General features: G+C 68.9%; 57 protein-coding genes. 19 read left to right on the top strand and 38 right to left on the bottom strand.

Annotated elements, in window-relative coordinates; all coding sequences use genetic code 11:
* The 11 genes from ABN401_RS10280 to ABN401_RS10230 all read right to left on the bottom strand — a co-directional run.
* The coding region (locus ABN401_RS10280; RefSeq protein WP_349684747.1) for a DUF1801 domain-containing protein at positions 1-421 on the bottom strand (421 nt) is incomplete at its 3' end.
* Positions 422-606: 185 nt separating this feature from the next.
* A complete protein-coding gene (locus tag ABN401_RS10275; protein WP_349684746.1) occupies positions 607-2,022 on the bottom strand; it encodes an NAD(P)(+) transhydrogenase (Re/Si-specific) subunit beta in 1,416 nt (471 codons plus the stop codon).
* Entirely contained in the window at positions 2,019-2,363 is a 345-nt protein-coding gene (locus ABN401_RS10270; protein ID WP_349684745.1) for a HepT-like ribonuclease domain-containing protein, read from the bottom strand. Before ABN401_RS10270 ends, ABN401_RS10275 begins: the two co-directional genes overlap by 4 nt.
* Entirely contained in the window at positions 2,363-2,665 is a 303-nt protein-coding gene (locus ABN401_RS10265; protein ID WP_349684744.1) for a nucleotidyltransferase family protein, read from the bottom strand. Before ABN401_RS10265 ends, ABN401_RS10270 begins: the two co-directional genes overlap by 1 nt.
* Complete coding sequence (locus ABN401_RS10260) at positions 2,665-3,045, bottom strand: hypothetical protein (protein WP_349684743.1); 381 nt, start codon at positions 3,043-3,045, stop codon at positions 2,665-2,667. Before ABN401_RS10260 ends, ABN401_RS10265 begins: the two co-directional genes overlap by 1 nt.
* Complete coding sequence (locus ABN401_RS10255; protein WP_349684742.1) at positions 3,042-3,344, bottom strand: hypothetical protein; 303 nt, start codon at positions 3,342-3,344, stop codon at positions 3,042-3,044. Before ABN401_RS10255 ends, ABN401_RS10260 begins: the two co-directional genes overlap by 4 nt.
* 1 nt (position 3,345) lies before the next feature.
* Positions 3,346-3,678 (bottom strand): NAD(P) transhydrogenase subunit alpha part 2, encoded by a 333-nt coding sequence (locus tag ABN401_RS10250; RefSeq protein ID WP_054110995.1) that lies wholly within the window; start codon positions 3,676-3,678, stop codon positions 3,346-3,348.
* The gene (locus tag ABN401_RS10245; RefSeq protein ID WP_349684741.1) at positions 3,678-3,914 is read right to left on the bottom strand and encodes a hypothetical protein; all 237 of its coding nucleotides are present in this window, start codon (positions 3,912-3,914) and stop codon (positions 3,678-3,680) included. The genes ABN401_RS10250 and ABN401_RS10245 overlap by 1 nt, the downstream gene beginning before the upstream one ends.
* Positions 3,911-5,044 (bottom strand): Re/Si-specific NAD(P)(+) transhydrogenase subunit alpha, encoded by a 1,134-nt coding sequence (locus ABN401_RS10240; protein WP_349684740.1) that lies wholly within the window; start codon positions 5,042-5,044, stop codon positions 3,911-3,913. Before ABN401_RS10240 ends, ABN401_RS10245 begins: the two co-directional genes overlap by 4 nt.
* A 207-nt stretch (positions 5,045-5,251) precedes the next feature.
* Entirely contained in the window at positions 5,252-5,791 is a 540-nt protein-coding gene (locus ABN401_RS10235) for an aa3-type cytochrome c oxidase subunit IV (RefSeq protein WP_349684739.1), read from the bottom strand.
* Positions 5,792-6,012: 221 nt separating this feature from the next.
* A complete protein-coding gene (locus ABN401_RS10230) occupies positions 6,013-7,809 on the bottom strand; it encodes a M3 family oligoendopeptidase (RefSeq protein ID WP_349684738.1) in 1,797 nt (598 codons plus the stop codon).
* An 88-nt stretch (positions 7,810-7,897) separates the two neighbouring features.
* Here ABN401_RS10230 and ABN401_RS10225 point away from each other — a divergent pair, with 88 nt between their 5' ends.
* From ABN401_RS10225 to ABN401_RS10215, 3 genes are all read left to right on the top strand, one after another.
* Positions 7,898-9,712, top strand: coding sequence for a DUF4153 domain-containing protein (locus tag ABN401_RS10225; protein WP_349684737.1), 1,815 nt, complete (start codon positions 7,898-7,900; stop codon positions 9,710-9,712).
* A 129-nt stretch (positions 9,713-9,841) separates the two neighbouring features.
* Positions 9,842-11,290, top strand: a complete 1,449-nt coding sequence (locus tag ABN401_RS10220) for a sigma-54-dependent transcriptional regulator (RefSeq protein WP_349684736.1) — start codon at positions 9,842-9,844, stop codon at positions 11,288-11,290.
* Between the two features lie 299 nt (positions 11,291-11,589).
* Complete coding sequence (locus ABN401_RS10215) at positions 11,590-14,349, top strand: TonB-dependent receptor (RefSeq protein WP_349684735.1); 2,760 nt, start codon at positions 11,590-11,592, stop codon at positions 14,347-14,349.
* 56 nt (positions 14,350-14,405) lie between these two features.
* Here the strand turns inward: ABN401_RS10215 and ABN401_RS10210 are convergent, their stop codons facing one another.
* The 3 genes from ABN401_RS10210 to ykgO form a co-directional block, all read right to left on the bottom strand.
* Positions 14,406-14,762 (bottom strand): hypothetical protein, encoded by a 357-nt coding sequence (locus ABN401_RS10210; protein ID WP_432763550.1) that lies wholly within the window; start codon positions 14,760-14,762, stop codon positions 14,406-14,408.
* A gap of 13 nt (positions 14,763-14,775) precedes the next feature.
* Entirely contained in the window at positions 14,776-15,051 is a 276-nt protein-coding gene (gapR, locus tag ABN401_RS10205) for a nucleoid-associated protein GapR (RefSeq protein WP_349684734.1), read from the bottom strand.
* Positions 15,052-15,252: 201 nt separating this feature from the next.
* Positions 15,253-15,378, bottom strand: coding sequence for a type B 50S ribosomal protein L36 (ykgO, locus tag ABN401_RS10200; protein ID WP_008263184.1), 126 nt, complete (start codon positions 15,376-15,378; stop codon positions 15,253-15,255).
* Between the two features lie 263 nt (positions 15,379-15,641).
* Between ykgO and ABN401_RS10195 the strand changes: the two genes are divergently transcribed.
* The gene (locus ABN401_RS10195) at positions 15,642-16,157 is read left to right on the top strand and encodes a hypothetical protein (RefSeq protein ID WP_349684733.1); all 516 of its coding nucleotides are present in this window, start codon (positions 15,642-15,644) and stop codon (positions 16,155-16,157) included.
* A gap of 145 nt (positions 16,158-16,302) precedes the next feature.
* Complete coding sequence (locus tag ABN401_RS10190; protein ID WP_349684732.1) at positions 16,303-17,571, top strand: lytic murein transglycosylase; 1,269 nt, start codon at positions 16,303-16,305, stop codon at positions 17,569-17,571.
* A gap of 173 nt (positions 17,572-17,744) precedes the next feature.
* On the opposite strand, the gene cysS is transcribed toward ABN401_RS10190, so the two are convergent.
* Positions 17,745-19,154 carry a cysteine--tRNA ligase gene (cysS, locus tag ABN401_RS10185; protein WP_349684731.1) on the bottom strand — a complete coding sequence of 470 codons (1,410 nt, stop codon included), beginning with the start codon at positions 19,152-19,154 and terminating at the stop codon, positions 17,745-17,747.
* Positions 19,155-19,308: 154 nt separating this feature from the next.
* On the opposite strand from cysS, the gene folE reads away from it, so the two are divergent.
* Together folE and ABN401_RS10175 are read left to right on the top strand one after the other, a co-directional pair.
* On the top strand, positions 19,309-19,923 hold the full coding sequence (folE, locus tag ABN401_RS10180) for a GTP cyclohydrolase I FolE (protein ID WP_349684753.1): 615 nt from the start codon (positions 19,309-19,311) through the stop codon (positions 19,921-19,923).
* A 148-nt stretch (positions 19,924-20,071) separates the two neighbouring features.
* On the top strand, positions 20,072-20,515 hold the full coding sequence (locus ABN401_RS10175; RefSeq protein ID WP_349684730.1) for a biopolymer transporter ExbD: 444 nt from the start codon (positions 20,072-20,074) through the stop codon (positions 20,513-20,515).
* Positions 20,516-20,715: 200 nt separating this feature from the next.
* Here the strand turns inward: ABN401_RS10175 and ABN401_RS10170 are convergent, their stop codons facing one another.
* From ABN401_RS10170 to ABN401_RS10150, 5 genes are all read right to left on the bottom strand, one after another.
* Positions 20,716-20,901: a CsbD family protein gene (locus tag ABN401_RS10170; protein ID WP_349684729.1), complete on the bottom strand. Its 186-nt coding sequence runs from the start codon at positions 20,899-20,901 to the stop codon at positions 20,716-20,718.
* A gap of 94 nt (positions 20,902-20,995) precedes the next feature.
* Positions 20,996-21,439: an NUDIX domain-containing protein gene (locus ABN401_RS10165; RefSeq protein ID WP_349684728.1), complete on the bottom strand. Its 444-nt coding sequence runs from the start codon at positions 21,437-21,439 to the stop codon at positions 20,996-20,998.
* Positions 21,436-22,479 (bottom strand): sensor histidine kinase, encoded by a 1,044-nt coding sequence (locus ABN401_RS10160; RefSeq protein ID WP_349684727.1) that lies wholly within the window; start codon positions 22,477-22,479, stop codon positions 21,436-21,438. The genes ABN401_RS10165 and ABN401_RS10160 overlap by 4 nt, the downstream gene beginning before the upstream one ends.
* Complete coding sequence (locus ABN401_RS10155; protein ID WP_432763549.1) at positions 22,476-22,901, bottom strand: response regulator; 426 nt, start codon at positions 22,899-22,901, stop codon at positions 22,476-22,478. Before ABN401_RS10155 ends, ABN401_RS10160 begins: the two co-directional genes overlap by 4 nt.
* On the bottom strand, positions 22,898-24,418 hold the full coding sequence (locus ABN401_RS10150; RefSeq protein WP_349684726.1) for a sensor histidine kinase: 1,521 nt from the start codon (positions 24,416-24,418) through the stop codon (positions 22,898-22,900). Before ABN401_RS10150 ends, ABN401_RS10155 begins: the two co-directional genes overlap by 4 nt.
* 125 nt (positions 24,419-24,543) lie before the next feature.
* Here ABN401_RS10150 and ABN401_RS10145 point away from each other — a divergent pair, with 125 nt between their 5' ends.
* On the top strand, positions 24,544-25,251 hold the full coding sequence (locus ABN401_RS10145) for a hypothetical protein (protein WP_349684725.1): 708 nt from the start codon (positions 24,544-24,546) through the stop codon (positions 25,249-25,251).
* A gap of 113 nt (positions 25,252-25,364) precedes the next feature.
* Positions 25,365-25,721 carry an aspartate 1-decarboxylase gene (panD, locus tag ABN401_RS10140; RefSeq protein ID WP_349684724.1) on the top strand — a complete coding sequence of 119 codons (357 nt, stop codon included), beginning with the start codon at positions 25,365-25,367 and terminating at the stop codon, positions 25,719-25,721.
* Here panD and ABN401_RS10135 read toward each other — a convergent pair.
* Together ABN401_RS10135 and gyrA are read right to left on the bottom strand one after the other, a co-directional pair.
* On the bottom strand, positions 25,718-26,506 hold the full coding sequence (locus tag ABN401_RS10135) for an aminotransferase class IV (protein WP_349684723.1): 789 nt from the start codon (positions 26,504-26,506) through the stop codon (positions 25,718-25,720). The genes panD and ABN401_RS10135 overlap by 4 nt on opposite strands.
* A 19-nt stretch (positions 26,507-26,525) precedes the next feature.
* Complete coding sequence (gene gyrA, locus ABN401_RS10130) at positions 26,526-29,282, bottom strand: DNA gyrase subunit A (RefSeq protein ID WP_349684751.1); 2,757 nt, start codon at positions 29,280-29,282, stop codon at positions 26,526-26,528.
* Between the two features lie 159 nt (positions 29,283-29,441).
* Between gyrA and ABN401_RS10125 the strand changes: the two genes are divergently transcribed.
* Complete coding sequence (locus tag ABN401_RS10125; protein ID WP_349684722.1) at positions 29,442-30,011, top strand: superoxide dismutase family protein; 570 nt, start codon at positions 29,442-29,444, stop codon at positions 30,009-30,011.
* A 9-nt stretch (positions 30,012-30,020) separates the two neighbouring features.
* On the opposite strand, the gene ABN401_RS10120 is transcribed toward ABN401_RS10125, so the two are convergent.
* A complete protein-coding gene (locus ABN401_RS10120) occupies positions 30,021-30,929 on the bottom strand; it encodes a DMT family transporter (protein ID WP_432763548.1) in 909 nt (302 codons plus the stop codon).
* A gap of 97 nt (positions 30,930-31,026) precedes the next feature.
* Here ABN401_RS10120 and ABN401_RS10115 point away from each other — a divergent pair, with 97 nt between their 5' ends.
* Both ABN401_RS10115 and ABN401_RS10110 read left to right on the top strand, forming a co-directional pair.
* On the top strand, positions 31,027-31,296 hold the full coding sequence (locus tag ABN401_RS10115) for a type II toxin-antitoxin system Phd/YefM family antitoxin (RefSeq protein ID WP_349684720.1): 270 nt from the start codon (positions 31,027-31,029) through the stop codon (positions 31,294-31,296).
* On the top strand, positions 31,275-31,679 hold the full coding sequence (locus tag ABN401_RS10110) for a type II toxin-antitoxin system VapC family toxin (protein ID WP_349684719.1): 405 nt from the start codon (positions 31,275-31,277) through the stop codon (positions 31,677-31,679). The genes ABN401_RS10115 and ABN401_RS10110 overlap by 22 nt, the downstream gene beginning before the upstream one ends.
* A 3-nt stretch (positions 31,680-31,682) precedes the next feature.
* Here ABN401_RS10110 and ssb read toward each other — a convergent pair whose 3' ends face one another.
* From ssb to ABN401_RS10095, 3 genes are all read right to left on the bottom strand, one after another.
* A complete protein-coding gene (gene ssb, locus ABN401_RS10105; protein WP_349684718.1) occupies positions 31,683-32,159 on the bottom strand; it encodes a single-stranded DNA-binding protein in 477 nt (158 codons plus the stop codon).
* Between the two features lie 92 nt (positions 32,160-32,251).
* Complete coding sequence (locus ABN401_RS10100) at positions 32,252-32,716, bottom strand: hypothetical protein (RefSeq protein ID WP_349684717.1); 465 nt, start codon at positions 32,714-32,716, stop codon at positions 32,252-32,254.
* Positions 32,692-33,390: a hypothetical protein gene (locus tag ABN401_RS10095; protein ID WP_349684716.1), complete on the bottom strand. Its 699-nt coding sequence runs from the start codon at positions 33,388-33,390 to the stop codon at positions 32,692-32,694. The genes ABN401_RS10100 and ABN401_RS10095 overlap by 25 nt, the downstream gene beginning before the upstream one ends.
* Positions 33,391-33,696: 306 nt before the next feature.
* Between ABN401_RS10095 and ABN401_RS10090 the strand changes: the two genes are divergently transcribed.
* The 4 genes from ABN401_RS10090 (at position 33,697) to ABN401_RS10075 (ending at position 38,839) form a co-directional block, all read left to right on the top strand.
* Positions 33,697-34,527: a flagellin gene (locus tag ABN401_RS10090; protein ID WP_349684715.1), complete on the top strand. Its 831-nt coding sequence runs from the start codon at positions 33,697-33,699 to the stop codon at positions 34,525-34,527.
* A 74-nt stretch (positions 34,528-34,601) separates the two neighbouring features.
* On the top strand, positions 34,602-34,889 hold the full coding sequence (locus tag ABN401_RS10085) for a flagellar protein FlaG (protein WP_349684714.1): 288 nt from the start codon (positions 34,602-34,604) through the stop codon (positions 34,887-34,889).
* Between the two features lie 123 nt (positions 34,890-35,012).
* A complete protein-coding gene (locus ABN401_RS10080) occupies positions 35,013-35,843 on the top strand; it encodes a flagellin (RefSeq protein ID WP_349684713.1) in 831 nt (276 codons plus the stop codon).
* Between the two features lie 242 nt (positions 35,844-36,085).
* Entirely contained in the window at positions 36,086-38,839 is a 2,754-nt protein-coding gene (locus ABN401_RS10075) for an NHL repeat-containing protein (RefSeq protein WP_349684712.1), read from the top strand.
* A gap of 160 nt (positions 38,840-38,999) precedes the next feature.
* On the opposite strand, the gene ABN401_RS10070 is transcribed toward ABN401_RS10075, so the two are convergent.
* From ABN401_RS10070 to ABN401_RS10035, 8 genes are all read right to left on the bottom strand, one after another.
* A complete protein-coding gene (locus ABN401_RS10070) occupies positions 39,000-39,446 on the bottom strand; it encodes a hypothetical protein (protein WP_349684711.1) in 447 nt (148 codons plus the stop codon).
* Positions 39,443-39,826: a M15 family metallopeptidase gene (locus ABN401_RS10065; protein WP_349684710.1), complete on the bottom strand. Its 384-nt coding sequence runs from the start codon at positions 39,824-39,826 to the stop codon at positions 39,443-39,445. The genes ABN401_RS10070 and ABN401_RS10065 overlap by 4 nt, the downstream gene beginning before the upstream one ends.
* Positions 39,823-40,092 (bottom strand): hypothetical protein, encoded by a 270-nt coding sequence (locus ABN401_RS10060; protein ID WP_349684709.1) that lies wholly within the window; start codon positions 40,090-40,092, stop codon positions 39,823-39,825. The genes ABN401_RS10065 and ABN401_RS10060 overlap by 4 nt, the downstream gene beginning before the upstream one ends.
* Positions 40,085-40,258 carry a hypothetical protein gene (locus ABN401_RS10055; protein ID WP_349684708.1) on the bottom strand — a complete coding sequence of 58 codons (174 nt, stop codon included), beginning with the start codon at positions 40,256-40,258 and terminating at the stop codon, positions 40,085-40,087. The genes ABN401_RS10060 and ABN401_RS10055 overlap by 8 nt, the downstream gene beginning before the upstream one ends.
* The gene (locus ABN401_RS10050) at positions 40,255-41,727 is read right to left on the bottom strand and encodes a DUF2793 domain-containing protein (protein ID WP_349684707.1); all 1,473 of its coding nucleotides are present in this window, start codon (positions 41,725-41,727) and stop codon (positions 40,255-40,257) included. Before ABN401_RS10050 ends, ABN401_RS10055 begins: the two co-directional genes overlap by 4 nt.
* 274 nt (positions 41,728-42,001) lie before the next feature.
* Positions 42,002-42,733 carry an anti-sigma factor gene (locus ABN401_RS10045; protein ID WP_349684706.1) on the bottom strand — a complete coding sequence of 244 codons (732 nt, stop codon included), beginning with the start codon at positions 42,731-42,733 and terminating at the stop codon, positions 42,002-42,004.
* Positions 42,730-43,287, bottom strand: a complete 558-nt coding sequence (locus tag ABN401_RS10040) for a sigma-70 family RNA polymerase sigma factor (RefSeq protein WP_349684705.1) — start codon at positions 43,285-43,287, stop codon at positions 42,730-42,732. Before ABN401_RS10040 ends, ABN401_RS10045 begins: the two co-directional genes overlap by 4 nt.
* A 72-nt stretch (positions 43,288-43,359) precedes the next feature.
* A complete protein-coding gene (locus ABN401_RS10035) occupies positions 43,360-43,833 on the bottom strand; it encodes a DUF4112 domain-containing protein (protein WP_349684704.1) in 474 nt (157 codons plus the stop codon).
* A 65-nt stretch (positions 43,834-43,898) separates the two neighbouring features.
* On the opposite strand from ABN401_RS10035, the gene ABN401_RS10030 reads away from it, so the two are divergent.
* Entirely contained in the window at positions 43,899-44,870 is a 972-nt protein-coding gene (locus tag ABN401_RS10030; protein ID WP_349684703.1) for an endonuclease/exonuclease/phosphatase family protein, read from the top strand.
* Here the strand turns inward: ABN401_RS10030 and ABN401_RS10025 are convergent.
* Genes ABN401_RS10025 through ABN401_RS10010 form a run of 4 tightly spaced genes read right to left on the bottom strand, consistent with a single transcriptional unit; the run spans position 44,842 to position 47,806 of the window.
* The gene (locus ABN401_RS10025; RefSeq protein ID WP_349684702.1) at positions 44,842-46,050 is read right to left on the bottom strand and encodes a CCA tRNA nucleotidyltransferase; all 1,209 of its coding nucleotides are present in this window, start codon (positions 46,048-46,050) and stop codon (positions 44,842-44,844) included. The genes ABN401_RS10030 and ABN401_RS10025 overlap by 29 nt on opposite strands.
* A complete protein-coding gene (locus ABN401_RS10020) occupies positions 46,047-46,712 on the bottom strand; it encodes a CoA pyrophosphatase (protein WP_349684701.1) in 666 nt (221 codons plus the stop codon). Before ABN401_RS10020 ends, ABN401_RS10025 begins: the two co-directional genes overlap by 4 nt.
* Positions 46,709-47,266 (bottom strand): DUF1285 domain-containing protein, encoded by a 558-nt coding sequence (locus ABN401_RS10015; protein ID WP_349684700.1) that lies wholly within the window; start codon positions 47,264-47,266, stop codon positions 46,709-46,711. The genes ABN401_RS10020 and ABN401_RS10015 overlap by 4 nt, the downstream gene beginning before the upstream one ends.
* Before the next feature lie 48 nt (positions 47,267-47,314).
* Complete coding sequence (locus ABN401_RS10010; protein ID WP_349684699.1) at positions 47,315-47,806, bottom strand: GNAT family N-acetyltransferase; 492 nt, start codon at positions 47,804-47,806, stop codon at positions 47,315-47,317.
* Positions 47,807-47,920: 114 nt separating this feature from the next.
* Between ABN401_RS10010 and ABN401_RS10005 the strand changes: the two genes are divergently transcribed.
* Complete coding sequence (locus ABN401_RS10005; RefSeq protein ID WP_349684698.1) at positions 47,921-48,598, top strand: SDR family NAD(P)-dependent oxidoreductase; 678 nt, start codon at positions 47,921-47,923, stop codon at positions 48,596-48,598.
* A 2-nt stretch (positions 48,599-48,600) separates the two neighbouring features.
* Positions 48,601-49,434 (top strand): HpcH/HpaI aldolase/citrate lyase family protein, encoded by an 834-nt coding sequence (locus ABN401_RS10000; protein WP_349684697.1) that lies wholly within the window; start codon positions 48,601-48,603, stop codon positions 49,432-49,434.
* Positions 49,435-49,479: the final 45 nt, after the last annotated feature.

Below are 49,479 nucleotides of genomic sequence, written 5' to 3'. Positions count from 1 at the left end.
AGTCCGGGTGGCGCTCTTTCAGCGTCTTGATGCTCCAGCGCGCCATCTCGGCGATGACGGCGGCGTCCACATCGGCCAGCCGGTTCAGATAGATGCAGCCCTTGCCCGACTTGTGCTTGCCCAGCCGCGCCAGGAAATCGTCGCGGGCCTCCTCATAGGCGGCCATGTAGAGCACCAGATTGGCCTTCCTCGGCGAGAACCCCACCAGCGGGGCCTCGCCCGAGTGGCCGCTGTCGTAGGTGTAGCGGTACTTGCCGAAGCCGATGATCGACGGCCCCCACATGACGGGCGGATGGCCGGTCGCCTCGGTCAGCAGGGCGAGGACGGCATGAGCGTCCTCACGCCGGCCGGGATGATCGACGCTGTCGATGAAGGCCTGGGGCGAGACGGGGGTGGGCTTGGTCTTGGCTTCATAGGCCATGGTGAACCTCCCGTAACGACCCTAACCCCTCCGCTCCTCCCGGCGAAAGCCGGGACCCAGTGCTTTGGGCGACGGGTTTCCGACGAGGCGCGCGCCCTGCAATCCCGACATCATGCCTCACTTAAGGACTGGGTCCCGGCTTTCGCCGGGATGAGCGGAAGAGGATGGGCACCCAGCCCCACACCTCACAGCCCCTTCACGATCCCCTCGACCATCTTCTTGGCGTCGCTGAACAGCATCATCGTGTTGTCCCTGAAGAACAGCTCGTTCTCCACGCCCGCATAGCCCGCCGCCATGCCGCGCTTGATGAACAGGACGGTGCCGGCCTTTTCGACGTCCAGGATGGGCATGCCGAAGATGGCGCTGGTGGGGTCGGTCTTGGCGGCCGGGTTGGTCACGTCGTTGGCGCCGATGACGAAGGCGACATCCGCCGTGGCGAATTCGGCGTTGATATCCTCCAGCTCGAACACCTCGTCATAGGGGACGTTGGCCTCGGCCAGCAGGACGTTCATGTGGCCGGGCATGCGGCCGGCGACGGGGTGGATGGCGTATTTCACCTCGACGCCTTCCTCCTTCAGCTTGTCGGCCATTTCGCGCAGCGCATGCTGGGCCTGGGCGACCGCCATGCCGTAGCCGGGGACGATGATGACCTTCGACGCGTTCTTCATGATGAAGGCGGCGTCCTCGGCACTGCCCTGCTTGACCGGGCGGGTCTCGACGCGGGCTTCGCCGGCTGCGGCCGCGTCGCCGCCGAAGCCGCCCAGGATGACCGAGATGAAGCTGCGGTTCATGCCCTTGCACATGATGTAGCTGAGGATCGCGCCGGAGCTGCCGACCAGGGCCCCGGTGATGATCAGGGCGATGTTCTCGAGCGTGAAGCCCAGGGCCGCCGCCGCCCAGCCGGAATAGGAGTTCAGCATCGACACCACGACCGGCATGTCGGCCCCGCCGATCGGGATGATAAGCGTCGCGCCCAGGATCAGGGCGATGGCGAAGATGCCCCAGAAGGCCCAGATGGCCGTGCCGCCCGACCCGATCATGATGCCGATCAGGAAGATCAGGCCCAGCGCCAGGCCGATGTTGATCAGGTGCCGGGCGGGCAGGATGATCGGGGCACCCGACATGTTGCCGTTCAGCTTGGCGAAGGCGATGACCGAGCCGGTGAAGGTGATGGCCCCGATGGCGACGCCCAGGGCCAGCTCGACGATCGAGATCAGCTTGATGCCACCGTCCTCGGTGGCGATGCCGAAGCTCTCGGGCGCATAGACGGCCCCGACGGCGACCAGGCAGGCCGCCATGCCGACCAGCGAATGGAAGGCCGCAACCAGCTGGGGCATGTCGGTCATGGCCACGCGCCTGGCGATCAGGGCCCCCGCCCCGCCGCCGACGATCACGCCACCGGCCAGCAGGGCCAGGGTCAGGGGATCGAGCGCGCCGGTCGTGCCCAGCGTCAGCAAGGTGATGCCGACCGCCAGCGCCATGCCGACCATGCCGAAGGTGTTGCCCTGACGGCTGGTCTCCGGGCTCGACAGACCCCGCAGCGACAGGATGAACAGGACGCCGGCGGCCAGATAGGCCAGGGCCGCGATGGATGCGTTCATGTGTCGTTTTCCCCCAGGAGGCGTTCGAGGTCGGCGATCAAAGGCGGAAAGTCGTTTCGAACCGTGTCCACCAGGATTTGAAGACTGACCTTGCCGTAGTCGTGAACCAGAATGTTGCGCATCGCGACAGACGCCTGCCAGGCCACGGACGGTGCGGCGTGTCTGACGGCGTCGGGTATTTTTCGGGCCGCCTCGCCGACGATCTGGACGGCATGCAGGATCGCGTAGGCATAGAGAGGTTCGGCGTCGAGCTCGTTCGGTTCCCGCTCGTCCAGAAAGGCCAGCGCCTTGACGGCGTTGTCGCGCATGTCGGCGAGCCTGATCCGGACTGCGTCGTCCATCAGGCCACCACGAGATCGCGACCCATGTAGGCCCACCGATCCGGTTTCATGGCCTCGCGACCGATAAGGTCCACGGGTCGCCCCAGGCGATCCTCGAGCTCTACGACGATCGCGCCCAGATCGAACAGCGTCGGTCGGCCGACGACATCGTAGACAATATCCACATCGCTGTCGGCGCGGGCTTCGCCGCGAGCGACGGATCCCACGATCCCGATCAGTTCGACGCCCAAGGCTCGAGCCGTTGGACGTTCCTCTCGGACGGCGGCCAGAGCCTGATCCAGCAAGGTCTGCGGCCGGTCCATCAGAGCAACCCCGCGAAGGCCTGATCGCCGACCTCGGCCGCCACGCCGGTTGCGGTCTCGGCACCGCGGACCAGCGCGATGGCGACCGGCCCCTCGCCCCCGCGCTTCGTGACGGCGCAGCGGCCGTTATCGACTGGCAGCCGACCAGCCTGAGGACCGGCCCCATTGATCGTCATCCGGTTGGCCCAGCGACGACGCTCGTACTGATTCACGGTGCGGGTGATGGGCCGAAAGCGGCATTCCAGAGACCAATTCGCGCCATTCGGGGCCGCGACATGCCAGTGCAGTCCGCCCCCGAGGTTGTCGCCGACGTGCGTCTGCGCCGCCGACGGACCCGCCGCCGCGCCGAGCACCCCGGCCAGCAGAGCCGCGCGCCTCATCGCCCCTCCCCCGCCGTCGCCGTGCGCCCCAGTCGCCACAGGGCGGCGGCGATGAAGAGGGGACCGAGCAGGCTCATGGCCCAGTCGAAGGGAGTCATGGCGCGTTCCTGGACCACGATGCGCGCCAGGATGCCGGCGAACAGCAGGATGACGCCGCAGTCGCGAAAGCGCAGCTTCTGGATCGCGTTCTTCTCGCCCAGCCAGCTCCACAGCCACAGACCCAGGCCGATGCCCGTGGCGAGCCACGAGACGGTCTGGGCCACGGCGGCCGGGGTGGAAACCAGGGCGTCGAGCGTCATGTCAGCCCTTGGCCTCGACCTTGGCGGGGCGTTCCTTCTTCTTGTACATGGCCAGCATGCGGCGGGTGACCATGAAGCCGCCGAAGATGTTGACGGATGCCAGGGTCACGGCCGCGACGCCCGCCCCCTTGGCGATCCAGCCGCCGACCCCGTCGCCCGAGGCCGCCGCCGCCGCGATCAGGCCGCCGACGATGATGACGCTGGAGATGGCGTTGGTCACGGCCATCAACGGCGTGTGTAGGGCGGGCGTCACCGACCAGACGACGTAGTAGCCGACGAAGATGGCGAGCACGAAGATCGCCAGGCGGAAGACGGTGGGATCGACGTGTTCCATTACGCTCTCCGGCCTTTGTAAACTTCTATCACGATCAGCAAAATCACTGGCGGCACAAGTCCGTGCAGGGTCGAGCGCACCATTCCCATCGACTGGACCAGAAGGCCGGATAGACCACCACCCACCCGGCCCTCGCCCGAAACAAACGCGGCGACGGAAAGGCCAAAAACGATGAACTCCCAAGCGATGAGCAGGCAAGCGCCGATGAACGCGACCCTGACCATAGCCTGCTTCACCCCCGCACTCCCTCGTGCACGACGGCCCCGCCGTGGGTGACCACGGCGGCCTTCAGAATCTCGTCCTCCAGATCGACGGTCAGGCCGCCCTCCTTGATGAGCAGGCCCGCGAAGGCGACCAGGTTCTTGGCGTAGAGGCTGGAGGCGTCCGAGGCGATGCGGCCGGGCAGGTTGGCGAGGCCGACGATGGAGACGCCGTTCGGCGTGGTCACGACCTCGCCCAGCTTGCCGCCCTGGACGTTGCCGCCGTTCTCGATGGCGAGGTCGACGATGACCGAGCCGGGCTTCATCGAGGCGACATGGTCGGCGGTGACCAGCACCGGCGCGGCGCGACCCGGGATCAGGGCCGTGGTGATGACGATGTCCTGCTTCTTGATGTGCTCGCCGGTCAGGGCCGCCTGTTTGGCCTTGTATTCCTCGGACATCGCCTTGGCGTAGCCGCCGGCGGTCTGGGCGTTCTTGAACTCCTCGTCCTCGACGGCGAGGAATTTGGCGCCGAGGGATTCCACCTGTTCCTTGGTGGCGGGGCGGACGTCGGTGGCGGTGACGACCGCGCCCAGACGCCGGGCCGTGGCGATGGCCTGCAGCCCCGCGACGCCCACGCCCATGACGAAGACCTTGGCGGCGGCGACGGTGCCGGCCGCCGTCATCATCATCGGAAAGCCCCGACCATAGGCGTTGGCGGCCTCGATGACCGCGCGGTAGCCCGCCAGGTTCGCCTGGGACGACAGGGCGTCCATGACCTGGGCCCGGGTGATGCGGGGCACGAACTCCATGGCGAAGGCGGTGGCGCCGGCTCCGGCCAGGGCCGCGACCGTGTCCTTCTCGCGGTAGGCGTCCAGCAGGGCGATGACGACGGCTCCGGGCTTGAGCGCCGTGATCTCCTGCTGGGTCGGGCCGCGCACCTTCAGCACCAGGTCGGCGCCGTCCAGCACCGCGCGGGTGTCGGGCTTCACCACCGCGCCGGCGGCGACGTATTCGGCGTCAGGGATGGACGAGCCGGCGCCGGTCCCGGCCTCGACCAGGACGGTCGCCCCCAGGGCGACGAACTTCTTGACCGTGTCCGGAGTGACGGCGCAGCGGGTCTCGCCCTCATGGCGTTCCCTGGTCACGGCGATGCTCAGACCCACGCGAATCCCTCCGTCCCGATGGACGGACCAAGGTTAGGCCGGGCGGGATGGGTCCGTCAAAGCACCCTTCCTTTTCCGCTCATCCTCGCGAAAGCGGGGACCCAGTGCTGCTTCGGGGCACAACGAATGGGACCATTCTCTCCCGCTGATCGCCCAAAGAACTGGGTCCCCGCTTTCGCGGGGATGAGCGGAGATTGGGGTGCGCCCCTAGTGACCGGCCTTGGGGCTCTTCAGGAAGAAGAAGCCGGCGACCGCCAGGGCCCCGCCGCCCAGCACGCCCGTGATGAGGCTGCCGCCCGGCATGAACCACAGCGTCAGCAGCAGCAGGATCGCCGCGACCGCCAGCGAGCCCCACTTGGTCAGGCCCATGAACAGGTCCCAGGTCTGACGCTGCTCCTCGATGGTCATCGAGCCGTGGACATAGGCCTCGGCGTCATGATCGGCGGCGTCGTGCGAGGTGTGGTGCGGGTGGTCGGCCATGGGGCGTTGTTCCAGGAAACGGTCGGCGTATTCGAGACGTCGCCGCCTTATAGCGAGCCGCTCTTCAGGCTCAAGGTGCGATATCTGAACGGAGCCGTCGGGATGGCGGATAATGATCGTATGTCGTTCGTTCGGGCGATAGAACTTTCCACGCTCCCAACCGGTGAAGTCGCGGACCGGCGAGATGTCGCTGTAGTCAATGTCCTCGTCGCGAATCGCATCGATGACCGCGATCTGGGCCCAAAAATCCTCATCCGATATCGTCAAGGGAATGCGGTTCAAGACCGCTGTCTGTGCTTGCCGCCAGATTAGAGTGTAGCACCCTCTAGGAACCCCGCCATCCTCGGACTTGATCCGAGGATCGGATTGTCCGCCGCGCCGCTATCCGATGCGTCGCACAACGGCTGAGGCTCGGACCCGGCGATGCCCTATGCGGAACGTCCGATCCTCGGATCAAGTCCGAGGATAACGGGCATAATGAGCCTGCCTCAACCCAGCGCCTCGAACTGGTCGATCAGCCGCTCCAGCCGCCGGGTGCCGATGGTCCAGAAGGCCGGGTCGCGCGGGTCGAGGCCGAAGGGCTTCAGCGCCTCCGCGTAGGTCAGGGTGCCGCCGGCGGCCAGAAGGTCGCGGTACAGAGGCGTGAAGCCGTCCGGGTCCTTGGCGCGGGTCTCCATCAGGGCGGCGACCAGCAGATCCCCGAAGGCATAGGCATAGACGTAGAAGGGCGAGTGGACGAAATGGCTGACGTAGCTCCACCAGGCGTCATAGCCGAGGTTGAGCGTGACGGCAGGGCCCAGAGACGCGCCCATCTCCTCGATGAACAGCTGGCCCAGACGCTCGGCCGGGACCTCGCCCTTGGCCCGCTCGTCGTGGAAGCGGGTCTCGAAGCGGTGGAAGGCGATCTGGCGGACGACGGTGTTCAGGCCGTCCTCGATACGGCCGGCCAGGAGGCCCCGCTGCTCGGCCTTGGGCGCGGTGGCCAGCAGGCGGTCGAAGGTCAGGCCCTCGGCGAAGATCGAGGCGGTCTCGGCCAGGGTCAGGGGGGTGTCGGCCAGCAGGGTGCCCTTCTCCGCCGCCAGGGTCTGGTGGACGCCGTGGCCGAGCTCGTGGGCCAGGGTCAGGACGTCGCGCCGTTCGCCCATCCAGTTCAGGAAGACATAGGGGTGGCGGTCGGCGGTGACCGGGTGGGCATAGGCGCCCGACTGTTTGCCCGGGCGGGCGCGGCCGTCGATCCACGGTCTGTCGAAGAAGCGCCCGGCGCGGGCCGCGAACTCGTCGCCCAGGTCCGAGAAGCTCTCCAGCACCAGGTCGCGACCCTGACCCCAGTCGAAGGCGCGCGGCGCCGTGGTCTCGATCGGAGCATTCCGGTCCCACTGGTCCAGCTTCGGCTTGCCCAGGACCCTGGCCTTGAGCGCATAGTAGCGGTGCGACAGGCGCGGATAGGCGGCGGCGACTGCGTCGGCCATGGCGTCGACCGCTTCGCCATCGACCTCGTTGGACAGGTGGCGGCTGTCGGCGGGGCGTTTGAACCCGCGCCAGCGGTCCTCCATCGCCTTGTCGGCGGCGACGGTGTTGAGCACCAGCGCCAGGGTCGGGACGCGGGCGGCGAGCGCGGCGTTCAGGCCCTCGGCGGCGGCCTTCCTGCGGGCCTCCCTGGGATCGGACAGCTGGTTCAGGGCCTCAGCGAGCGTCAGGGTGTCCTTGCCGGCCTCGACACGCAGGGCGGCCATGGTCTCGTCGAACAGGCGCGGCCATTGGGCGTTGATCGGCATCCGCTCGGCGATGAAGGTCTCGAGCTCCTGCGACAGCTCGTGCGGCTTCATGGCGCGGACGCGACGGAGCCACGGCCGCCAGCGGGCCGCGCCCGCATGGGCCGCCAGCGCGGCCTCCAGCTCGGCGTCGTCCAGCTGATTGATCTCCAGGGTCACCCAGACGGTCGGGGTGGCGACGGCGGTGATCTTCTCGCGCAGGTCGGCCTCGAAGCCTTGCGCGGCCGCGTCGTTTCGGTCGGTGGAGGCGGACAGGAAGGCGAAGGCTCCCAGCGCGCCCAGCCGCTCGGACGCCTGTTCATAGAGACCGATGACCCGATCCAGCGTCGCGCCCAGCGCCGCGGGGTCGGCGCGATCGGCGACGAGGCGGCCCTGCAGGCCGTTCAGCTCCGCGACCGCGGCGCGGGCGGCGTCCAGGTCTGCGACGACGCGGGCGTCCTCGCGCGAGGCATAGAGATCGGAGAGGTCCCACAGGGGGGGCTCGGCGGCGGGGGTCTTGAAGGGCGCGTTCATGACGCGGTTGTGGGGTCGACGGCCGCCGGGCGCAACCGGTCGCGATCGTCGCGGCGTCAGGAAGCGTGCCCTTTCGCGGGGCCGCGACATGGGCTCTGATGCGGCATCCTGGGGCGAGGACGACATGAACAGCGCAGCGGACACGATCGGCGGGGGACGCGACGCCCTGGGGGCGACCTCGGGGCGGATGGTGGCTCTGGCGCGGCTGGGGATCGGGCTGGCCCAGGGGATCGTCCTGTATCTGCTGATGCGGACCACCGAGGGAGATGGGGCGACCTGGTCGTCGCGGAACCCGGAACTGTTCGCGGCGATGCTGTTGCCCGCCCTGTTCCTGCCGCCCGTGCTGCTGGCCGGGGTGGGGCGACTGAGGATCGCGATCCTGGCGGCTTGGGCCGGCGTCGCCGCCACGGTGCTGGCGGGGCTGGCCTGGCACGACATCGCGCGGCAGTCGGGGATGGACCGCGAGCCGACGTTTCCGCTGTTCGCATTCTCGGCCGTGGCGCTGTTCATCGCCCACCATCTGATCCTGCCGGCGGACCGGGAGCGGCGGCTGATCGCGTCCTTTGCGGCCTATTTCGACGCGGCCTGGATGGCGGGGGTGCAGTTGGCGGCGTCGATCGCCTTCGCCGGGGTGTTCTGGCTGCTGCTGTTCCTGGGGGCGGCGCTGTTCAACGTCATCGGGCTGAGATTCCTGGGCGAGTTGCTGCGGCAGGGCTGGTTCTTCCTGCCGCTGACCGGACTGGCGTTCGCGACGGCGGTGCATCTGACGGATGTGCGCGACGGGCTGATCCGGGGGGTGCGGACCATCGCCCTGATGCTGCTGTCATGGTTGCTGCTGGTGCTGACGGTGCTGGTCGGGGCCTTCCTGATCGCCCTGCCCTTCACCGGGCTGGACGGGCTGTGGGAGACGGGCAGCGCGACGGCGCTGGTGCTGTCGGCGGTGGGGGTGATGATCGTGCTGATCAACGCCGCCTATCAGGACGGGCGGCCCGAGAACCTGCCGCCCGCCGTGCTGAGGGTCGCCGTCCAGGTGGCGGCGGTCCTGCTGGTGCCCCTGGTCGGGATCGCCGTCTGGGGCCTGGCGCTGCGGATCGGCCAGCACGGGCTGACGCCCGACCGGATCATCGCGGCGGCCTGCGCCCTCATCGGGGCGCTTCATGCGGGGGGCTACGCCCATGCAGCGGCGGCGACCCTGCGGTCCGGAACCCGCTGGATGGCGCCATTGGAGCGGACCAACATCGCCGGTGCGGTGGCCAGCGTCCTGGCGATCCTGGCCCTGTTCAGCCCGGTCGCCGATCCCGCGCGTCTGTCGGTCGCCGACCAGATGGCGCGACTGGAGCGCGGCCAGGTCGCGGCGGACAGGTTCGACTATGACTTCCTGCAGCAGTCCAGCGGAAAGACCGGTCATGCCGCCCTGGCCCGTCTGGCGGCGTCCGACGACCCGGTGATCGCCGCCCGCGCCAAGGCCGCCCAGGACCAGATCGTCTTCAACGACCCGAGCGAGAGCCAGGACGTCCGACCGATCATCGACACCCTGGACGGCGCCCCCGCCCTGCCCGAGCCCTTCTTCGAGATCGTCGGGGAGACCGAGGACGCGCGGTCGGACTGCCGCGCGCCCGGCGACTGTCTGGCGGTGCTCGGGCCGTCCCTGGGCTTTCCGCAGGGCGACGTTCTGCTGGTTCAGGCCGGCACGGTCACCGTGTTCAGCGAGGACGCCGAATACGGCACCTACTGGTCGCGAGGGTACTTTGTGCCGGTGGTGTGCGGGGGCCGGCCGGCGGTCGATGCGCGCGACTTGCTGCGCCAGGGCCGGCTGCGCGCCGCCGACCATAGCCGTCCCGCGCTGGAGACCGGCAGCGGCGTTCCGGCGGAGCTGGTGGCCAGCGCCCGGCCGCGATGCTGAGCCAGAGCCGCGGTTAACCCCGGGGACACCACGTCGGCCAACCCGATCTTCACCGCGTCGGGCCTAGAACCGTCCCGAAACGAGCCAGTCCCGCGACAGAGGACCGGCCGGTGACAGGGGTGTCTTCCTATGGCCAAGACCGTTCTGGTGGTCGACGACGATCCGACGCAGCGCCGGCTGGCGCAGGCGGTTCTGGAGCGCGAGGGCTATCAGGTGGTTCACGCCGAAAGCGGCGGCGAGGCCATCGATCGCCTGACCAAGGGCGGTGGAGCGGACGTGGTCCTGCTGGACCTGGTCATGCCACAGATGAGCGGCATGGAGTGCCTGGCGGAGATCCGCACCGCGGGGGTGACCACGCCGGTGATCGTGCTGACGGCCAGCGGCGGCATCGAGACGGTGGTCAAGGCCATGCAGGCCGGGGCCCAGGACTTTTTCGTCAAGCCCGCCAGCCCGGAACGCATCCTGGTCGGTATCCGCAACGCCCTGCAGCTGACCCAGCTGACGGCCGAGGTCGGGCGGCTGAAGAAGCACGTCGCGGGTCGGGTGACCTTCGCCGACCTGGTGGGCGACAGCCGGCCCATGCAGATGGTCAAGGCGCTGGGCGGCCGGGCGGCCAAGTCCACCATCCCGGTGCTGATCACCGGCGAGAGCGGCGTCGGCAAGGAAGTGATCGCGCGCGCCCTGCACGGGGCGTCGGAGCGGGCGGGCAAGCCGTTCGTGGCCGTCAACTGCGGGGCCTTGCCGGTCAATCTGGTCGAGTCGATCCTGTTCGGCCACGAGAAGGGCAGCTTCACCGGCGCGTCCGACAAGCATCTGGGCAAGTTCGCCGAGGCCAATGGCGGCACCCTGTTCCTGGACGAGATCGGTGAGCTGCCGCTGGACATGCAGGTCAAGCTGCTGCGCGCGCTGCAGGAAGGCGAGATCGATCCGGTCGGGTCCAAGCGGGCGGTCAAGGTCGATGTGCGCATCGTCTCGGCCACCAACCGCGACCTGTCAGGCGCCGTGGCGGCGGGGACCTTCCGCGAGGACCTGTTCTATCGCCTGAACGTGTTTCCGATCGAGGCCCCGGCGCTTCGCGACCGGCGCGAAGATATCCCCGCCCTGATCGACCACTTCGTCGGCCGCTTCAACGTCGAGGAGGGCAAGCGGGTGGCGGGCGCCTCGGCCGAGACCCTGGCCCTGCTGACCGCGTTCGACTGGCCCGGCAATGTGCGCCAGCTGGAGAACACCATCTATCGCGCCATCGTCCTGGCGGACGCGCCCTTCCTGCAGCCACACGACTTTCCGGCCATCTCGGGCATCGCCATGCCGCTGGAGGCGCAAGCCTCGCAGCCGTCGGCGGCGGTCCAGGGCTATGCCGACCTGCCCCCCCTGCCCGACCAGCCGATCAAGATCCTGGACGAGCGCGGGCATCTGCGGACGCTGGAGGACATCGAGCGCGATCTGATCCAGCATGCGATCGAGGTCTATGCCGGTCATATGTCCGAGATCGCGCGTCGGCTGGGCATCGGCCGCTCGACCCTGTACCGCAAGGTGCGCGAACAGGGGCTGGAAGGCGCGCTGAAAGAGGCGGGGTGACAAATCCGTCTCCTCCCTGTCGCGAAACGATGGGGAGGTGGCACGGAGCGGAGCGGAGTCACGGAGCGGTTCTCGCCGCCCCCCAAGAACCCCTCCGTCAGCTCGCAAGGGCTCGCTGCCACCTCCCCATCGGCCAGTCGGCCGACAGGGAGGAGACGCAGTGTAACAAACCGCCTCATTGACGCCGCGACGGAACGCCAGCACTGGCGCGTGAAACAAGGTCGCCGGATCGGCGTTCGCCCACGCCGGACGGACGCTGCCCCACCGCCCCTCCCCGCGTTCGCCAGCCCAGAGTTCTCATGACCGTCGCCTCCACCCTGCTCGTCGCGCTCGCGTCGGGCGCGATCCAGACCGCGCCCGTCCAGGCCAGCCCCGCCGTGCCCCAGGCGACGGTCCCGGCCGCCCAGGAGCCGCAGGACGAGGACCAGCCGTCGGGCGCATCCGTGGCGGCGGACGATCCCGACTATGTCTTGCCAGAGGTGACGGTCTCGGCCGCGCGCGGGCGGGTGCAGGGCGACATCGAGCCCGAGATCACCCTGGATGCCGACCAGCTGATCGCCTACGGCGCGACGAACGTCGCCGAGCTGCTGGCGGCGCTGGAGCCCCTGACGCGGTCGAACCGGGGTCGCGGGGGCGGCGGGCCGGTGGTGCTGCTGAACGGCCGGCGGACGTCGGGCTTCCAGGAAATCCGCACCATCCCGTTCGAGGCGATCGAGCGGACCGAGATCCTTCCCGAAGAGGCCGCCCTGACCTATGGCTTCGCGGCGGATCAGCGGGTGGTCAACATCGTGCTGAAGGCCACCTTCACCCAGGCCAACGCCGAACTGACCTATCGCGCGCCGACGCAGGGCGGGCGCAACTCGACCGAGGTCGAAAGCGGATACTTCAGCATCGTCGGCGGCAACCGGCTGAACGTCAGCCTGGAACACGAGCACGACACCGCCCTGTTCGAGACCGAGCGCGACATCCGGCGCGATCCGGGCAGTCAGCCGTTCGACCGGATCGGCAATGTCGCCGGGATCCCGTTCGGCGCCGAGATCGACCCCGCCCTGTCGGCTCTCGCGGGCCAGTCGGTGACCGTTGCGGCCAATCCGGGCGGTTCCAATCCGACCCTGGCGGGCTTCGCGGCCGGAGCCAATACGCCGCGGTCAGGCGACCTGACCCAGTACCGGACCCTGCTGCCGCGCGGCGACCAGACCCAGCTGAACGCCTCGCTGGCGCGGGACCTGAACGAGACGATCAAGGGGACCATCAGTCTGAACCTGGAACAGGGCTCCAGCTTCTCGTATCTGGGCCTGCCCGGCGTGACCCTGACGGCTCCGGCGGGGCTGAACGGCTCGCCCTTCAGCCAGGACGTCGCGGTCTATCGCTTCATCGACGACCCGTTCGCCGTGACGCGCGACAGTCAAACCCAGACGGCCAATCTGGGACTGCTGCTGGACGGCTTCCTGGGCGACTGGCGCTGGACGCTGTCGGGTGCCTATGACCGGGTGGAGAGCGACACCGTGACAGGGCGCGGCCTGGACGCCACGGCGGCTCAGGCCGCTGTGACGGCGGGCACGCTGAACCCGTTCGGCGACCTGGACCCCGCGCGGTTCAGCCGGCTGGTCGACACGGCCAACTCGGTTTCCAGCGGCGGCAATGTCGAGGCGGTGTTCAACGGCGACCTGTTCGAGCTGCCGGCCGGGTCGGTCAGCAGCACCCTGACGGTCGGAGCGGACACGCGCGAACTGGAATCGGAGAGCACCCGCTCGGGCGTGTTCAGCGCCCGCACGATCGGTCGGGACCGGGTCTTCACCTCGGCCAACCTGACCCTGCCGATCTCGAACGGCGTCGATGTGCTGCGGCCGATCGGCGATCTGTCGGTCAATGTGAACGCCGGCTATGACGACGCGTCGGACATCGGCGGGCTGACCACCTGGGGCGCGGGCCTCAACTGGTCGCCGATCGATGCCCTGGGCATCATCGCCAGCTATACCAACGAGGACGGGGCCCCCTCGATCTCGCAGCTGAACGACCCGGTCATCTCCAACCCCAACAGCGCGGTGTTCGACTTCCGCACCGGCGAGACGGTTCTGGTCACCCGCATCACCGGCGGCAATCCCAACCTGACCCCGGACAACCGCCAGGTCTGGAAGCTGGGTTTCAACTGGCAACCGATCTCCAGCCAGGAACTGCGCATCCGGTCGGACTTCACCCGCACGACCGTGGACGGGGCCATCACCGGGTTTCCGACCATCACGCCCGATCTGGAAGCGGCCCTGCCCGAGCGGTTCACGCGCGACGCGACCGGTCGACTGATCGCGATCGACGCCCGGGCGCTGAACTTCACCCAGACCGAGCGATCGGAGCTGCGCAGCGGCTTCAACTTCTCGCGCGCTTTCGGCCAGCCCAATCTGGCGGCGGCGGGCGGACAGGGCGGACGGCCGGGCGCAGGCGGCCCGCCCGGCGGTGGCGGGCCCCGCGCCGGGGGCGGCGGTGGGCGTCAAGGCGCCGGCGGCCCCCCGGGCGGCGGCGGACAGTTCCGGTTCGGCGGCGGCGGTGGAGGCCGGGGCGGCGGCGGCATGTTGCCGGGCCAGGGACGGTTCAACATCTCGGTCTTCCACACCGTGCGCTTCACCGACGAGGTGACGATTCGGCCGGGCCTGCCGGTACTGGACCTGCTGGATGGCAATGCCACGGGCGGGAACGGCGGTACGCCCAGAAATGAGGTCCAGGTCCAGGGTGGCGTGTTCCGCAACGGCTTCGGCACCTTCCTGAACGCCAACTGGAACCAGGGGACCGAAGTCGATGGCGGTCCGGGCGGATCGACCCTGAACTTCAGCGACCGCACCACCGTGAACCTGACGATGTTCGTGGACCTGAACCAGCGCGCGTCCTGGGTCGAACGCTATCCCATCCTGCGCGGGTCGCGCGTCAGCCTGGGCATCCAGAACCTGTTCGACAGCCGCACCGAGGTGACCTCCTCGACCGGCGACGTGCCGCTGAACTATCAGCCCGATTTCCTGGACCCCGAGGGCCGGGTGATCCGGTTGAGCTTCAGGAAGGTACTGTTCTAGGGATTAGGGAGTAGAGGCGACGCGGGGAGCGGCCAGCGCGTTATCCCCTCCGATCCCTAATCCCCAATCCCTTTCTTCCGGCCCCAACGAGGTCGCGGCTCCTCGCCGTTGGCCTTTCGGGTGATCTCTTTCAGCTTTCGGCCCTGCATGGCGGACAGGGCCTGACCGGGCGCGCCCTTTTCGGGATCGCCGAAGGCCCGGCCGTAGGTCTTCACGCGGTCCTCGACCGAACCCAGGAACTCGCCCTCCCATTCGGACAGGGAAACGCCCGCCTTCTCGGCCGAGCGGCGAGCGCGTTTCAGGGCATTCAGCGCGGCGCGCTTGGCGGCCTCGCGCTGGGCTTCATAGGGGCTGGGTGCCTCCTTGGAGGCCCTATCGCCCTTCGGGCTAGTTGAGGGCGATTTCCGCTTCACGCCCCGCAGGGTGTCAGATTTCGCCCAGGGCGGACAGATACAGGTCCAGGATGGCGTCCTCTTCCTGACGCTTGGCCTTGTCCTGCTTGCGGATGCGGATGACCTTGCGCAGGATCTTGACGTCGTAGCCCTCGCCCTTGGCCTCGGCGAAGACCTCCTTCTGGTCGGCCATGATCGCGGCCTTGTCCTCCTCCAGACGCTCGATCCGCTCGATGATGGATCGCAGACGGCCCTGGGCCGCCGAGGTCAGGACGTCGGGGGAAGCATCGAAGCCGGCGTCGTCGGGCATTGTTTGATCCTTGAGGGGCGCTACCGCTCGGCTCGCGGAGCCTCGCTGCTTGAGCGCGTTGTGAGTTTGGACCGGCTAACCATGTCGGTGGCCACGGCTCAACGTCGGACACGAAAAAGGCCACGGACAACGCCCGCGGCCTGTGGATCGTTCTGCGCTCAGGCAGCGCGGCTCCGCGAGCCGCGCGTTAGCGCCAGGGCGTCAGCCCTGCTTCGCCTTGAAGCGCGGGTCGGTCTTGTTGATCACGAAGACGACGCCCTTGCGACGCACGACCTTGCAGTCGCGGTGACGGGTCTTGAGCGACTTGAGCGAGCTGCGGACCTTCATGGTCGGACTTCCTTAGTTGCGCTACCGCTCGCCGCGCGGCGGCTCGCTGCTTTAGCGCGGGAGGCGAATGCTGAAACAGAAAAGCCGTCGGCGGACCGGCGGCGGAACGGGGCGTATAGAGAAGGTGGGCGAGCGCGTCAACCAGATGGGACGGCCCAACGCGCGATGTTTGCATGCCGTCGAGCCACACGATCGCCAGTTGCCAGCGCCCCTCGCCAGGCGCAAGCCACGGGAGCTTGGCACGCGCCGACGGGGGAACCAGCATGGGACTGTTCGACTGGATGACGGGCAGTCGGCCCGCGCCGCGCGGCGTGCCGCGAGTGGCGACGCAGATCCTGCGCGAGCAACTGCTGGCCATAAACCGGGACAGCGCCCCTTTCATCGTGCGCGACGCCAGGAAGAAGGAAGGGGCGGACATGGTGGCCGAATGGCGCATCGTCGACGAGACCTGGTACGAAATCTTCGCCAAGGCCGGCGTTCAGCGGGTGTTCAAGGTGCTGATGACGTTCGACGAGGCGAAGGGCGAAATCCGCGCGCTCGATCAATCGTGGGAGGTCGAGTGGCGCGCCGGCGTGCCCGTGCTGTCCGCCACCGCGGAGGGCTTTCGCGGCCAGTCCTGGGAAAAGAGCTTCGAGACGGTCTATGCCTTCCGTGAGGACCTGTCCTGGGGCGAGGTCTACAGCTATCGATTCGACACGGACGAGATCAAGAAGCCGCTGGTGGCGGCCGCGCAGAAGGCCGGCTGGGGCTGGCGCGGCGTCGCATTCGGCAAGCTCTGAGCCCCCGTAGCGGCGGCGCCGCAGCTCAGCGGATTCGGGAACGATCCAGCCCGGCTTCACCTTATCGTGCGAGGCACGGTCATATTGCCGTGCCATTGGCACGAGACTTGATCCGGCACGTCGTCTTCTGGGAAACCCTGCCCTCATGCGCCTCGACCACCGACTCGTCCTGATCGCCTGCGTTTCGGCCTGCGCGCCGATGCTGCCGGAAGCCCCGCCGGCCGTGGTCAACGCCGCGCCCGCGCCGCCGCCCGCGTCACCGCCGGTCGCCGCCGCACAGGAACGCCCCTATTCGACCGATGCGGCAGGGTTCGACGGCTGGAAACAGGGCTTTCTGGACAGGAAGGGCGGCGCGCGGCGAGACGCCTATGCGCGTCAGCTGGAGGGCCTGTCACCCGATCCCGACGTGATCCGTCTGGACGGCAACCAGCCCGAGTTCAGCCGTCCGGCCGGAGCCTATATCGCCAACGCCATCTCTGCGGCGCGCGTGGCCGAGGGTCGGCGGCGGCTGGACGCCGTGCCGTCCGGCGTGGTCCAGCGCTATGGCGTTCCGGCCGAGATCCTGGTGGCGATCTGGGGTCTGGAATCCAGCTTCGGCCAGGTCCAGGGGTCCAGCGACGTGATCCGGTCGCTGGCGACGCTCGCCTATGACGGACGCCGTCGCGACTGGGCCGAGGATCAACTGAAGCACGCGCTGGACATCGTCATCGACGGACGGCGCGAACGCGCGGGTCTGCTGGGCAGTTGGGCCGGGGCCATGGGCCAGACCCAGTTCATGCCCGACAACTATCTGCGGCTGGGCGTCGATCACAACGGCGACGGCCGCGTCGACATCTGGGGCACGGACGCCGACGCCCTGGCCTCGGCCGCCAACCTGCTGGCCCAGGCGGGATGGAAGCGCGACCAGCGCTGGGGATACGAGGTCACCCTGCCCTCCGGCTTCGACTATGCCCTGGCCGAGGCGGACGGTCGGCCGTGGAGCTTCTGGGCCCAGCAGGGCGTCAGCCTGGTGCGGGGCGGAGCGCCGACGTCGGGCGAGGCGGCCGAGAACGGCGTCATCCTGTTGCCTCAGGGCGCGCGGGGCCCGGCCTTCCTGGCCCTGCCCAACCACTATGTGATCCGTCGCTACAACAACTCGGTCAGCTACGCCCTCGCCATCGGCCTGATGGCGGACGGGGTGGCGGGGCGGCCGGGGCTGGTCGGCACCTGGCCCGACGACGGTCCCCTGTCGCGCGAACAGCGTTTCGGGGCCCAGACGGCCCTGGCGCGCATGGGATACGACGTCGGTGGCATCGACGGGGTGATCGGGTCCGGGACGCGTCGGGCGCTCAGGGCCTGGCAGGTGGCGAACGGGCGGACGCCGGACGGCTATCTGACGGCGGTCCTGGCCGAGGAGCTGATGCGGGGGATGTAGATCCCTGTCTCCTCCCTGTCGCGCAGCGATGGGGAGGTGGATGCGAGCTCTTGCGAGCAGACGGAGGGGTTCTGGACGAGGTGTCGACCGCGCCGCTGCCAGAACCCCTCCGTCTCTCCGCTACGCTTCGAGCCACCTCCCCATCGCCCAAGTGGGCGACAGGGAGGAGACACCTACTCCTTCATCCGCCAGGTCGCGCCGTTGGGGCCGTCCATCACGACGACGTTCAGCGCGGTCAGGCGGTCGCGGATGCGGTCGGCCTCGGGCCAGTCCTTCTCGGCGCGGGCGGTGAGGCGCTGGGCCAGCAAGGCCTCGACCTCGGCCTTGAGGGCGTCGTCGGCCCCGCCGGAGAACCAGGCGTCGGGGTCCGACTGAAGCACGCCCAGAATGTCACCGGCCGCCAACAGGGCGGCCTTTGCCGGGCCGACGGCGGCGAGATCGCCGGCCGTCATGCCGCGCTCGATCTCGCTGGACAGGGCGAACAGGCTGGCGATGGCCCCCGGCGTGTTCAGGTCGTCCTGGATGGCGGCGAGGAACTCGGCAGGCGGCTCGGCCGATTCGACTGCGACGCTCTTGGCCCGACCCAGGGCCCCGTAGAGCCGGTCCAGGTTCTTCCTCGACTGATCCAGCAGGCTCTGGTTCCAGTCCAGCGGCTGGCGGTAGTGGGCGCTGAGCAGGGCCCACCGCACGACCTCGCCCGGCATGGATTGAACAAGATCGTGCAGCAGCAGGACGTTGCCGACCGACTTGGACATCTTCTCGGCGTCGACGGTCAGGAAGCCGTTGTGCATCCAGTAGCGGGCGTACGCGTCGTGGGCCTGGTCAGCATGGGCGTGGCCGTGGGCGCAGACCCCTTGCGCGATCTCGTTCTCGTGGTGCGGAAACACCAGGTCGATGCCGCCGCCGTGGATGTCGATGGGCAGGCCCAGGACCTGTTCGATCATGGCCGAGCATTCGATGTGCCACCCGGGACGACCGTCGCCCCAGGGGCTGGGCCAGGCCGGCTCCCCCTCTTTGGACGGCTTCCACAGGACGAAGTCGTGCGGGTTCTTCTTGTAGGGCGCGACCTCGACGCGGGCGCCGGCGATCATGTCGTCCAGATTGCGGCCCGACAGCGCGCCGTAGGAGGGATAGCTGGAGACGTCGAACAGGACGTGGCCCTCGGCGACATAGGCCGAGCCCTGATTCAGGATTGCGCCGATCTGGGCAACGATGGCGTCCATGTGATCGGTCACATGGGGCGCGATGTCGGGGGGCGAGACGTTGAGCGCGGCCATATCGGCCAGGTAAGCGGCCTCGTAGCGGGCGGTGACGTCGCCGATCGGCACGCCTTCGCGTGAGGCCTTCTGATTGATCTTGTCGTCCACGTCGGTGACGTTGCGCGCATAGACGACGGCGTCGGGGCCATAGGTCCGGCGCAGCAGCCGCACGAGAACGTCGAAGACCACCGGCGGCCGGGCGTTGCCGATGTGGGCATAGTCATAGACCGTTGGCCCGCAGACATAGAGCGTGACCCGACTGGGGTCGCGCGGCGTGAACTCGCGCTTCTCGCGTTTCAGGGTGTCGTGGAGAAAAAGCGTCATTGTGAAGCGGTACGGTTCGTTTTCTTGCGGGACTTGCCTCGCGTCCCATATAGCCGTGTCAGCCCGGCGAACAGCCGTGGCCACGAACAGGGAGAGCGACGCGCGTCAATCCGGGGCCATCGTCCCGGCGCTACTGGTCGCTGAAAAACACTTCATGGACGCCCATGCCGCCCGCCCGACCCTCGTCGGGAACGACCACATGACCCGCCCGAGCCGCGAGGAGGCCCTGGCCGCCGTGCGCACCTTGATCGCCTGGTCGGGCGACAACCCCGACCGCGAGGGCCTGCTGGACACGCCCAAGCGGGTGGTCGACGCCTATGGCGAGTGGTTCGAGGGCTATGCCGCCGACCCCGCCAAGGAGCTGAGCCGCACGTTCGAGGACGTGCAGGGCTATGACGACATGGTGCTGCTGCGCGACATCGAGGTCGAGAGCCACTGCGAGCACCACATGGCCCCCTTCCTGGGCAAGGCCTATGTCGCCTATCTGCCGACCGAGAAGGTCGTGGGCATCTCCAAGATCGCGCGCGTGGTCGAGATCTTCTCCAAGCGGCTGCAGACCCAGGAGACCCTGACCCAGGAGATCGCGGCGGCTCTGGAGAGCAATCTGAACCCTGCGGGCGTCGCCGTGCTGATCGACGCGGAGCACCAGTGCATGACGACGCGCGGCGTTCATCATCGCCATGTCTCGACCATCACCACCCGGTTCACCGGCGCGTTCAAGAGCGATCCGGCCCTGGTCGAGCGGTTCCTGAAGCTGGCCAAGGGCTAGGACTTCGCCGGACGGGGGAAAAGAGCGCCACGCGGAACCGGGTTCCGCCCGAGACCGCTTTACAAGCCCGGCATCAGACGCCAAGAACCGTTCGAAGCCTTGAACACGCCCGAGCCGCGAGCGCCGGGCAAGATGGAGACGACCAGACATGGGCGCCAAGCTTTCGGGACCCGGTGGACAGGGTGGCAAGACCATCTCCCAGAACAGCGAGATCAACGTCACGCCGTTCGTCGACATCATGCTGGTGCTGCTGATCATCTTCATGGTCGCCGCGCCGCTGGCCACCGTGTCGATCAAGCTGGACCTGCCGCCGGCCACGCCGCCGGCGTCGGACGAGCCGGTCGAGCCGGTCTACATCACCATCCAGGAAACCGGTTCGATCTTCATCGCCGACGCCCAGAGCGCGATCGAGACCCTGCCGGCCGACGTCTGCGCCGCCGTGGGCAACCCCACAGGCCGAGGCTGCACCGAGGAGCGCGTGTTCGTCCGCGCCCAGCCCGAAGTGAAATACGAGCAGTTCATGGAAGTCATGAACACCCTGCAGGAGAACGGCTTCTTCAAGGTCGGTCTGCTGAACGAAGACATCGAGTAGGCGGTCTCGACGCCTGAAACGACAAAGGCCGCGTCCCCCGAGGGACGCGGCCTTTTTCTTTGCCTTGAAGGAGGTGCCTAGACCTTGATCAGCTGAGGAGGAATCGCTTCGCGATTCCGCCGATGCTGTGAATCAAGGTCCAGCGGTTTCCTGGGGCCTGATCCGACCGGAAAACCGCTCACATTTTTCCGGATCAGGCCCTAGTGACGGCCGTCGCCCTTCAGGCTGTCCTTGATTCCGCCGACGGTGTTCTGGACCTTGCCTTCGACCTTGTCGGCGCGGCCTTCGGCCTTCAGCTTCTCGTCGCCGGTCAGCTTGCCGAGACCTTCCTTGATCGACCCGCCCGTCTGTTTGGCGGCGCCTTCGATGCGGTCATGATCAGCCATGATGATCTCCTGAGGGTCACACGACCGGGATGATCGCGCTTCGACAGAAAGAGCGATTCTGGAGCGCCGCCGTTCCGTATGGTGGCGCTTCGTCTCAGCGACGCAGCCAGGCGGCGACCGCCCAGGCGTGGGCCTCGTGGCGCAACTCGGCCAGGGCGGTGCGGGGATGCAGCCAGACCAGTTCGTGGTCGGCCTCGACCTTGCGGGCGGGATCCAGCGCGATCATCCGGGCGATCCAGACGCCGCCGACGTTGTTGACCGGCTGACCGTCCGACTTGCGGAAATACTGACCCGCCTCGACGATCCGTTCGACCGGTTCGACAGTCATGCCGGTCTCTTCCAGAAACTCGCGGACCAGGGCCTGTTCCTCGGTCTCGTCGCCATCGACCGCGCCGCCCGGCAGGTCGTGGTAGGGCGCGTCCCGGGTCACGCGAACGCAGGCCAGCCTCTCGTCGTGAAAAACGAGGCCGAAAGCGGTCGGCCGGACGAGATACCCGACGCCGGCTTCGGCCCGACCGAACTGCAGCGCGGGCGTCACAGGTCGAAGGCCAGCCGGGCGCGGACGCCCTTGTGCGCGCCGTCGAACTCCACGGCGGAGCGCAGGCCAGACGCCATGGCGGTGATGATCTTGCCGCCCAGGCCCGTGCCCTTGGGCTTGCCGTCGCCGAGGCCCGGACCGTCGTCCTCGACGGTCAGGATGGCGCGCCTGCCCGTGGAGTCGGGCTCCAGGATGACGCGGATCTCGCCCCCCTGCCCCGGGCCGTAGGCATATTTCACAGCATTGGTGACCAGTTCGGTGACGACGACGCCCAGCGAGACGGCCTGGTCCGTCGGCACCCAGATCGACGCGGCCTGCAAGGTGATGTTGGGCGCGGAGCCGTCGGGCCCCAGGGACTTGCACAGCTCGTCGACCAGACCTTCGAGATAGGCGTCCATCTCGACGCTCTCCATGTCGCCCGAAGTGTAGAGGCGGCGATGGACATGGGCGACGGCCTCGATCCGGGCCTGGGCTTCGCGCAACGCCGCGCGGGCCCCCTCGTCGGTCAGGTGGCGCTGTTGCAGCGACATGAAGCTGGACACCAGCTGCAACGAGTTGCCGACGCGGTGATTGACCTCGCGCAGCATGGCCTCGGCCCGGTCGCGGGCCAGACGGACCAACTCCTGGGCCTCCTCGTTCTCGCGCTCCAGACGGCGGCGCAGGAGGGCGTCCTCGAGGGCCGAGCGCAGCAGGGCGGTGAAGTCCTCGGACACGTCCTTGATGACATAATCGGCGGCCCCGGCGCGCAGGGCGGCGACAGCGATCCGGCCTTCTTGGGCCCCGGTCACATAGACCACCGGCGGGGGCGCGGCGCGATCCAGAATGCACGGCAGGACGTCCAGGCCCTCGCGACCGGGCATGTAGTGGTCCAGCGCGATGATGTCGAACACCCCGTCGTTCAGCAGATCCAGCCCCGCGTCGCCGTCGGGCGCCAGCGTCACCTCATAGCCGTGACGGCCGAGTTCCTTCTGCACGAGCCGCGACAGCCCGCGGTCGTCGTCGATGTAGAGCAGCCGGATGGGCGGCCGGTCTGGCGTCATTCGATCACCGGGGCCTGCATCACCGACAGGAACAGGCCCAGCTGGCGGATGGCGGCTGCGAAGCTCTCATAATCGACGGGCTTGGTGATGTAGACATTGCAGCCCAGGTCGTAGCAGCGCTGGATCTCGGCCTTGTCGTCGGTGGTGGTCAACACGACGACCGGCGCGCGCTTCAGCCGCTCGTCGCGCTTGACCTCGGCCAGGATGTCGGTGCCCTGCATGTCGGGCAGGTTGAGGTCCAGCAGGATCAGCAGCGGCCCGTTGGCGAGGGACTCGGCCGAGAACAGGTGGTCCAGCGCGCCCTGTCCGGTGTCGAAGTGGGCGATCTCGTTGGAGATGTTCGCCCGGCGGATGTTCTTTTCGATCAGCTTGGCGTGGCCATGGTCGTCCTCGACCATGACGATCTTCACAGGGTTGCTCACAGGGGGTCTCCAGCCTCGTCGAGGATCAGGCGTTTGGGAAATTTCAGACGGAAAGTCGAGCCTTCGCCGAGAACGGATTCGACCGCCACTTCGCCGCCCAGACGGCGAACGCTGTTCCGCACGAAGGCGAGGCCCAGACCCTCGCCGGGTCGGTCCTGGCGGCCCGCGCGGCGGAACAGCTCGAAGATCCGTTCATGGTCCCTGTCCGAGATGCCGCGACCGTTGTCGACGATCTCGTATTCGACCCAGCCGCCGGGAACGTCGCGGCCGCGAACCTCGATATGGCCCGGCCGCTTTGGGTCCAGATACTTGACGGCGTTGTCGATCAGATTGCCGACCACCTGTTCGACGGACAGGCGATCACTCTCAAGTTCGGGCAGATCGGCGACCACGATCTCGGCGTCCGCCTGGCCCAGCTGGTGGGCGACGCTGTCGGCGATGCGGCGGACCATGACGGTCATGTCCAGCGTCTCCGGCGTCAGGGTGCGACGGCCCTCGCGCGACAGTTTCAGGATGGCGTTGATCAGCCGGTCCATCTTCTCGGTCGAGGCACGGATGAAGCCGACCGCTTCGGGGATGTCCTCGCGGGTCGCCGTCAGCGCATCGCTCTCGATCAGGTCGGGGGCCACGGTCTCGACCTTGGTCATCTGCAGGTCGATGGCCTTGCCGGCCTGCTCCAGCTCGGCGGTGTAGCCCATCACATTGACCAGGGGCGAGCGCAGGTCGTGGCTGACGATATAGGCGAAGCGCTGCACCTCTTCATTGGCGCGCGTGAGGGCAGCGGTTCGGGCGCGCACCGTCTCCTCCAGCCCGGCATTAACCCGGTCGAGCGCGGCCTGCGAGGCCCGCAGATCCTCGAGGTAACGACGCACCAACAGGAACACGATCCCGGCCAGGATCAGGATCAGCAGACCCGCGATGGCGTTCACGACGCTGGTGAAGGCGGCCGAGCCCTCCGACTGGGCCGTGGCCTGGGCGATCTCCGACCCCATTCGCCGATCGACGTCGGTCAGGGCCTCGTCCAGCTCGCGCATCAGGGCCTGGCCCTGCCCTCCCCTGACCTGGGCGATCGCATCCGGAGCTCGACCCGCGCGGAAAAGCTCCAAGACCTGGTTCATCTCGGCGATCTTCTCGCGCGAAAGGCGCGTGACCTCCTCGGCCTCGGCGGCACCCGGATTGTCGACGGCGATCTGGCGGCGAAAGTTCTCCAGCATCGCCTCATGGGCGGTCAGCGCGCCGCGGTACTCCAGCAGGAAATCCGGCCGGCCGGTCAGCAGATAGCCCCGGTGGGAGGTCTCGGCGTCCTTGAGGTTCAGCAGCAGCAGCCGGCCCGACCGACGCGCCTGCCACTGGGCGTCGACGCGCTCGTTGAACTGGGCGGTGCGCTGCACCAGGATGAAGGTGCTGAGATTGGCCACCAGAAGGGCCGCCATCGCGATGGCGAGCGCCAGGACGATCGAGCGCCCCAGCGTGCGCTGACGCGCGAACCGGTCGATCCGGTCAATGAGGTCCGCCAAAGCCGTGCGCATCGTCGCAGTGCTTTAGCGGTCGCCCGTCAGGTGTCCAGCTTGGCCATTTCCGGCGCAACCTGTGCAGGGTGAAGGCATTGAGTTAATCAGCTGTGCCGTTTCGGGAGGGATCGATGGTCTGGTGGTGGTGGATACTGCCTGCGGCCGTGGCCGTATTGGGCGGGCTGTGGCTGATTTCCAGCCTGGTCGGCCTGTTCAAGGGACGGATTCTGAGCGGCCTGTTCGGAACCGCGGGCGGTGGCCTGCTGCTCGCCGCGGCGACGACGGCGGCCCTGCTGGCTCAGAACGCCCAGACCTATGCGCGGCTGACCTATGAGCGACCGGTAGCGACCATCACCAGCCGCCAACTGGCCCCCCAGTATTTCGAGGTCACCGTGACCCAGCCCGCCGAAGGCGAGCGCGCCGAGCGCACGGCGGTCTATCCGGTGCATGGCGACGAATGGCGCATGGAGGCCCAGGTCCTGCGATGGAAGCCGTGGGCCAACGTCCTGGGGCTGGACAGCCAGTATCGGCTGGATCGGCTGTCAGGCCGTTACCAGACCATCGAGCAGGAGCGGACCGGCGCGCGCAGCGTCCACGCCCTGTCCAGCGACGCCGCCGATCCGGACGGCCTGCCCTGGTCGCTTTCCGTTTGGGATACGGCCCGCAAGTATCGCCGCTACGTCGATGCGGTGGACACCCTGTACGGATCGGGCGCCTATATGCCGATGACCGACGGCGGCGCTTATGAGGTCTGGATCACCCAGTCGGGCTTGATCGCCCGTCCCACCAACGCCCAGGCGCGAGAGGCCTCAGCCGGTGGCTGGGTGGTCGCGAACTGATCCACTCGTGACGCGGCGCAGCATCGCGATTGATGGCACCCGTCGAAATCCCTATATGAGCCGCCTGCGAGCGGGGGCCAATCGCCCCGCGTCACGACTGGACCGCACTCCCCATGCTGGTCACCCTGATGAAGGCCAAGCTTCACCGTGCGACGGTGACCCAGGCCGACCTGGATTACGAAGGCTCCATCGCCATCGACGGCGATCTGCTGGATGCCGCCGGCATCTTTCCGCACGAGCAGGTCGATGTGCTGAACATCACCAACGGCGCCCGCTTCACGACCTATGCGATCGAGGCCCCGCGCGGGTCCAAGGTCGTCGGCGTGAACGGCGCGGCGGCACGACTGGTGCAGAAGAACGACAAGGTGATCGTGGTCACCTATGGCCAGCTGCCGTCCGAGGAAGCTCGCCAGTGGTCACCGACCGTCGTGCTGCTGGACGACGGCAACCGCATCAAGACGGCCGCCTAGATCGGCTGGAGCGGAGCCGAGGCCCAGGCCTGGACGATTTTCTGGATCCGGTCGGGGTCAGCATCGAACGCCACGGCGCCGATCGCGGTGATCGGGCAAGCCGGAGTGGCGCTGTTGCACAGGAAGGCCCCGTCGAAGCCATCCAGGTCGCCGACCCGGACGGGTTGAGCCCGCTGATCCAAACCCACGCCGTCGAGTCCCGCCTGGATCAGGGCCTGGGCCACGCCGGGGAGCATGTCGGCCTGAGGCCAAACCACCGTGTCTCCCTTCAAGAAGCCGACGTTCCACAGGCTGCCTTCCGAAACCAGGCCGTCCGCGTCAGCGAACAGGGCGTCGTCGAAACCCGCGTCCAACGCCAGCCGCCGGGCGCGGATCAGGGGAAAGGTCGCCGTGTGCTTGATGTGGGCGGCGTCGCGGCCATAGGTCTGAACCTGGACCCGGACGCTGTCGGCCAGCGGTGGCGGAGGCGGCGAGACCGTCGTCATGACCTTGGGCCGGACCCGACCGGAGGGCAGACGCGCCCAGATCTCGGGCGAGAAGACGCTGATCCGAAGCCAGGCGTCACGCCGATCGTCGAGGGCGGTGCGTATGAAATCCCGCAGCCGGCCCGTCTCGACCGCCGCCCCGAACAGTTCCTCGGCGTTGGCGACCAGCCGGGCCAGATGGCGGTCGAGACCACGCACCCCGCCCGCCTCAACACGGAAGGAAGTGTAGGCCCCGTAGTTGACCAGGGCCTGATAGCGGAGATCGTCCTCCGTAGCGGGCAAGCCGTCGATGAGGATCACGGCCTCTCTCCCGGAAGGATCAGGCCTCGCCGTCACCCTCACCCTCGACCTCGGGCTCGTCGCCGCCGCTGTCCGCCAGGCGTTCGACCGAGACGACCTTCTCGCCCTCCGCCGTGCGGAAGATGGTGACGCCTTGGGACGCGCGGCCGACGATACGGACTTGACCCACGCGCGTGCGGATCATCTGGCCGTTCGAGGTGACCAGCAGCAGGTCGTCGGTCTCCTCGACCGGGAAGGCGGCGGCGAGGCGCGTGCCGGCGCGGCCGCCCAGGCCGTGGGCCGTCAGCCCCTGCCCGCCCCGGCCGGTGCGGCGGTATTCGTAGGCGGAGGACCGCTTGCCGAAGCCGGTGTCGGTGACCGTCAGGATGAACTGTTCGGCCGCGCCGAGCTCTGCGATCCTTTCGACCGACAGTGCGGCATCGCCCGAGCCTTCGGCCTCATCGTCGGCTTCGACCACGGCCGTGTCGTCCTCGCCGTCGGTAGCGCGGCGCATGGCGTTGGCGTGTTTGACATAGGCCGAGCGTTCCTCGGGCGTGGCGTCGACCCGGCCGAGAATGGCCATGGAGATGACGGCGTCGTCGCCCTGAAGGCGGACGCCGCGCACGCCGGTCGAATCGCGGCCCTTGAAGACGCGCACGTCGTCGGCCTTGAAGCGGATCGCGCGACCGCCGGCCGTGGTCAGCAGGACGTCGTCCTCGGCCGTGCACAGGGCCACGCCGACCATGTGGTCGCCGTCCTCCAGCTTCATGGCGATCTTGCCGGCACGGTTGACCGTGGCGAAGTCCGACAGCTTGTTGCGGCGCACGTCGCCCGAACGGGTGGCGAACATGATGTCGTAGTCGCCCCAGGTCGCCTCGTCCTCGGGCAGGGGCAGGACGTTCATGATCGAGTCGCCCGGCTCGATCGGCAGCAGGTTGACGAAGGCCTTGCCGCGCGAGGTCGGCGCGCCCAGCGGCAGGCGCCAGACCTTCAGCTTGTAGGCCTTGCCGTTGGTGGCGAAGAACAGGACCGGCGTATGGGTCGAGGCGGAGAAGACGCCGACGATGGCGTCCTCGTCCTTCATCGTCATGCCGGACTTGCCCTTGCCGCCGCGATGCTGGGTCCGATAGGCGTTGAGCGCCACCCGTTTGACGTAGCCGCCATGGGTCACGGTCACGACCATGTCCTCGCGCGGGATCAGGTCCTCGTCTTCCAGCTCGAAGTCACCCTCGCCGATGACGGTGCGGCGCGGCACGGCGAACTCGGATTTCACCGCGAGCAGATCCTCGCGGATGATGGCCAGGATGTTGGCCCGGTCCGACAGGATGGTCAGGTGACCCTGGATGGTGTCGGCCAGGCCCCGCGCCTCGCCGAAGATGTCGTCGCGGCCGAGACCCGTCAGGCGCGACAGGGTCAGGGCCAGGATGGCGCGGGCCTGTTCGTCGGTCAGGTTCAGCTTGTCGCCGTCGATCAGCACGCTGCGCGGATCGGCGATCAGCTCGACCAGGGCGATCATGTCGCCGACGGGCCAGGACTGGGCCTGCAGTCGCTCGCGCGCCTCGGCCGGATCGGCCGAGGAGCGGATGATGTGGATGACGTCGTCGATATTGGCCACGGCGACGGCGAGACCGACCAGGACGTGGCCGCGGTCTCGGGCCTTGGCCAGTTCGAACTTGGTGCGGCGGACCACGACCTCTTCGCGGAAGTCGAGGAACACCTCGACCAGCTTCCGTAGGCCCATCTGCTCGGGCCGGCCGTGGTTCAGCGCCAGCATATTGACGCCGAACGAGGACTGCATGGCGGTGTAGCGCCACAGCTGGTTCAGGATCACGTCGCCGGACGCGTCGCGCTTCAGCTCGATGACGATGCGCATGCCCGAGCGATCGGACTCGTCGCGGACGTCGGAGATGCCCTCCAGACGCTTTTCGCGGACCATTTCGGCGATGCGTTCGATCAGGGTCTGTTTGTTGACCTGGAACGGGAGTTCGGTGACGACGATGGCCTCGCGGTCCTTGCGGATGGTCTCGATGGAGGCGACGCCGCGCACGACGACGGAACCCCTGCCCTCGCGCAGGGCGTTCCTCGGCGCGGTCCGGCCCAGGATCTCGCCGCCTGTCGGGAAGTCGGGACCGGGCACCAGGTCCAGCAGGGCGTCGTCCGAGATGTCCGGATCGTCCAGCAGGGCCACGCAGGCGTCGATCACCTCGCCCAGGTTGTGGGGCGGAATGTTGGTCGCCATGCCGACGGCGATGCCGCCCGCGCCGTTGACCAGCAGGTTCGGGATCCGGGCCGGAAGGACGACCGGCTCCAGTTCCTTTTCGTCGTAGTTCGGCTGGAAATCGACCGTGTCCTTGTCGATGTCGGCCAACAGGGCCGTGGCCGCCGGGGCCATCCGGGCCTCAGTGTACCGCATGGAGGCCGGCATATCGCCGTCGACCGAGCCGAAATTGCCCTGGCCGTCGACCAGCATCAGCCCCATCGAGAACGGCTGGGCCATGCGGACCAGGGCCATATAGACCGAGGCGTCGCCGTGAGGGTGCAACCGGCCCAGCACGTCGCCGACCACGCGGGCGCACTTTGAGTACGACCGGTCCGGCGTCATGTTCAGATCGTGCATCGAATACAGGATGCGACGGTGGACGGGCTTCAGGCCGTCGCGCGCGTCCGGCAGGGCGCGGCTGACGATCACGCTCATGGCGTAGTCGAGGTAGGAGCGTTTCAGCTCGTCCTCGATCGTGATCACGGAGATGTCGCCCGAATCATAGGGGCCGGAGCCGCCTCCGCTGGCAGGCGGCAGGGCGTCGTCGATGGGTTCGTCAGTCAAGGAAATCGGGGCTCAGTCAGACGGAATCGGAACGTGATCCTCTGTCACGTTTTCTAGCATCCGGGGGCCTGTTAGGCAAAGTTTCGCGCCGTCGTTCGATGGCCCCGCGCCCCTCCGTAGAAGGATGAAACCATGCGCTCCGTGACGCCGACCGCCGCCCTCCTCGCCGCCCTCGCCCTGACGCCTCTGGCCGCATGCGCCAGCATGGCCCCCGGTGCCCAGATGATGCGCGCGACGCCCGGTGATTTCGGCGAGGCGACCCTGATCAACGGCACGGGCGCGCGGGTCGGACGGGCGGTGTTCCGACAGGGCGCGACGGGCCTGTTGATCCGAATCGAGGCGACCGGCCTGACCCCCGGCTGGCACGGGGTTCATATCCACGCGGTGGGCGAATGCGCCGCGCCCTTCACCTCGGCCGGTGCCCATGTGAACCACGGCGAGCCCGCCGCACGCCACGGCCTGCTGAATGCCATGGGTCCCGACGACGGCGACCTGCCCAACATCCACGCGGCCCCGGACGGGAGCGTCAACGCCGAGGTCTTCACCACCCGCGCCCGCATCGCCGACGCCGGCCCGGGCCAGTGGCTGTGGGACGCGGACGGCTCGGCCATCGTGATCCACGCCAATGCCGACGACCACACCAGCCAGCCGATCGGCGGCGCCGGCGACCGGGTGGCCTGCGGGGTCATGGCCGCAGGCTGATCGGACCGCTCAAGCCTTGGCGGCACCGGCCCTGAGGCCGCGCTCCGCCAGGGCCACCACGCCGACACCGCCCATGGTCAAGGCGGCGCCGGTCAGGATCTGGACGGTGAGGACGTCACCCAGAAAGCCCCAGCCTATGGCGATGGACACCACGGGGGTGGCCAGGAAATAGGGCGTCACCCGCCCGGCCTCGCGCCTCTGCACCAGCCAGAAGACCAGGGTCGTGGCGCAGACCGAGGACACCAAACCGGCCCACAGCACCGTCCACCAGACCAGTGGCGTCGCCTCCCGAAGCGCCTCGACCTGCCCCGTCTCGAAGACGGCCGAGCCGAAGGCCAAGGTCGGAAGGGTGACCAGCGCGAGCAGGCCCTGCATCTTCAGGGGCGGGATGGAGGTGGTGCGGCGGGCGATGACCGTCGTCATGGCCCAGGCGGCGCTGGCCCCGATCACGACGAGGATCGCGGCCCAATCCTGCAGGGCATGGGGGTCCGCCGCCATCCAGGCGACGCCGACGAGGGCGATGACAAGTCCCAGCAGGGCCGCGCGCGACAGGCGCTCGCCCAGCAGCAGGAAGGCGAAAAGGGCCGTGAACGGGATCCACAGCTGGGCGGCGACCGAGGCCGGGCTGACATCGTCGGCCAGCCAGAAGCCGACATAGATCAGGCCGTAATGGAGGGGGCCGCCGATCAGGACGATCAGGGCCAGGCTCTTCCAGTTCGGAAACGGTGGCCGGACGAACGGAACGAGGCACAGCGCCGCGATGAGAAAACGCAGGGCGCCCGTCAGCAGCGGCGGCAGGGTTTCCGTCGCCACCTTGGCGGCGGCGTTGTTGGCGCCCCAGATCACCACGATCGCGGCGATGGCGCCGATCTCCAGCAGGGTCAGCGGACTGTGGGGCTTGTCGGGGACGGTGGGCACGGGCGGGTCATGGCACAGCCCGCCTAGCATGGCGCGTCACACTGGGTGACAGGGCGTTTCCATTGACATGTACAGGTCTGGAGCTGAAGATGTACGCATGATCGAAGTCACCGCCACCGACCTCAGGAAGGATCTCTTTCGAATTCTTGATCGAATGGTTGAGACTGGCGAGGTTCTGCGCGTGCGTCGCAAGGGCGGCAGCGTGCTGAGCGTCACAGCCCGTTGGGTTGACGACGACGCGGTCGCCCAACACCAGCGCAAAGTCGAAGCCGGCCTCGTGCGGGGCGTTCGCGAAGACTGGGCGGACTACGACGCCGGCGACATCACCGACGGCCGACACATCGAGTGGAAGCCCGAGGACAACTGATCCTGGCCGTCCACCTTGATACGAATGTTCTGCTATGGCTGTCGCAGGGCCGATTAAGGAGCCTTGGAGAAAAGGCTTGTCGGCTCGCGGTCCGTCAGCCTTGGGTCATTTCTCCGATGGTCGTTCTGGAGCTTGAGATCCTGCACGAAATTGGACGGATCAAAGCCGGACCCGACCAGGTTCTCGCGGCAACTCGGGAGTACGGGACGCTTCGCGTTTCGGACTTGCCGCTCTCGGATGTCGTCAGAGAGGCGTGCGACCTGTCTTGGACCCGAGATCCTATCGACCGCCTCGTCACGGCTCACGCCATTGCTGACGGAACCAAGTTGCTGACGGCCGACAAGACGATCCTGACTCACTTCGCCGACGCCGTCTGGGACTGACGCCTAGAACGGGATGTCGTCGTTCAGATCATAGCTTTCCTTGGGCCCGCTCGGCTTGTTCGCGCCACCGGTCTGGAAGCCGGAAGCGTAGTCGTCGTCGCTGGAGCGACCACCGCCGGCGTTGTCGTTGCGCCCGCCGAGCAAGGTCAGCTGGCCATTGAAGCGGCCGACGACGATCTCGGTCGTGTATTTCTCGACACCCTGCTGGTCGGTCCATTTGCGGGTCTGGAGCTGGCCCTCGATATAGACCGTGGTGCCCTTCTTCACATAGTTCTCGACCACCTTGACGATGTTGTCGTTGAAGATGGCAACCCGGTGCCACTCGGTCTTTTCCTTCTTCTCGCCCGAGGATTTGTCGCGCCAGGTCTCGGACGTGGCGATCGACAGGTTGGCGATGCGATCGCCGTTGGGGGTGGACCGGATTTCGGGATCGCGGCCCAGATTGCCGACCAGGATGACCTTGTTGACGCTGCCCGCCATGACGCTCGTTCTCTCTTCAGGGAATTCAGGCCCGAGGGCCCCGCTGTGAAATCGTTAACAGATGTTCTGGTTGTGTTCCAGTCCGGCCGGCGTCAGTTCCCCGGCGCGCCCGGGAAGGAGGGAGCCTCCGCCTCGGTGACGACGCCCAGGACGTCGATGTCGCTCTGGATGGCACCCGGCATGGCCAGGCGGCCGTCGCCGGTCCGCGCCAGGGCGAAGAACCGCGCGCCGTCCAGCGACCGGCTGAACGAGACGCCGCGCGCGTCCACGAAGATGAACTGCCCCTGGAAGGCGCCCGTGACCTCGCGCGTCGTTCCGCCCAGTCGGAGGAAGCGCAGACGCATCTCTTCCAGGCGCGCGGCGCAGAACTCGATCTGGGGCTGGTCGCGGGCGACCACGTTGAAGGCGATCTGGCCGTCCGGTCGGGTCATCGCATAGCAGACGCCAGGCTCACGCGGGGCCTGGACCTGTTCCGCGCAGGCCGACAGACCGGCGAGGGCGACGACCCCCGCGAGGGTTCCGCGACGGACCATCAGCGCAGGCTCGGGAACTGACATCCGCGATCCTGATCGGCCAGAACGCGGAAGCGGGTGTTGTCGTTCGACTGTTCGACCCGGCGCGGGACCAGCCGAAGGGTCAGATTGCCGTGGCGCCCGTACTGGGCCTCGCCCGGCCGCACGCAGGTGCCGGCGTAGAGCGCCTGAACGCATTCATTCAGGCTGAGGCCGCCGGACAGCTGGCGCCACTCCGAGCCCACATAGCGCAGACAGGGCGCGCCGCCGGTCCGCTGCGCGCGAGCGGGCGGGGACTGCCGCGTATCCGTCCCCCCGGTGGTGTCGACGGGCTCGGGGTTGCCGTCGCCGACGTCGGTCGCGGGCAGCGCCGGCGGCGGGGCGAAGGAGGCCGTCGGCGCGGCCGCGAGGTTGCCGCTGGCGTCGAGACCCACATCCAGGCCGTCCGTCGCCAGCCCGTTCCGTTCCGCGCAGTTCGCCAGGGTCGCCATGCCGACGAACTGGCCGTCGACGAAGCATCGCAGTTCACGAGAGGGCTGGAGCTCCGGCGCGTCCGCCACATCGACCGTCAGGCCGGTGGTCGTGTCCGGCTCCTCGGTCGAGGCCTTCCTGTCTTCGCCACCGCCGCCCATGAACAGGAGCGCCAGGACCACAGCGGCGAGGATCGCCAGGCCCGCGCCGACAGCCAGGATCACGCGGTTGTCGTTGGGAAGTTGCATGAAGCGGGCTCGACAGGAGTTTCGGGCTCAATAACCCCGCGCGGGGTCGCCCCGTCAACCGCGAAGCCGCCTCTTCGCCCGGCACAAGGTGCCCGCTGCTCGGCAAATCCTGCCGCAGACGCTCTGGCCCGGCACAATTTGCCGGGTGAAAAGCATGGTTAAGGCAAGGTACCGAAGTTTTTTCAATGACTTCGATGGTGCGCTGGAAAGCCCGGTCGTGGCGCGGGCATTGCTTCGAACCCGTCGGGCAAAATGCCCCCGACGGTCAAAATGACGGTCGGACACCTTGAAACAAGGACTTTCGTCATGGCGCTGAACAGCGTGAACACGAACTCGGGCGCCCTTATCGCCCTGCAGAACCTCCAGGCCACGAACAAGGAACTGGACACCGTCCAGTCCCGGATCAACACGGGCAAGAAGGTCAACTCCGCCAAGGACAACGGCGCCATCTGGGCCATCGCCCAGGGCCAGCGCGGTGAGATCTCGGCGCTGAACGCCGTCAAGGACAGCCTGGATCGCGGCACCTCCGCCGTGGACGTCAGCCTGGCCGCCGGCGAATCGGTCTCGGACCTGCTCCTGCAACTGAAGGAAAAGGCCCTGGCCGCCACGGACGCTTCGCTGACGACCGCTGCCCGCAGTGCTCTGAACGAAGACTTCAAGGCCATCCGCGACCAGATCACCACGGTGGTCACCAACGCCAGCTTCAACGGCGTCAACCTGCTGAACGGTTCCAACACCGCCGGCTATCGCGCCCTGGCGAACACGACCGGCTCGACGATCACCGTCAATGACGAGGATCTGCGTCTGGGCGGGACCATCAACACGGTCGCCGCAACCACCACCATCGGCACCTCGACGCTGGCGACCACGGCCCTGGGCCTGGTCAACGCTTCGATCGACCGCGTCTCGGCGTCCCTGGCTCGCCTGGGCACCGGTGCCAAGTCGCTGGAAACCCACCGCTCCTTCGTCGGCAAGCTCTCCGACGCTCTGGAAAACGGCGTGGGCAACCTGGTCGACGCGGATCTGGCCAAGGAAAGCGCGCGACTGCAGTCGCTGCAGACCAAGCAACAGCTGGGTGTGCAGGCTCTGTCGATCGCCAACTCCTCGACCTCGATCCTGCTCGGCCTGTTCCGATAACCGAAATGGAAGGGCGGGGCTTCGGTCCCGCCCGACCGTTCCCAGGGAACGCCGCAAAGGCGGCGTGAGGAGCCATGGACACCAATGCGAACAAGATAGCGATCGTCCCGACTTCCGTGCCCGCCGCATCGGCCGCGACGGCCGGTGGAGACTTCAACCAGGGACGCCCCTCGAAGGACGCCGAACTCGCCGCCAGGTATCGCCTGATCATCGAGGAAGGTCCGACCATCGGGAGCTATGTCTACAAGACCCTGGACAGCGCGACCGGTGAGGTCGTCCGTCAGTTCCCCCGCGAAGAGGTGCTGAGGCTGTCCCAGAACGGAGGCTATGCCGCCGGAGCCCTGATCGACACCAACGCCTGATCGCGGCGTTCGGACCCCAGCCTTCTGACCCGCGCGGGCCCGCCCGACGCGGCGAGACCGCGTTAACCATACGCTCATGGTTAACGCCTAGCGTCCGAGAGAGAATCCGGGGCTAGAAGACCTATGAGCAACAGCGTTCACACCAATGCGTCCGCCGCCATCGCGCTGCAGAACCTGGCGCGAACCAATGAGAACCTCTCTGGCGTGCAGAGCCGTATCTCGACCGGACTGAAGGTCCAGGGCGCCAAGGACAACGCCGCCATCTGGGCCATCGCCCAGCAGCAGCGGGCCGACACCAGCGCCCTTTCGGCCGTGCGCCAGAGCCTGGATCGCGCGACATCGATCGCGGACGTGGCGCTCGCGGCCGGCGAATCGATCTCGGACCTGCTGAACCAGCTCAAGGAAAAGGTGGTCGCGGCCAAGGACACCTCGCTCAAGACGCAGTCTCGCGAACTGCTGGACGCAGACTTCAAGGCCCTGCTGCGCGCCATCTCGTCGGCGGTCGAGAACGCCGCGTTCGACGGTGGCAACATCCTGGACGGCTCGCTGACCAACGGCCTGAAGTTCCTGGCCAACGCGGACGCGACATCGTTCATCACCCTGTCGTCCAAGGATCTGTCGCTCAGTGGATCGATCATCTCGCTGGGTCTGGCGGACAGCCTGCTGACGGTCACCGGAGCGACGACGGCGCTCAACAAGCTGGACGACTCGATCACGGCCCTGAACAAGTCGCTGGGCGACATCGGGGCCCAGGCCAAGCAGATCGCGGCGCACACGACCTTCGTCTCCAAGTTGACCGATACGCTGGAGGCCGGAATCGGCAATCTGGTGGACGCCGACCTCGCCAAGGAAAGCGCGCGACTACAGGCCCTGCAGGTACAGCAGCAGCTGGGCGCTCAGGCCCTGTCGATCGCCAACCAGTCGCCGCAGATCATCCTGTCGCTGTTCCAGTAAACGCCTAGCGCCAGCGAGGGCTCTGGCTTCCGATCAGGACCGGGGCGGGGCGGCGCCGCGTGGTCTGGGGCCGTGGCGCGAGGCCATACAGCGCGAGCAGGGACTGAAGAATCGACGTCGGGAAGATCATGATCTCGCTCCTGTCTGGCGAGAGCAGAACACGATTCGTCCGATATCGTTCCTCACCCGGACGTTAAGGCCCCGTTGAGCCCGCAGGTCCATGGTTCCGACCGGAGGAGTCCGTGACCGTCAACAACGGCTATCTGTTGGGATTGTTCGGGGGGACCTATGACCCCACGACCTCGGCCGCCTTCACCTCGGCCATCACGCGCCAGCGCCAGCCGACCGCGCCATGGAGCACCCAGGCGCAGGCCACCGCCCCTGCCCCGGACGCCCTGGTGCGCGGGGCCCTGGGCGGGCGCAAGTTCATCAACGAGGACGCCGCGCCCGTCGATGTGCGCGGTGCCTCGGCCGATTACGCCAAGCTGTTCGCCCTGTACCGGGGCCTGGAGACGCTGAACGCCCTGACCAACCGGGCCTCGGTCAAGGGCCTTGGCAACACCGACCTGGGCCTGGTCCAGAAGCGTTTCGCGAGCGGCCTGGCCGAAATCAGCGCCTATGTCGGCAAGACCGAACTGGAAGGGTTGCGGCTGGTTCAGGGCACATCCTCGTCCCTGTCCAAGACGACCGCCGCCGTGCCCCGCGACAGCGCCAACTCCGTCACCGGGCCGGTCCATGAGGGATCGCTGGACACGCCTGTCGCGGCCTTCGCCGGCGACACCCGGTTCTCGATCACCATCCGCGTGCCGCAGGGGCTGGGCAGCGCGACCACGACGGTTCCGATCGATCTGGCCGACCTGGGCGCGACGCCCCGGACGATGGACGCGGTCCTGACCCACATCAACGGCAAGCTGGAGGCGGGCGGGTTCCAGACCCGGATCGGGCGCGACCAGATCAAGGCCGAGGCCCGGACGGTCCAGGTCAACGGCAAGCCCGTGACCCTGCCGGCCGGCCCGGACCGCTGGGCCCTGGCGATCCGGGGCACATCCACCGAGACGGTCGGGTTCGCGGCCGCCGACCGGTCGGACGCCGTCTATGTGGTGCAAGGGTCGGGCACGGCCGGCGTCAACCAGCTGCTCAAGTTCCAGTCCGACGGCGGCACGGCCCCCGCCCCCACCGGCGGCAACGTCGGCGAGACCCAGTGGGTCGACGGGCGTCTGTCACAGGAGAAGCTGCCCGAGGGTCTCGCCGCCGTCAGGGCCAGCGCCGTGGGGCCGGACGGGTCTCTGTGGCTGGTGGCCGACGTCACCTCCGGCGGCGAGCACCAGCCGATCAAAGGCGTCCAGGACGTGGCGCTGATGAAGTACGACACCGCCGGGCGACTGGTGGCCACGCGGACCCTGGGCGCGGCGTCGACGGCCAGCGGATACGCCATCGCGATCGACGCCAGCGGCAATGTCGCCGTCGCGGGATCGGTGACGGGCGCGCTCAACACCAAGACGACCGACGCGGGCAAGACCGGGGACCTCGCCACCGTCGCCGACAGTTTCGTCACCGTGTTCAACGGCGACGGCGAGGAGCAGTGGACCCAGAGGCGCGGGGCCCGGGCCGAGGACCAGGCGACCAGCGTGGCCTTTGGGCCCGACGGCGTCGTCTACATCGGCGGGCGCGCGAAATCAGCGGTGCCGGGGGCCGCTTCGGTCGGCGGGTGGGACGGCTATGTCCAGGCCTTCAAGGCGGGCGAGCCCTATCCGACAGCCGGTATCGTCTCGGCCGCCGTGGGCCAGAGCCAGTTCGGCACCGCGGGCGAGGACGGCGTCGACGCCGTGACCGTCGATGGCTCGAACCTCTACACAGCCGGGATCGAGGACGGCCGGGCCGTGGTGCGGCGCTTCACCCTGGATTCGGTCGGCATCCCGACCCTGGCCTCCACGCGCGATCTGGGCCCGATCTCCGGCACGATCGAAGGCGTGTCGGTGGCGGACGGACGCGTCATCCTGACGGGCACGAGCCGGGACAGCGGACTGGCGGCGGGCACCACAACGGTGGCCCACTCCGGTGGAACCGACATCTTCACCGCCGCCCTGTCCGCCGATCTGACGGCGGCCGGATCGGACCGGCTGACCTGGTATGGCGGCGCGGGCCAGGACACGGCGGCCGACGTCAAGGTCCACGACGGCAAGGTGTGGATCACGGGCATCGCGGATCGGCCCGAGGGCGCGAAACCCGAGGATCCGACGCGCGGCTTCCTGGCCCGGATCAATCCGTTGACGGGGGCTGTGGAATACGAGCGGACCTGGTCGGGCGAGAACGATCAGGCCAAGCCCTTGACCCTGGCGGTCGCGACGGGCGGTGCCTCTGTGCTGGACCGGCTGGGCCTGCCCCAGGGCGAGATCGACCAGTCGGACTCCAAACGCCTGATCGACGCGACCTCTCTGCGGGTCGGGGACCGGTTCTACATAGCGTCCGCGGACGGCGGCCGGGCCCAGGCCGTGACGATCGACGCCAAGGACACGCTGGCCACGCTGGCGCGCAAGATCAGCATCGCCTCCAACGGCAGGCTGAAGGTCACGGTGGCGTCGGAAGGCGGGGCGGTCACCGGCAAGGACGGCGAGACGACGACGACCACCGGCGGCTACCAGAGGCTGTCCATCACGGCCAAGGACGGCGTGACCGGCGCCGTGCTGACCTCGGGCGAGACGGGGCGAGACGCCCTGCTGGGGCTGGGGCTGTCGCCCGGCTTCATCGGCCAGACATCGGGCGACGACGTCGTGCGGACCTTCGGCCTGAACCTGCCGTCGGGACTGACGCTGAACGACGACACCGCGATCAAGGCCGCCGGCGAGAAGATTCAGGGGGCGCTCAAGGCCATCCGCGACGCCTATCGCGCCCTGGCCCCGGAGACGACGACCAGCGCGGCGAACGGCCCGGTCCCGGCCTATCTGACCAACCAGATTTCCAACTACCAGGCCGCCCTGGCGCGACTGACGGGCTAAGGCTCAGCGGGGGCGCGCGGCGTCCTGTGCAAGACGCTCGGCCATGAGGGTTTCGACCGCCAACCGTCGCGCGGCGTCGCAGGCCGCGATCTGGCTCCCGCGCGTCATATAGCCGATCTCGAGGTCGGCGATCGCGGCCTCATCCGGAATCCGGTACAGGTCACAGGCTCGGATCGCCGTCTCCGGCAGGGTCAGGCGCGGCGGCGCAACCGCCGAGGCCGGGCGCGATGCGGCACAGTTCGCGGTCATGAGCGCGCAGGCGATCGAGACGATCGGGCGCGAGGGGAAGGTCGGCGTCATTGGCGGCTCTCGCGTGAAGGGTGGAACGATGGGTGGTGGCGTCCAGACGGCGGGTGGTGGCCAGGACGGAGTCCAGCCGGGCGACCTGACCCGCCTGGGCTTGGGCTTCTGCGGCACGGACCTGGGCTTCGGACCGGGCAATGGAGGCCGAAGCCTCGGCGCGATCGGCGCGACGCCGCGCCAGGTCGAGAGGGTCCCAGCGAAAGCCGAGACCGCCCAGGACGAGGGCGGCAACCGCGAGGCCCACGAGGCCGACCGCGAGCCAACCCAGAGGCGTCAGCGCGCGCAACATGGCGACGGCGGTCATGGGAACACCCGCCGATCCAGCTCGAAATGCGGCCCGTCGCGCAGGGTCGGCCAGTCGCCGCCCCAGATCAGGGCGACGCCCTGTTCTTTGGCAGCCGTCTTCACTGTCTCGGCGATGCGGGGATAGAGGGGCCAGTCCCACCGCACCTTTCCCTCGACCAGGGCGGCGACGTCCACCGCGTGCCCGGTGAGGTGGGGGGACTTCAGTGTATGGCTGGCCCCGGCACGCACCAGGGCCGCCTGACGGGCGGGCGTCCGCAGACCCTCGGTGATCATGAAGTCGACGGGCGAGCGCGTGATCGCGCTCTCCAGCACCGCGACCAAGGCCGGATGAACCCCCTTCATGCGAGCGCGCGACCGGGTCGAGAAGCGAAAGCTCATCGGCCGCCTCCCTCGGCCAGACGCAGGCGCAGATTGGCGAGCAGGGCCACCAGCTGCTGGGCCGTCGGCGCGACGAGGTAGAGGACCAGCGTCAGGGCCAGAAGCCCCATCAGGCCGGCGGCAACGCGCGGCAGCTGGCTCGGCTCCGTGCGGTCGACCGCCGTGGCCAGAAGCCGCCACAGGGCGAAGCTGGCCAGGAAGACGTACAGGCGTCGCCACAGCCAGCGGGCCTCGGCCAGGGGTGGGATCGGGGGGCGATCAGTCACGGTCCATCTCCGGTGAAAACACAGGGCGGGTGGAGCGCCAGTCGGCGCCGGTGAGGTCGAGGCCCTCGTCGTGCGAGAGGCGCCGCGGCACCTCCCACACCTCGGGCTCCAGCAGACGATCGTCGGGCGAGATCAACCGCCGACGGCGGCGAAGCGGCGGCCTCATCCCTGCACCAGGATCAGGACGCAGCCGGAGGTGCCTGCGCCGCCTGAGCCGCCACTCGAAACACCGGCCCCGCCGCCACCGCCGCCGGCCCCGTGGGTCCCCCCTGCGCCGCCCGCGAAGCCCGCGCCGGACGCAGAGGCCGCGCCACCGCCACCGCCGCCACCGCTGATCGAGACCGGGACAGGCGGGGCCGCGCCAGTCGCGCCGACGGAGGCCGCGCCGCCCGCGCCACCGGGTGCCGGACAGGCCAGGAGGCCGCCCGTCCCGCCGTCGCCGCCGTCCCAGGCCGTGCCGGCCGCGTCGAGCGATCCGCCCGCGCCGCCGCCACCCGGAGCGGCCGGGGCAAGGCCAGACGTGCCCGGATCGCCCTCCGCCGTGGCCGAAGTCATGCCGCCCGGATTGCCACCGAACAGCCCCGCGCCTCCGGCACCGCCCGCGCCGCCGGTGGTTCCGTGCTGACCTGCCGCGCCGCCGCGCGCGGTCAACAGGGTCGCGCCGGCGCTGACGATCGTGGTGTCGCCACCCGCCGCCCCGGCCGCGCCGCCCGCGCCGAGGCCCACCGTCAAGGCTCCGGGCAAGTCGACGGTACGCCACAGGGCGGTCGACAGGCCCCCGCCGCCGCCACCGCCGCCGCCAGGACGCAGGCCGCTGGCCCCGGCACCGCCCTCTCCTCCACCCCCGCCGCCACCGACGGCCGTGACCGCCAGGGTTCGCGCCCAGTCCGGCGGGGTCCAGCCGCCCCCCGCCGTCAGCAGGACCACCTCGACCCGACCGGCGCCGCGCGGGAAGGCCACGCGGCCGTCGTCGCCGTCGATGCGAAAGGCCTCGCGCCAGGTCGCGCCGTCGTTCGAGACCTTCAGCACCAGGTCGTCGTCGCCGATCAGGCCGAACTCGGCGCGACCGCCGTAGCCGCTCTGGAACAGCAGCGACAGCACGTCGGTCGGTGTGTCCTTGTTCAGGGTGATCCGCAGGTCGCCGTCGCCGCCGTCGGCCTCGGGCCGGGCGGTCCAGAGCGCCTTGTTGATCTTGGCGGCGAAGGGATTGGTGGCGTCGGCCTCGGTGTTCAGGCCCAGCCGGGTCAGATTCTGGTGCTGGCCCCGACGGAGGATCGGGTTCCATCCTCCCGGCTCGCGCACGACCAGTTCCTCGCGGTCGCGCACCATAGCGACCGTGCCGACCGGCACGGGCACGCGCACCCAACCGCCGCTCTCGGCCCGGACCAGGTCGCCCGCGCTCCAGCCGCCCCACGCCGACCCGGTCGCGCCGGGGGGCAGGATGTAGAGATCACCCTGCTGAACCGCGTTCGGATCGTCCGGATCATCCGGCTGGACCGTCGTGGTGCGGCTGAGGACCGCCGTCTGGGTCAGGGCGTCGAGGCGGGCCAGGGCCTCGTTGACCGTGACGTGTTTCTGCAGCTGACCCGCCGCGACATAGGGCAGGGTCAGGCGCGCGCTGTGGCTGGATGGCATGTTCGATCTCCGCGTTAAGGCCGGAGACCAGTCTGTGGGAGCCACGAATGCGGGCGCATTCAGGGCGTCTCGTTCGAGACATCGCTTGATTTATAAGGGTTTTTTTGCCCGAGTTCGGATGATTGGCGGGAAATGGGGATGCGGGGAGGCCGTTGGAAGGGCTGGGAGGCCTCCCCGCGGACCGGCGCGCGGCTGTCAGGACCCCGACGCCACGAAGCGACGTCGAACGAGCCGGTCAGAGGCAGCTACGAGGGCGCGCCGCCGCCGGATGCGGTCAGAGTTGCTGAAGTTCGCCCGACGCCACGACCGGACCCTGGGGCTCGGTCGGCGGCGGTGTCGTGCCCGGTGCCTCGAGCGAGATGGCGACGGCCGTGGCCGTGCCCGCCTGTCCGCTGAGCGCCTCGGACAGGGTACGGCGCGAGGCCTCGGCCCCGTCGATCGCCCCGATCAGCTGGACGCCACCCTCGGGCCGGACCAGCCACAGGTGCGGCACGCCCGCCGAGGCCGCGATCGCGGTCGTCGGTGCGATGAACAGGTTTCCGGTCACGGTGTCGTAGGCGATGGTCACCGCGGGTGCCCCGCCCTCGGACAGGGTCAGGGTCGCCACGCGGGTGATGCCGCCGGCGGGCGCAGGCGCAGGCTCGGGAACGGGGGCCGGACGGGCGATCAGGACGGCGACCGCGACCAGGCTGGCGGCCAGAAGACCGGTCGAGCCGATGGCCCAGCCGCGCCAGAAGCCCAGGCGGCCGTTGTCGTTGGCGGCGGGCTCGATCGCCGCCTGAATGCGAGGCCAGACCAGGGGCGAGGGCTCGACGCCGCGCACCTCGGCGGCGAAGGCGGCGAGATGGGTGTTCCACGCCTCGACTTCGGCGGCGAAGGCGGGATCGGAACGCTCACGGGCGCGGGCCGCGCGCTCCTCGTCCGGGGACAGGACCCTCAGGGCCAGTTCGCCGGCCAAGGCACGGGCGTCGTCGGGGCCGGGGTCGTCGGTGGTGGGATCGGTCATGTTTCGAGGCAGCTCCTCAGCCTCATCAGCCCCCGGCGAATCCAGCTCTTCATCGTGCCCAGCGGCACGTTCTCGCGCTGGGCCAGGGCGTCGTAGGTCACCCCTTCCAGGAAGGCGGTGCGAATGACGCCACGCGCCTTGTCCTCAAGCTGCTCCAGGCAAGTGTTCAGCCGTCCGACCTCGTCCGCCTGCTCGATCGTTTCGGACGCCAGGGCGGCGTCATCGGCCAGATCATGAGCGTCCTCGACCGGGACGGCCCGGCGCATCGGCGCGGCGGAGCGCAAGCGGTCGATCGAACGATTGCGCGCGATCGTCACCAGCCAGGTAATGGGGCTGGCGCGCGAAGGGTCGAAACTTTCGGCCTTTCTCCATACGGTCAGATAGGTGTCCTGCAAGACGTCCTCGGCGGTTTGTCGGTCAGGCAAGATACGCAGGCACACGCCCAATAGCTTCGCCGACGTCGCCTCATAAACGATGCGAAAGGCGGATCGATCGCCCTGTCCGGCCTGGACCAGCGCGCCGGCCAGTTCGTCTCGCGTCAGCATTGCGGCCATGGAACACTCTTGGGGGTCACTAATGTCTGACTAGGGCGACCTGCGCCGTTCCCGTCAAGCCGAATGCGCGTCCTAGTCGTGCAGATAGACAATCCGCCGCTTCTGGGGGTCCGACCGCATCGTGGCCAGGTGACGGTCGTGATCGCCCGACGCCTTGGCCTCGCGCTCGTTGGCCTCGACCCAATGGGTGCTCTCGATGTCCTTCTGCAGCGCCTTGGCCGCCAGCAGGTGGCCCGGGAAGAAGAAGTCGACCACGTCGGGCGCGAACGGCACGACTTCACCGACCGCGGTCGTCGCGCTGTCCAGACCCAGATAGCTGACCATCCGCAGCAGCGTGCCCGGGGCCGCCCTGGCCCGCACCGCCTGCATCAGCAGCCAGCCGCTGGCCCCGACGCTGTAGACCGTGCCGACGACCGGGATCCAGGTCAGGAGGCCGTCGAGGCCCACGCCGAACGGGCCGAAGCCCACGGCCCGGTCGGACAGTTTCTTGATGCCCTCGACATTCGACCAGATTTTTTCGATATCCGCGACGGATCGTTTCGCCATCTCGCCCTCCCAGAGCGGGGTCAACGCGCCACATCGACCCGTGTTCATCATGAAAGCAACTGTCCGTGACGCTTATCGCCCGGCCGCGCCTGCGATTGTTCCTGACGGTGGTGCTGGCGCTGCTGTCCGGTCCGCCCCTGGCCATCGCGCTGGCCTCGCTGAGCGGCATCGGACACCGCTGGGTCGACATCCTGGCGCAGTTCGTCGGACCGGCTCTGGTGGCGGCCGTATTGCTCATCCTGACGTCCCTGGCGCTCCGGCTGCGAACAGGCGTGCTGTTGACCGGGATCGTCGGCGTGGCGGTCGTGATCGCGGGCTCGCCCCAGTGGTTTCCGGCCAAGGGCTGGCCGGCGGGCGACGAGGGCTTCACCGTCTACTTCGCCAATCTCTATGCCCTGAATACCGACGTGGAGACGGTTGACGCATCGATCCGGCAGGCGGATCCGGATGTGGTCGTCCTGATCGAGGTGAGCGACGGCGTCGGGGCGAGCCTTGATGCCCTGCTGGTGGACTTTCCCCATCGCGCCATCGGTCCCCGCTCGACGGACGGGGCCGGACCGTCCCGCTCGGTGATCGCCAGCCGCTGGCCGCTGACGGCACTGAGGACCCCTTTCGCCCAGCTGTACGGCGTCGCCGCCGCGGCCGAGACGCCGATCGGCCCGGTCACGGTGGCCGGCGTCCACCTGACACGTCCCTGGCCCTATCAGTACCAGTGGGGTCAGATCATCCAGGCGCAGGAACTGATCGACTGGCGGCGGACGGTGTCCGGGCCGTTGATCGTCGCCGGGGACTTCAACAGCGTGTCGTCGGCGCGGATCGGGCGGATGATCCGTTCGAAAACCCGGCTGGTCGCCGCGCCGGGCTGGCCAGGCACCTGGCATGCGGCCCTGCCCGCCTGGGCCGGGCTCACGATCGACCAGGTCTATCGGTCGCCCGACCTCGCGCTGGTCGATCGACGGCTGGGTCGGGACAACGGCTCGGACCACCGGGCGGTGGTCACCCGCTTCGTCAGGGCGCAGGCCCCGCCAACCGCGTAAGCCTCTCGGCATGGCCGTGGTCGGGAAAATCGGCCGCCACCCACTCGTCCTCGAAGGCTTTCAGAATCCGTCCCGTCTCGGGGCCCGGCGGCACGCCCAGCCTCGCTACCTCCCGTCCGCCGACCGGCATCCGGGGCGGGGTCCAGTCCGAGACCAGAGCCAGGGCCGTCCCTGCGGTCACACCTGTCGAGGCCTGCCCCAACAGTAGCCGATCCCGCACGGCCTCCGCCCCCAGCCGATAGACCAGGGCGCGCAACGTGGAGGGCGGGCTCTGGGGGTCCAGCGGCCCCTCGGCGGCGGCCGCGAGGCGATACTCCGTGGCACGAGGCAGGCGTAGTTCGGCGGCCACGCGCGCGGCCTGGGCGGGATCGACCGCGAGCAGGGTCGACAGGCGCAGGACGGGATCGTCGCTCAGGGCGACGAGGGCCTGAAAGAGCGCGAGCTGGGTCACTGCGGGAACGATGCGATCCAGCACCCCGGCGGACCGCATCGCCGCGACCGACGCGCGGGGATCCGGCGCCGCCAGCAGCTTCAGCAGTTCCTTGGACACCCGTTCGGCCGAAAGGCGCGACAGGCTGTCGGCATGGGCGGCGCAGGCAGCCAGACCCTGGGCGTCCGGCTCGGCCCGCCCGTACCAGGCGAAGAAGCGGAAGAAGCGCAGGATGCGCAGGTGGTCTTCCTCGATCCGCTGATGCGGGTCGCCGACGAAGACGACGCGACCCGCCAGGGCGTCGTCCAGACCTCCGCCGGTGGGATCGAACACCCGGCCTGCTCGATCGGCGTAGAGGGCGTTCAGGCGGAAGTCCCGCCGCCGCGCGTCCTCGCCCCAGTCGTCGGTGAAGGCGACGGTCGCGCGGCGCCCGTCGGTCTCCACATCGCGGCGCAGGGTGGTGATCTCGAACGGCCTGCGGTCGGCGACGGCCGTCACCGTGCCGTGGGCCAGGCCGGTGGGCACCGCCTTGATCCCGGCCGTCTTCAGGGCCGCCATCGTGGCCTCGGGCTTCAGCCGCGTGGCGATGTCGATGTCGTCCACCGGCCGACCAACGAGGCTGTTCCGGATACAGCCGCCCACGAAGCGCGCGCCGTCGGGCCCTCCCGCCGCGTCCAGCGCGTCCATGACGCGGACGGTGGCGGCATCGGTCAGCCAGGGCTGGACGGCGAGGCTGGGCGCGCCGCTCACGCCGCGTCCTCCGCCGTCGCCACGGCCGGCGCGCCCTCGTCGCCATAGAGCCTGAGCCTCAGGGCCCGTACGATGCCGGCGGTCACGCCCCAGATGTATCGATCCTCATAGGTCACCGACCAGAACCAGCGGCGCACGCCAGCGGGGCTCTCCAGATGCTCGCGGCGGAGTTGGGCCGGGTCCATCAGCAGATCCCACGGCACCTCGAAGATCTCGGCCACCTCGTCGAGCGAGGGCGTCAGGTCAGGCGTTCGGCTCAGCCAGCCGACCACTGGCGTGACCAGATAGCCCGTGCCGGTCTCATAGGTATCGGACAGTCCCAGGACCTCGACCGCCGCCGGGTCGAGCGCCACCTCCTCCCAGGCCTCGCGCAGCGCCGCCTCAACGGCCGTCTCGCCGGGGTCCAGCCGTCCGCCGGGAAAGGCGATCTGGCCCGTGTGCCGGGCCAGGCTGTCGGCGCGGCGCGTCAGCAGCACGCGCGCGCCCTCGGGCGTCTCGACCACGGGGATCAGCACGGCTGCGGGCTTCAGCGGCCCCGAGACCCAGCGTGTGGTGCCCGGGTTGAGGTCGAAGTCCGAGCGCGTCGCCTCACCGTCGGCGCGCCAGCCGTCCGTCGGAGCCAGGCGCTCGCGCAGTCGCTCCTTCAGCGTCTCCAGGCTCATGCCAGACCCGCACCGACCGGCCCGAGTGGGAACCAGACGCCGCCCGACGACACCGCCAGCCGTCCGTCCCGCTCCTCGGCCAGTTCGACGAGATCGTAGAAGACCGTTCGCGCGATCCTGGCCTCGAGGCCCCGGCGGACGTGGACACGCGGCGCGGGTTCGCCGCTGACCGGATCGGTCTCCACCGTGATCGGATGGTCCTCGCCGGCCCGGACCTCGTCGCCCACGTCGGTGGTGAAGACCAGGTCTTCGCCCTCACGCGTCATGGCCACGGCCCGGAACGGCAGGTCCTCCACCGTGATCTTCAGCTTCTCGGCCGGGGTGACCAGGTGATAGCCGTCGGGGTCCAGCCTCAGCACGGTCGAGAACAGCCGCACCAGTTCGGCCCGGCCGATCGGCGAGCCTTCGTGCATCCAGACCCCATCCGCGCGGATGACGATGTCGATGTCGCCGCAATGGGCCGGGTTCCACAGGTGAACGGGCGGCAGCCCGCGGGCCGCCTTCGCCGCCTCCGTGACCGCCGCGATCCCTGTTTTTGTCTCCGTCCCGCTCATGGCCCCAGACTTAGGCCGCGTCGGGCGCGGGCGAAAGACGGGTGTGCCTCAGCCCGGCCGGACCGGACCTTCCGCATGCCCGCCGGCGATCGGCAGCCAGAGGACACGCCGGGGATCCGCCGGGCCTGGCAGAATGGCACCGGGCGCCGCGGTGAAACCGAACCGCGCGAAATAGGGCGCGTCCCCGACCAGCAGAATGCCCGCGACGGCGCTGTGGCGCGCCTCCTCGACGCAGGCCGCGACCAGATCGGCCCCCAGCCCTTCGCGCCGGGCATCGGCCGCGACCGCGATCGGACCCAGGAACAGCGCCTCGGTTTCGCCGACCGTGACGGCCCACAGCCGTACCGAGCCGATCAGGCGACCGTCCTGACGCGCGGTGAAGCCTGCGACGCGCCGGGCGACCTCGCGCAGTCGTTCGGCTGTCTTGGCGAACCGGCCGGGCCCAAACGCACCGAGCACCAGCGCCTCGGCCTCGACGGCGTCGGCGAGCGTTTCCGGGGCGATCCGGACAGAAGACGAAGGAACGAGCGACGCGGACATGGCGCGCGCACCTAGGGCTTTCGCAGGCCCGCATCAATCCATGAACGATGACGACCGCTTGCCCCGACGGGACGAACGCGGGAAGGAACGGCCGAAATCGAGCAGGAGCGCGGCATGACGAAGCGAACTGTGGTGGTGACGGGCGGACACGGCGTCCTGGGTCGCGCGGTGGTCGAAGCCGCCCTGGTGCAGGGCCTGAACGTCGCCCTGATCGACCATGCCCAGGGCGAGACCCCGCCCGAAGGCGCGTTCGAGGTGGCGGGCGTCGACCTGACTGACGCGGACGCCGCCGGGGAGGCCCTGCAGTCCGTCGCGGACCGGTTTGGCGGGATCGACGCCCTGCTGAACATCGCCGGCGGGTTCGTCTGGCAGACGGTCGATGACGACAAGCCAGCCTGGGACCGGATGTTCGCCCTGAACCTGACCACCGCGCTGAACGCCTCGCGCGCCGCCCTGCCCTGGCTCAAAGCCTCGGCCGAGGGGCGGATCGTCAATGTCGGCGCGGCCGGGGCCCTGAAGGCGGCGGCGGGCATGGGTGCCTATGGCGCATCGAAGTCGGCGGTCCACCGCCTGACCGAGGCCCTCGCCGAGGAGCTGAAGTCGACCTCGGTCACCGTCAATGCCGTCCTGCCCTCCATCCTGGACACGCCCCAGAACCGCAGGGACATGCCCGACGCCGATCCGACGAAGTGGGTCGCGCCGGCCGATCTGGCGACGGTGGTCCTGTTCCTCGCCTCGCCCCAGAGCCGCGCGATCACCGGGGCCCTGGTGCCCGTCACCGGGCGCGTCTGACCATGGACCTGGTTCGCAGCCTGCTCTTCCTGCCGGCCTCGAACGCCCGCGCGATCGAAAAGGCGCGGACCCTTTCCGCGGACGTGGTCGTGCTGGACCTGGAGGACGCGGTCGCGCCGGAGGCCAAGGCCGAGGCTCGCGACGCGGCGGTCGAGGCGGTGCGAAGCGGGGGCTTCACCGCTCGGGTGGCTGTCCGCGTGAACGCCCTGGGCACCGAATGGGGCGAGGACGACGTCGCCGCCCTGTCGGGACTGCCGCTCGACTTCATCGTCGCCCCCAAGGTCGAGGATGCGGGCAGGGTCGATGCCTATGGTGCGCGCATGTCGGAGGGCGTGCGTCTGATCGCCATGATCGAGACCCCGGCGGCCCTGCTCTCCCTGCCCGCGATCGCGGCGGCGGGTGAGCCGCTCTCGGGCCTGATGCTGGGGGTCAACGATCTGGCCAAGGCGCTGGGAAGCGGTGAGTCCTCCGACCGGGAACCGCTGAGGCCCTGGTTGGCGGCGACGGTCGTGGCGGCGCGGGCCCACGGCCTGTTCGCCATCGACGGGGTCTGGAACCGGCTGGAAGACGCCGAGGGCCTCGCCGCCGAGTGCGCCCAGGGGCGACTCTACGGCTTCGACGGCAAGAGCCTGATCCATCCGGCGCAGATCGCGCCCGCCCACGCCGCCTTCTCGCCGACCCCGGAAGAAATCGCGGTGGCAAGGGCCGTGGTGGCCGCCTTCTCCGCCCCCGAGGCAGCGGACAAGGGCGCGATCCGGGTCGGCGGGGCCATGGTCGAGCGGCTGCATCTGGAACAGGCGCAAGCCCTTCTGGACCGGGCGGCGGCGTGTCGCTAGAGGCTTGGCGGTTCCTCCGGCGCGGCCCGGTCCGCCTGCCGCGAA

Source organism: Brevundimonas aurifodinae, assembly GCF_040195595.1.
Taxonomy (GTDB): Bacteria; Pseudomonadota; Alphaproteobacteria; order Caulobacterales; family Caulobacteraceae; genus Brevundimonas; species Brevundimonas aurifodinae.
The sequence above is the reverse complement of the archived record's forward strand: the minus strand, read 5'-3'. Positions and strand labels throughout refer to the sequence as shown.

Bases quoted from the DNA above. Each gene is read 5' to 3' on its own strand.
- ABN401_RS10275 (WP_349684746.1), bottom strand. From the start codon at position 2,022: ATGAACGCATCCATCGCGGCCCTGGCCTATCTGGCCGCCGGCGTCCTG.
- ABN401_RS10270 (WP_349684745.1), bottom strand. From the start codon at position 2,363: ATGGACGACGCAGTCCGGATCAGGCTCGCCGACATGCGCGACAACGCC.
- ABN401_RS10265 (WP_349684744.1), bottom strand. From the start codon at position 2,665: ATGGACCGGCCGCAGACCTTGCTGGATCAGGCTCTGGCCGCCGTCCGA.
- ABN401_RS10260 (WP_349684743.1), bottom strand. From the start codon at position 3,045: ATGAGGCGCGCGGCTCTGCTGGCCGGGGTGCTCGGCGCGGCGGCGGGT.
- ABN401_RS10255 (WP_349684742.1), bottom strand. From the start codon at position 3,344: ATGACGCTCGACGCCCTGGTTTCCACCCCGGCCGCCGTGGCCCAGACC.
- ABN401_RS10250 (WP_054110995.1), bottom strand. From the start codon at position 3,678: ATGGAACACGTCGATCCCACCGTCTTCCGCCTGGCGATCTTCGTGCTC.
- ABN401_RS10230 (WP_349684738.1), bottom strand. From the start codon at position 7,809: ATGAACGCGCCCTTCAAGACCCCCGCCGCCGAGCCCCCCCTGTGGGAC.
- ABN401_RS10225 (WP_349684737.1), top strand. From the start codon at position 7,898: ATGGGCTCTGATGCGGCATCCTGGGGCGAGGACGACATGAACAGCGCA.
- ABN401_RS10220 (WP_349684736.1), top strand. From the start codon at position 9,842: ATGGCCAAGACCGTTCTGGTGGTCGACGACGATCCGACGCAGCGCCGG.
- ABN401_RS10215 (WP_349684735.1), top strand. From the start codon at position 11,590: ATGACCGTCGCCTCCACCCTGCTCGTCGCGCTCGCGTCGGGCGCGATC.
- gapR (WP_349684734.1), bottom strand. From the start codon at position 15,051: ATGCCCGACGACGCCGGCTTCGATGCTTCCCCCGACGTCCTGACCTCG.
- ykgO (WP_008263184.1), bottom strand. From the start codon at position 15,378: ATGAAGGTCCGCAGCTCGCTCAAGTCGCTCAAGACCCGTCACCGCGAC.
- ABN401_RS10195 (WP_349684733.1), top strand. From the start codon at position 15,642: ATGGGACTGTTCGACTGGATGACGGGCAGTCGGCCCGCGCCGCGCGGC.
- ABN401_RS10190 (WP_349684732.1), top strand. From the start codon at position 16,303: ATGCGCCTCGACCACCGACTCGTCCTGATCGCCTGCGTTTCGGCCTGC.
- cysS (WP_349684731.1), bottom strand. From the start codon at position 19,154: ATGACGCTTTTTCTCCACGACACCCTGAAACGCGAGAAGCGCGAGTTC.
- folE (WP_349684753.1), top strand. From the start codon at position 19,309: ATGGACGCCCATGCCGCCCGCCCGACCCTCGTCGGGAACGACCACATG.
- ABN401_RS10175 (WP_349684730.1), top strand. From the start codon at position 20,072: ATGGGCGCCAAGCTTTCGGGACCCGGTGGACAGGGTGGCAAGACCATC.
- ABN401_RS10170 (WP_349684729.1), bottom strand. From the start codon at position 20,901: ATGGCTGATCATGACCGCATCGAAGGCGCCGCCAAACAGACGGGCGGG.
- ABN401_RS10160 (WP_349684727.1), bottom strand. From the start codon at position 22,479: ATGACGCCAGACCGGCCGCCCATCCGGCTGCTCTACATCGACGACGAC.
- ABN401_RS10145 (WP_349684725.1), top strand. From the start codon at position 24,544: ATGGTCTGGTGGTGGTGGATACTGCCTGCGGCCGTGGCCGTATTGGGC.
- panD (WP_349684724.1), top strand. From the start codon at position 25,365: ATGCTGGTCACCCTGATGAAGGCCAAGCTTCACCGTGCGACGGTGACC.
- ABN401_RS10125 (WP_349684722.1), top strand. From the start codon at position 29,442: ATGCGCTCCGTGACGCCGACCGCCGCCCTCCTCGCCGCCCTCGCCCTG.
- ABN401_RS10115 (WP_349684720.1), top strand. From the start codon at position 31,027: ATGATCGAAGTCACCGCCACCGACCTCAGGAAGGATCTCTTTCGAATT.
- ssb (WP_349684718.1), bottom strand. From the start codon at position 32,159: ATGGCGGGCAGCGTCAACAAGGTCATCCTGGTCGGCAATCTGGGCCGC.
- ABN401_RS10100 (WP_349684717.1), bottom strand. From the start codon at position 32,716: ATGTCAGTTCCCGAGCCTGCGCTGATGGTCCGTCGCGGAACCCTCGCG.
- ABN401_RS10095 (WP_349684716.1), bottom strand. From the start codon at position 33,390: ATGCAACTTCCCAACGACAACCGCGTGATCCTGGCTGTCGGCGCGGGC.
- ABN401_RS10090 (WP_349684715.1), top strand. From the start codon at position 33,697: ATGGCGCTGAACAGCGTGAACACGAACTCGGGCGCCCTTATCGCCCTG.
- ABN401_RS10085 (WP_349684714.1), top strand. From the start codon at position 34,602: ATGGACACCAATGCGAACAAGATAGCGATCGTCCCGACTTCCGTGCCC.
- ABN401_RS10080 (WP_349684713.1), top strand. From the start codon at position 35,013: ATGAGCAACAGCGTTCACACCAATGCGTCCGCCGCCATCGCGCTGCAG.
- ABN401_RS10070 (WP_349684711.1), bottom strand. From the start codon at position 39,446: ATGACCGCCGTCGCCATGTTGCGCGCGCTGACGCCTCTGGGTTGGCTC.
- ABN401_RS10065 (WP_349684710.1), bottom strand. From the start codon at position 39,826: ATGAGCTTTCGCTTCTCGACCCGGTCGCGCGCTCGCATGAAGGGGGTT.
- ABN401_RS10055 (WP_349684708.1), bottom strand. From the start codon at position 40,258: ATGAGGCCGCCGCTTCGCCGCCGTCGGCGGTTGATCTCGCCCGACGAT.
- ABN401_RS10050 (WP_349684707.1), bottom strand. From the start codon at position 41,727: ATGCCATCCAGCCACAGCGCGCGCCTGACCCTGCCCTATGTCGCGGCG.
- ABN401_RS10045 (WP_349684706.1), bottom strand. From the start codon at position 42,733: ATGACCGATCCCACCACCGACGACCCCGGCCCCGACGACGCCCGTGCC.
- ABN401_RS10040 (WP_349684705.1), bottom strand. From the start codon at position 43,287: ATGGCCGCAATGCTGACGCGAGACGAACTGGCCGGCGCGCTGGTCCAG.
- ABN401_RS10035 (WP_349684704.1), bottom strand. From the start codon at position 43,833: ATGGCGAAACGATCCGTCGCGGATATCGAAAAAATCTGGTCGAATGTC.
- ABN401_RS10020 (WP_349684701.1), bottom strand. From the start codon at position 46,712: ATGAGCCTGGAGACGCTGAAGGAGCGACTGCGCGAGCGCCTGGCTCCG.
- ABN401_RS10015 (WP_349684700.1), bottom strand. From the start codon at position 47,266: ATGAGCGGGACGGAGACAAAAACAGGGATCGCGGCGGTCACGGAGGCG.
- ABN401_RS10010 (WP_349684699.1), bottom strand. From the start codon at position 47,806: ATGTCCGCGTCGCTCGTTCCTTCGTCTTCTGTCCGGATCGCCCCGGAA.
- ABN401_RS10005 (WP_349684698.1), top strand. From the start codon at position 47,921: ATGACGAAGCGAACTGTGGTGGTGACGGGCGGACACGGCGTCCTGGGT.
- ABN401_RS10000 (WP_349684697.1), top strand. From the start codon at position 48,601: ATGGACCTGGTTCGCAGCCTGCTCTTCCTGCCGGCCTCGAACGCCCGC.